49 protein-coding genes and 1 riboswitch (2 of these 50 only partly in view) are annotated in these 57,210 nt (G+C 73.2%); of the genes, 29 read left to right on the forward strand and 20 right to left on the reverse strand.

Features of this window, described 5'->3' with window-relative positions; translation table 11 throughout:
- A protein-coding gene (locus tag D1350_RS00465; RefSeq protein WP_125772811.1) for an SCO7613 C-terminal domain-containing membrane protein crosses the window boundary here: on the forward strand, positions 1-1,978 show its 3' portion. 2,507 nt of this gene lie to the left of the window's left edge; 1,978 of the gene's 4,485 nt are visible here — the last part of the coding sequence; its start codon lies off the left edge, out of view; its stop codon occupies positions 1,976-1,978.
- A 10-nt stretch (positions 1,979-1,988) separates the two neighbouring features.
- Here D1350_RS00465 and D1350_RS00470 read toward each other — a convergent pair whose 3' ends face one another.
- The 3 genes from D1350_RS00470 to D1350_RS00480 are packed head-to-tail and all read right to left on the reverse strand — an operon-like array spanning position 1,989 to position 4,601.
- A complete protein-coding gene (locus D1350_RS00470) occupies positions 1,989-2,945 on the reverse strand; it encodes an alpha/beta hydrolase (RefSeq protein ID WP_125772813.1) in 957 nt (318 codons plus the stop codon).
- Between the two features lie 16 nt (positions 2,946-2,961).
- Positions 2,962-3,843 carry an LppM family (lipo)protein gene (locus tag D1350_RS00475; protein ID WP_125772815.1) on the reverse strand — a complete coding sequence of 294 codons (882 nt, stop codon included), beginning with the start codon at positions 3,841-3,843 and terminating at the stop codon, positions 2,962-2,964.
- Complete coding sequence (locus D1350_RS00480) at positions 3,840-4,601, reverse strand: metallophosphoesterase family protein (protein WP_125772817.1); 762 nt, start codon at positions 4,599-4,601, stop codon at positions 3,840-3,842. The genes D1350_RS00475 and D1350_RS00480 overlap by 4 nt, the downstream gene beginning before the upstream one ends.
- 126 nt (positions 4,602-4,727) lie before the next feature.
- On the opposite strand from D1350_RS00480, the gene clpB reads away from it, so the two are divergent.
- A complete protein-coding gene (clpB, locus tag D1350_RS00485; RefSeq protein WP_125772819.1) occupies positions 4,728-7,343 on the forward strand; it encodes an ATP-dependent chaperone ClpB in 2,616 nt (871 codons plus the stop codon).
- Positions 7,344-7,399: 56 nt separating this feature from the next.
- Here the strand turns inward: clpB and D1350_RS00490 are convergent, their stop codons facing one another.
- Together D1350_RS00490 and D1350_RS00495 are read right to left on the reverse strand one after the other, a co-directional pair.
- Positions 7,400-8,848 (reverse strand): family 43 glycosylhydrolase, encoded by a 1,449-nt coding sequence (locus tag D1350_RS00490; protein ID WP_125772821.1) that lies wholly within the window; start codon positions 8,846-8,848, stop codon positions 7,400-7,402.
- Between the two features lie 158 nt (positions 8,849-9,006).
- Positions 9,007-10,518 carry a septum formation family protein gene (locus D1350_RS00495; RefSeq protein WP_125772823.1) on the reverse strand — a complete coding sequence of 504 codons (1,512 nt, stop codon included), beginning with the start codon at positions 10,516-10,518 and terminating at the stop codon, positions 9,007-9,009.
- A 103-nt stretch (positions 10,519-10,621) separates the two neighbouring features.
- On the opposite strand from D1350_RS00495, the gene D1350_RS00500 reads away from it, so the two are divergent.
- Positions 10,622-11,233: a DUF1349 domain-containing protein gene (locus tag D1350_RS00500; RefSeq protein ID WP_164544976.1), complete on the forward strand. Its 612-nt coding sequence runs from the start codon at positions 10,622-10,624 to the stop codon at positions 11,231-11,233.
- Between the two features lie 2 nt (positions 11,234-11,235).
- Here the strand turns inward: D1350_RS00500 and D1350_RS00505 are convergent, their stop codons facing one another.
- From D1350_RS00505 to D1350_RS00515, 3 genes are read right to left on the reverse strand one after another with little or no spacing between them, the layout of a single operon-like run.
- Positions 11,236-12,099, reverse strand: a complete 864-nt coding sequence (locus tag D1350_RS00505) for an exodeoxyribonuclease III (protein ID WP_125772827.1) — start codon at positions 12,097-12,099, stop codon at positions 11,236-11,238.
- Between the two features lie 10 nt (positions 12,100-12,109).
- Positions 12,110-12,826, reverse strand: coding sequence for a response regulator (locus D1350_RS00510; RefSeq protein ID WP_125772829.1), 717 nt, complete (start codon positions 12,824-12,826; stop codon positions 12,110-12,112).
- On the reverse strand, positions 12,823-14,463 hold the full coding sequence (locus tag D1350_RS00515) for a sensor histidine kinase (RefSeq protein WP_240643790.1): 1,641 nt from the start codon (positions 14,461-14,463) through the stop codon (positions 12,823-12,825). The genes D1350_RS00510 and D1350_RS00515 overlap by 4 nt, the downstream gene beginning before the upstream one ends.
- Positions 14,464-14,631: 168 nt before the next feature.
- On the opposite strand from D1350_RS00515, the gene D1350_RS00520 reads away from it, so the two are divergent.
- The 5 genes from D1350_RS00520 (at position 14,632) to D1350_RS00540 (ending at position 19,244) form a co-directional block, all read left to right on the forward strand.
- A complete protein-coding gene (locus D1350_RS00520) occupies positions 14,632-15,660 on the forward strand; it encodes a Bug family tripartite tricarboxylate transporter substrate binding protein (protein WP_125772830.1) in 1,029 nt (342 codons plus the stop codon).
- A gap of 1 nt (position 15,661) precedes the next feature.
- Positions 15,662-16,189 (forward strand): tripartite tricarboxylate transporter TctB family protein, encoded by a 528-nt coding sequence (locus D1350_RS00525; protein WP_125772832.1) that lies wholly within the window; start codon positions 15,662-15,664, stop codon positions 16,187-16,189.
- Positions 16,182-17,744 carry a tripartite tricarboxylate transporter permease gene (locus D1350_RS00530; protein WP_125772834.1) on the forward strand — a complete coding sequence of 521 codons (1,563 nt, stop codon included), beginning with the start codon at positions 16,182-16,184 and terminating at the stop codon, positions 17,742-17,744. The genes D1350_RS00525 and D1350_RS00530 overlap by 8 nt, the downstream gene beginning before the upstream one ends.
- A gap of 78 nt (positions 17,745-17,822) precedes the next feature.
- Positions 17,823-18,458 (forward strand): alpha/beta fold hydrolase, encoded by a 636-nt coding sequence (locus D1350_RS00535; RefSeq protein WP_125772836.1) that lies wholly within the window; start codon positions 17,823-17,825, stop codon positions 18,456-18,458.
- Between the two features lie 9 nt (positions 18,459-18,467).
- Positions 18,468-19,244 (forward strand): SDR family NAD(P)-dependent oxidoreductase, encoded by a 777-nt coding sequence (locus D1350_RS00540; protein ID WP_125772838.1) that lies wholly within the window; start codon positions 18,468-18,470, stop codon positions 19,242-19,244.
- Position 19,245: 1 nt separating this feature from the next.
- On the opposite strand, the gene D1350_RS00545 is transcribed toward D1350_RS00540, so the two are convergent.
- Positions 19,246-19,791: a TetR/AcrR family transcriptional regulator gene (locus tag D1350_RS00545; RefSeq protein ID WP_125772840.1), complete on the reverse strand. Its 546-nt coding sequence runs from the start codon at positions 19,789-19,791 to the stop codon at positions 19,246-19,248.
- A gap of 66 nt (positions 19,792-19,857) precedes the next feature.
- Here D1350_RS00545 and D1350_RS00550 point away from each other — a divergent pair, with 66 nt between their 5' ends.
- Positions 19,858-20,913 (forward strand): FAD-dependent oxidoreductase, encoded by a 1,056-nt coding sequence (locus tag D1350_RS00550; RefSeq protein WP_206074372.1) that lies wholly within the window; start codon positions 19,858-19,860, stop codon positions 20,911-20,913.
- Here D1350_RS00550 and D1350_RS00555 read toward each other — a convergent pair.
- A complete protein-coding gene (locus tag D1350_RS00555; protein ID WP_125772842.1) occupies positions 20,891-21,931 on the reverse strand; it encodes a magnesium and cobalt transport protein CorA in 1,041 nt (346 codons plus the stop codon). The two genes, D1350_RS00550 and D1350_RS00555, sit on opposite strands and share 23 nt — an antisense overlap.
- A 38-nt stretch (positions 21,932-21,969) precedes the next feature.
- Between D1350_RS00555 and pyrE the strand changes: the two genes are divergently transcribed.
- On the forward strand, positions 21,970-22,548 hold the full coding sequence (gene pyrE / locus D1350_RS00560) for an orotate phosphoribosyltransferase (protein WP_125772843.1): 579 nt from the start codon (positions 21,970-21,972) through the stop codon (positions 22,546-22,548).
- 101 nt (positions 22,549-22,649) lie between these two features.
- Entirely contained in the window at positions 22,650-23,375 is a 726-nt protein-coding gene (locus D1350_RS00565; RefSeq protein WP_125772845.1) for a type III secretion system chaperone family protein, read from the forward strand.
- 120 nt (positions 23,376-23,495) lie between these two features.
- On the opposite strand, the gene D1350_RS00570 is transcribed toward D1350_RS00565, so the two are convergent.
- Positions 23,496-24,236, reverse strand: a complete 741-nt coding sequence (locus D1350_RS00570) for an HAD-IIA family hydrolase (protein WP_125773885.1) — start codon at positions 24,234-24,236, stop codon at positions 23,496-23,498.
- 197 nt (positions 24,237-24,433) lie between these two features.
- Here D1350_RS00570 and D1350_RS00575 point away from each other — a divergent pair, with 197 nt between their 5' ends.
- From D1350_RS00575 to fbaA, 3 genes are all read left to right on the forward strand, one after another.
- The gene (locus D1350_RS00575) at positions 24,434-25,393 is read left to right on the forward strand and encodes a DUF368 domain-containing protein (protein WP_125772848.1); all 960 of its coding nucleotides are present in this window, start codon (positions 24,434-24,436) and stop codon (positions 25,391-25,393) included.
- 10 nt (positions 25,394-25,403) lie between these two features.
- Positions 25,404-26,015, forward strand: coding sequence for a TrmH family RNA methyltransferase (locus D1350_RS00580; RefSeq protein WP_240643791.1), 612 nt, complete (start codon positions 25,404-25,406; stop codon positions 26,013-26,015).
- A gap of 142 nt (positions 26,016-26,157) precedes the next feature.
- Positions 26,158-27,180, forward strand: a complete 1,023-nt coding sequence (gene fbaA, locus D1350_RS00585; RefSeq protein ID WP_125772852.1) for a class II fructose-bisphosphate aldolase — start codon at positions 26,158-26,160, stop codon at positions 27,178-27,180.
- Between the two features lie 75 nt (positions 27,181-27,255).
- On the opposite strand, the gene D1350_RS00590 is transcribed toward fbaA, so the two are convergent.
- Positions 27,256-27,642: an STAS domain-containing protein gene (locus tag D1350_RS00590; protein WP_240643844.1), complete on the reverse strand. Its 387-nt coding sequence runs from the start codon at positions 27,640-27,642 to the stop codon at positions 27,256-27,258.
- A gap of 228 nt (positions 27,643-27,870) precedes the next feature.
- Here D1350_RS00590 and D1350_RS00595 point away from each other — a divergent pair, with 228 nt between their 5' ends.
- Complete coding sequence (locus D1350_RS00595) at positions 27,871-30,126, forward strand: SpoIIE family protein phosphatase (RefSeq protein WP_125772854.1); 2,256 nt, start codon at positions 27,871-27,873, stop codon at positions 30,124-30,126.
- A 63-nt stretch (positions 30,127-30,189) separates the two neighbouring features.
- On the opposite strand, the gene D1350_RS00600 is transcribed toward D1350_RS00595, so the two are convergent.
- Positions 30,190-30,597: an STAS domain-containing protein gene (locus tag D1350_RS00600; protein WP_125772856.1), complete on the reverse strand. Its 408-nt coding sequence runs from the start codon at positions 30,595-30,597 to the stop codon at positions 30,190-30,192.
- Between the two features lie 164 nt (positions 30,598-30,761).
- On the opposite strand from D1350_RS00600, the gene D1350_RS00605 reads away from it, so the two are divergent.
- The 3 genes from D1350_RS00605 (at position 30,762) to purD (ending at position 33,979) form a co-directional block, all read left to right on the forward strand.
- A complete protein-coding gene (locus tag D1350_RS00605) occupies positions 30,762-31,238 on the forward strand; it encodes a DUF3151 family protein (RefSeq protein ID WP_125772858.1) in 477 nt (158 codons plus the stop codon).
- 117 nt (positions 31,239-31,355) lie between these two features.
- Positions 31,356-32,648, forward strand: coding sequence for an adenylosuccinate synthase (locus tag D1350_RS00610; protein WP_125772860.1), 1,293 nt, complete (start codon positions 31,356-31,358; stop codon positions 32,646-32,648).
- Positions 32,649-32,671: 23 nt separating this feature from the next.
- The gene (gene purD / locus D1350_RS00615; RefSeq protein WP_125772862.1) at positions 32,672-33,979 is read left to right on the forward strand and encodes a phosphoribosylamine--glycine ligase; all 1,308 of its coding nucleotides are present in this window, start codon (positions 32,672-32,674) and stop codon (positions 33,977-33,979) included.
- 37 nt (positions 33,980-34,016) lie between these two features.
- On the opposite strand, the gene D1350_RS00620 is transcribed toward purD, so the two are convergent.
- Positions 34,017-36,818 carry a substrate-binding domain-containing protein gene (locus D1350_RS00620; RefSeq protein ID WP_125772864.1) on the reverse strand — a complete coding sequence of 934 codons (2,802 nt, stop codon included), beginning with the start codon at positions 36,816-36,818 and terminating at the stop codon, positions 34,017-34,019.
- Positions 36,819-36,882: 64 nt separating this feature from the next.
- Between D1350_RS00620 and D1350_RS00625 the strand changes: the two genes are divergently transcribed.
- The 3 genes from D1350_RS00625 to D1350_RS00635 all read left to right on the forward strand — a co-directional run bounded on the left by D1350_RS00625 (position 36,883) and on the right by D1350_RS00635 (position 42,808).
- On the forward strand, positions 36,883-37,974 hold the full coding sequence (locus D1350_RS00625) for a LacI family DNA-binding transcriptional regulator (protein WP_125772866.1): 1,092 nt from the start codon (positions 36,883-36,885) through the stop codon (positions 37,972-37,974).
- Between the two features lie 156 nt (positions 37,975-38,130).
- Positions 38,131-40,689, forward strand: coding sequence for a glycoside hydrolase family 6 protein (locus D1350_RS00630; protein WP_125772868.1), 2,559 nt, complete (start codon positions 38,131-38,133; stop codon positions 40,687-40,689).
- A gap of 118 nt (positions 40,690-40,807) precedes the next feature.
- On the forward strand, positions 40,808-42,808 hold the full coding sequence (locus D1350_RS00635) for a cellulase family glycosylhydrolase (RefSeq protein WP_240643792.1): 2,001 nt from the start codon (positions 40,808-40,810) through the stop codon (positions 42,806-42,808).
- Between the two features lie 151 nt (positions 42,809-42,959).
- Here the strand turns inward: D1350_RS00635 and D1350_RS00640 are convergent, their stop codons facing one another.
- A complete protein-coding gene (locus tag D1350_RS00640) occupies positions 42,960-43,844 on the reverse strand; it encodes a formate/nitrite transporter family protein (protein ID WP_125772870.1) in 885 nt (294 codons plus the stop codon).
- Between the two features lie 221 nt (positions 43,845-44,065).
- On the opposite strand from D1350_RS00640, the gene purS reads away from it, so the two are divergent.
- From purS to D1350_RS00655, 3 genes are read left to right on the forward strand one after another with little or no spacing between them, the layout of a single operon-like run.
- Positions 44,066-44,326: a phosphoribosylformylglycinamidine synthase subunit PurS gene (gene purS, locus D1350_RS00645; protein WP_125772872.1), complete on the forward strand. Its 261-nt coding sequence runs from the start codon at positions 44,066-44,068 to the stop codon at positions 44,324-44,326.
- On the forward strand, positions 44,323-45,036 hold the full coding sequence (purQ, locus tag D1350_RS00650; protein ID WP_125772874.1) for a phosphoribosylformylglycinamidine synthase subunit PurQ: 714 nt from the start codon (positions 44,323-44,325) through the stop codon (positions 45,034-45,036). The genes purS and purQ overlap by 4 nt, the downstream gene beginning before the upstream one ends.
- 11 nt (positions 45,037-45,047) lie before the next feature.
- Positions 45,048-46,217 carry a GNAT family N-acetyltransferase gene (locus D1350_RS00655; RefSeq protein ID WP_240643793.1) on the forward strand — a complete coding sequence of 390 codons (1,170 nt, stop codon included), beginning with the start codon at positions 45,048-45,050 and terminating at the stop codon, positions 46,215-46,217.
- A gap of 25 nt (positions 46,218-46,242) precedes the next feature.
- Here D1350_RS00655 and D1350_RS00660 read toward each other — a convergent pair whose 3' ends face one another.
- A complete protein-coding gene (locus tag D1350_RS00660; protein ID WP_164544977.1) occupies positions 46,243-46,629 on the reverse strand; it encodes a HesB/IscA family protein in 387 nt (128 codons plus the stop codon).
- A gap of 43 nt (positions 46,630-46,672) precedes the next feature.
- On the reverse strand, positions 46,673-47,488 hold the full coding sequence (locus D1350_RS00665) for an MBL fold metallo-hydrolase (protein WP_125772876.1): 816 nt from the start codon (positions 47,486-47,488) through the stop codon (positions 46,673-46,675).
- 129 nt (positions 47,489-47,617) lie between these two features.
- Here D1350_RS00665 and D1350_RS24000 point away from each other — a divergent pair, with 129 nt between their 5' ends.
- Positions 47,618-49,588: a glycoside hydrolase family 3 C-terminal domain-containing protein gene (locus D1350_RS24000; RefSeq protein WP_125772878.1), complete on the forward strand. Its 1,971-nt coding sequence runs from the start codon at positions 47,618-47,620 to the stop codon at positions 49,586-49,588.
- Here D1350_RS24000 and D1350_RS00675 read toward each other — a convergent pair.
- Both D1350_RS00675 and D1350_RS00680 read right to left on the reverse strand, forming a co-directional pair.
- Entirely contained in the window at positions 49,578-50,837 is a 1,260-nt protein-coding gene (locus D1350_RS00675) for an O-succinylhomoserine sulfhydrylase (RefSeq protein ID WP_125772880.1), read from the reverse strand. The genes D1350_RS24000 and D1350_RS00675 overlap by 11 nt on opposite strands.
- Positions 50,834-51,295, reverse strand: coding sequence for a rhodanese-like domain-containing protein (locus D1350_RS00680; RefSeq protein WP_125772882.1), 462 nt, complete (start codon positions 51,293-51,295; stop codon positions 50,834-50,836). The genes D1350_RS00675 and D1350_RS00680 overlap by 4 nt, the downstream gene beginning before the upstream one ends.
- A gap of 274 nt (positions 51,296-51,569) precedes the next feature.
- Positions 51,570-51,685, forward strand: a riboswitch (SAM riboswitch).
- A gap of 73 nt (positions 51,686-51,758) precedes the next feature.
- Between D1350_RS00680 and D1350_RS00685 the strand changes: the two genes are divergently transcribed.
- The 4 genes from D1350_RS00685 (at position 51,759) to D1350_RS00700 (ending at position 57,064) form a co-directional block, all read left to right on the forward strand.
- The gene (locus D1350_RS00685; RefSeq protein WP_240643794.1) at positions 51,759-53,177 is read left to right on the forward strand and encodes an aminotransferase class V-fold PLP-dependent enzyme; all 1,419 of its coding nucleotides are present in this window, start codon (positions 51,759-51,761) and stop codon (positions 53,175-53,177) included.
- Between the two features lie 320 nt (positions 53,178-53,497).
- A complete protein-coding gene (locus D1350_RS00690; RefSeq protein ID WP_125772884.1) occupies positions 53,498-54,853 on the forward strand; it encodes a mechanosensitive ion channel in 1,356 nt (451 codons plus the stop codon).
- A gap of 85 nt (positions 54,854-54,938) precedes the next feature.
- A complete protein-coding gene (locus D1350_RS00695) occupies positions 54,939-55,829 on the forward strand; it encodes an LLM class flavin-dependent oxidoreductase (RefSeq protein WP_125772886.1) in 891 nt (296 codons plus the stop codon).
- A gap of 248 nt (positions 55,830-56,077) precedes the next feature.
- Positions 56,078-57,064, forward strand: coding sequence for a helix-turn-helix domain-containing protein (locus D1350_RS00700; protein WP_125772888.1), 987 nt, complete (start codon positions 56,078-56,080; stop codon positions 57,062-57,064).
- Positions 57,065-57,101: 37 nt separating this feature from the next.
- Here the strand turns inward: D1350_RS00700 and D1350_RS00705 are convergent, their stop codons facing one another.
- On the reverse strand, positions 57,102-57,210 hold the 3' end of the coding sequence (locus D1350_RS00705; RefSeq protein WP_125772890.1) for a MaoC/PaaZ C-terminal domain-containing protein. It continues 860 nt past the right edge of the window; 109 of the gene's 969 nt are visible here — the last part of the coding sequence; its start codon lies off the right edge, out of view; its stop codon occupies positions 57,102-57,104.

Below are 57,210 nucleotides of genomic sequence, written 5' to 3' on the forward strand. Positions count from 1 at the left end.
GTTGGGCGCCCTCGTCGTGACCCAGTGGGGCCGCGTCGAGCGCGGAGAGTGGCTCGCGGTCCTGGGCGTGACCTCCGTCCCGTTCGTCATCGGTGTCGTCACGGTCGCTTCGGAGCGCACCTGGTGGTCCGCGGGAGCGGCCGCCGCGATGCTGGCGCTCGAGCTGGTCCTGATGCTCACCACGCGGACGGGGCTGGTCCCGGCGGTCCGCGTGTGGGCGGCCGCTCTCGTGCTGCCCACAGCCTCGGTGGTCGTGGTCAGCGCAGGCGCGATGCTGCTCGAGACCAGCGGTTCGCCGGTGGTGCTCCCCGTGATCGCGACCCTCGTCGCGGTGACCGCGGGAGTCGCACCGCGGGTGGCGGAGCACGTCGCGGCCAAGGTGCCCGTGACCACCACCCTCGCGCCGCGCCTCCGGTGGGTGCTCGAGGCGAGTGCCGTCGTCACGGGTCTCATCACCGTCGCGCTGGCCTACGCCCGCCCGGCGGCCGGGCCTGACATCGCTGTCGCCGTGCTCCTCCTCCTCGCCGCGGGCGCCGGGGTCGTGTCACGCGAGCCGGACCGCCGGCGCGCCACCTGGCTGTCGGCCCTCCTGGTGACGGCGGCCGTCTGGACGGCGCTGGCCGACGCCGGGGTGCGGCTCGTCGAGGCCTACACCCTGCCGCCTGCGCTCGGCGCGATCGTGGTCGGTGGTCTGCTGGCCCGCCGCGCGGCGAAGTCCTCGGCGGACGAGGCCGCCCGTCAGAGCCCGGGTGCGGTAGCCGGCACGTCGTGGCGCCTCGCCCGCGTGGGGCTGGCGCTCGCGCTCGTGCCCAGCCTCGTGGTCCACCTGGTGGATCCCGTCGCGGGCTCGGCGCGCCCCTTCATCCTGGTCGGAGCCGGGGTGGTTCTGCTGCTGGCGGTGGCCCTGCTCCGGTGGAGGCCGCTCGTCGACGCGGCCTGGACCCGCGCCGCGACGCTCAGCCTGCTTCCGGCCGTGGCCCTGACCGGCGTGGCGGGCACGATCGAGGCGCTGCACGTGGCCGACAGCCCCGTGCTCCTGCTCGGTACGGCCGTCCTGCTGCCGGGCGGCGCGTTCGCCGTCGGGCTCGCCTGGTCGGTCGCGGCGGCCGGGCTGGCTGCTGCTGCGGCCCGGCTGGCACGTCCGCTCGCCGGCAGCCGCTGGTCCGGAGTCCTCGCCCGGTGGGGTCTCGCCCCGGCGTTGCTCCTGGGTGTGGTGGGCGCTGTCGCGAACGTACGTGAGTCCTGGGGCGCGATCATCGTGCTCTGGGTCGTCGAGGTGGCGCTGCTCGTCCTGCTCGTCGCCGGTGTGCGCCGGCTCCTCGCGCACCGCGACGACCTGCGGGCGATGGGCGGGACCGGCGCCCCTCCTTGGTTCGTCTGGGCCTGTGCGCTCGCCGTGGCGATCGCCGCCTGGTCCCCGCGCGAGCTGCGCGTCGAGGTCTTCTCGGTCCCGCTGGGCGTGGGCCTGGCGCTCGCCGGCTACCTCGCGGCCCGGGCCACGGCGGCGGACCACGGCCTGGAGCAGGGCACCCACCAGGGCACCGACCAGGCGGTGGACGGGAGCGGAGACCTCGCGGCCGCCGTCGGGCAGCGTGGGCTGTGGACGTGGCCCCTGGGCCGCACCGGATCCTGGGCCCTGCTGGCTCCGGGCCTGCTGGCTCTGCTCGGCCCGTCGGTGCTCGCCACCTACACCGACCCGCTCACGTGGCGTGCCGTGCTCGTGATCGGGGTGGCTCTGACCGCGGTGCTGGTGGGCAGCCGTGCCCGCCTCGCCGCGCCGTTCCTGGTGGGGGTGTGGCTGCTGCCGATCGAGATCCTGGTCGTCTTCCTCACCCAGCTCGGCACGCAGATCTCGGCAGTGCCGTGGATGCTGACGCTCGCCGCGGCCGGTGGGGTGCTCCTCATCATCGCGACGCTCGACGAGCGCCGGACCGCCGGCTACGGCGGCGCGGCCGCCTACCTGCGGGACCTGCGGTAGGAGCCGGGAGTCAGACGCGCGCGTCCAGCCAGTCCAGCGCGGTGGTGAGGAACTTCTGCCGGACGGGCTCCGCCGACAGGGCCAGGTCGTGCGCGCCGCCGGGGATCGTCACGACGTCCACCGACCGCCCGATCTTCGGGGCGAGCGCCAGGATGTGCCGCACGTCCAGGACGCTGTCGGTGGTGAGCAGCTCGTCGTGCCACCGCTTGCCCGTCGACGTCCGGTCCGAGGCGCAGACGAGAACCGGGCAGGTGACGTCGAGCCCGCGCGCCACCCGGGCGTGGGCCCGGCGGATCGAGTGGAGCCAGGCCGCGCGCACGGGGAACCCGGCATAGGGCTTCCACGCCAGGTCGTACCCCCACTCACCGTGGAGGGCCCGGCCGTAGCTCTCGCTCAGCCCGCCCAGCCGGAGCCGGGGCGCGACGGGCCCGAGGACGTGGAGCAGCCGGGTCGTCACGATCCGGTGGTGCCACCCCTCGTTGAGGTCGAGCCACGGCGAGTTGAGGACGAGCGCCTCCGCACGTCCGGGGCGCGAGTTCGCCCAGAGGGACGCGACGAGGCCGCCCATGGAGTGCGCCAGCACCACGATCCGCTCGTGCCCCTCGGCCCGGATCGCCTCCGTCGCGGCGTCCAGGTCGAGCGCGTGCACGGCGACGTCCCGGACGTAGTTGGGGTCGCCGCCCTCGCGGAGCGACCGGCCGTAGCCCCGGAGGTCGACGGCGTAGAACGGGTACCCGCGGGCCGCGAAGGTCTCGGCGACGTGCCGGTGGAAGAAGTAGTCCACGAACCCGTGCACGTACAGCACCGCGGGACGGCCGGAGCCGGCCACGTCGTCGGACGTCGCCCCCGACGTCGAGGCGACATGCCGGACCAGGGTGGCCGTGACGCCGTCGGCCCCCTCGTCCGGGAGCGGGAGGCTGCGTGCCTGGAAGTCAGGGCCGAGCACGTCGTCGTGCCATGCGGTCATGCGGGTCCTCTCGGGATCACACGCCGGGCGGGAAGCTCGGCGGGCGGTGGGGGTCCTGCGGGTACTGCGGGTACTGCTGCAGCGTCGGGTGCTCCTGGCCGTGCGCGCCAGGGTACTGGGCGGGGTACGCCACGCCCGCGCCCGGGCCCGGGGCCGCGGGCGGGCGCACGCGCAGCGCCTGCCACACGACCACGCCGAGGAGCAGCAGGATCGCGAGGCCGCCGACGGCGATCAGCGGCGCCAGCCAGCCGGGCACGCCCGACGACGTCCCGCCCGCCACGGGCGCCCCGCCCGCCTCCGCCGCGGGCGGGGGCGGGGACGGCACCACCGACGCAGGGTCCACCGCGGACCCGCGCGCGTGGATCGTCGAGACCTCGCCGACAGGCGGCGTCCAGGTGACGGTGGTGCCGGCCACCGTGCCGTCCGCCTCGGCGACCGGTCCGGGGAAGGTCACCCGGAGCGTCACCGTCAGCACGTCCTCGGCGCGGACGCCCCGGATGTTCAGGGCGTCCTCGGTGAGGTCGACGGTCGCGTCGACGACGTAGTCGTCGCCGTCCCGGACGACGGTCACGGGCAGTCCTGCCGTCTCCGGCAGGCTCGCCAGAGGCCCCACCGGGTATACGTACCGGGTGCCCGTGTACCCGCCCTCGACGTACTCCTCCGTGCGCTCGGCGCCCCGCTCCGGGTCGCCCTTGCCGCGGAGGGCGTCCTTGAGCACGTCCTTGGCCTCGCGCCCGGTGCTGTCCGCGAACTCGTCCTCGACGGCGATGACGAGCGTCGAGCCGGCGGTGTCGTCGGGGTTGAGCACGACGTCGACGTCGGCCCGGATGCAGCCCGACAGCAGCAGGGTGAGCGCGGCGAGCACCCAGGCTGCGGCGCTGCGGCGGGTACGGGTCACGTGGCTAGCATGCCGGGCTTCTGGCGCCCGCGGTAGACGGCGGTGCGGAGCTCGACCTCCCAGACGTCGGCCTGCGGCATCCGGAGCCGGTGCGCCACCGCCACCTCGGCGTCCACGTCGTAGGGGACGCGGACCACCTGGAGGCCGAACGGCCCGGGGTCCGGTGCGTCGGGGACACCCTCGAGGATCACGTAGGAGGGGACCGGCTCGTCGAGCGGGTTGCCCACGCTGCCCACGTTGAAGAGGGTGCGGCCGCCGTACACCTCGACATAGACGTCGTGGATGTCGCCGTAGCCCACTATCGTGGGCTCCGGGCCCGGCCCGGTGAGGTCGGTGGCGGCGAACATGCCGGCGAACTCTTCCGGCGTGTGGTGGAAGTGCACGCGGGTGTGGACGCTCGCCGCGGAGGCGTGGAACAGGCGGATCCGGCGCCCGCTCATCAGCAGGTCGTGGCTGAGCGGGAGCATCCGCAGCCACTCGTGCTGGTCGGGCCGCAGCTCGTCGCGCCACCAGACCATCTCTGGCGCCGCGTCGTCCGGGATCCCGGGGAGGAAGTCGTCCCAGTTGCCCCGGATGTTCACCTCGCACACCTCGCGGCAGCGGTCGGTGACCTCGCTGCCCCGCGGGCCCTTCCCGACGTAGTCGCCGAGGTTGAGGATCCGGTCGATCCCGCGGGCGGCGATGTCGGCGAGGACGGCCTCCAGCGCGGTGAGGTTGCCGTGGACGTCGGAGATCAGGGCGATCCGTTCGATGGGCACGCGGGGATCCTTCCACAGCGGCGCAGCGAGCGACCGTCCGAGGTCGCGCGCGTGAAGTTGAGTGGAATAGACTCAACTTTGACGAGGTTGCCCCAGCAGAACCATTCAGCAGCATCCGGAGGTGCCATGGACGCCAAGTTCACGACCAGGTCGCAGGAAGCGATCGGGGACGCCATCCAGTCGGCGTCCGCGGCCGGCAACCCGCAGCTCGAGCCGGTCCACCTGCTCGCGAGCCTGCTCGCCCAGCAGGGAGGTGTCGCCGTCGGGCTCCTGGAGGCTGTCGGGGCGAGCGCGCAGGCCGTGGGCCAGAAGACGCGCGCGGCCCTGGTCGCGCTGCCCAGCGTGAGCGGCGCCAGCACGGCCCAGCCGAGCGCGAGCCGCGCCATGGCGACGGCCCTCGACCTGGCGGGCAAGGAGGCGCAGAGCCTCGGCGACCAGTACGTCTCCACCGAGCACCTGCTCATCGGCATCGCCGCCGGCCAGTCGCCGGCCGCCCAGATCCTCGCGGCCGAGGGCGCGGCAGCCGACGCCCTGCGGTCGGCGCTCCCGGCGGTCCGGGGGTCCGGCCGGGTCACGAGCCCCAACCCCGAGGGCACCTACAGGGCCCTGGAGCAGTACGGCACCGACCTCACGCAGCGCGCGCGGGACGGCCGGCTCGACCCCGTGATCGGCCGCGACGCGGAGATCCGCCGGGTCGTCCAGGTGCTGTCCCGCCGCACCAAGAACAACCCCGTCCTCATCGGCGAGCCCGGCGTCGGCAAGACGGCCGTCGTCGAGGGCCTCGCCCAGCGCATCGTGGCGGGCGACGTGCCGGAGTCCCTCAAGGACAAGCGCCTCGTCGCGCTCGACCTGGCGAGCATGGTCGCGGGCGCCAAGTACCGCGGCGAGTTCGAGGAGCGCCTCAAGGCCGTGCTCCAGGAGATCACGGACTCCGACGGCGAGATCGTCACGTTCATCGACGAGCTCCACACCGTCGTCGGCGCGGGGGCCGGGTCCGAGGGCGCCATGGACGCGGGCAACATGCTCAAGCCCATGCTGGCCCGCGGCGAGCTGCGGATGGTGGGCGCCACGACGCTCGACGAGTACCGCCGGCACATCGAGAAGGACCCCGCCCTGGAGCGACGGTTCCAGCAGGTCTTCGTCGGCGAGCCCTCGGTGGAGGACACCGTCGCGATCCTGCGTGGCCTCAAGGAGCGCTACGAGGCGCACCACAAGGTGACGATCGCCGACTCGGCGCTGGTCGCCGCCGCCGCGCTCTCCGACCGCTACATCAGCGGCCGCCAGCTCCCCGACAAGGCGATCGACCTCGTGGACGAGGCCGCCTCGCGGCTGCGCATGGAGCTCGACTCCTCGCCCGTGGAGATCGACGAGCTGCAGCGCGCCGTCACCCGGCTGGAGATGGAGGAGGTCGTCCTCAGCGAGTCGGACGACGCCGCGTCGACGGAGCGCCTCGAGCGGCTGCGCGCCGACCTCGCCGACCGGCGCGAGGCCCTCTCCTCGCTCACCGCCCGGTGGGAGGCCGAGAAGGCCGGCCACAACCGCGTGGGCGACCTTCGCGCACGGCTCGACGAGCTGCGCACCGAGGCCGACCGCAAGCTCCGCGAGGGCGACCTGGAGGGCGCGGCCCGGCTCCAGTACGGAGAGATCCCGGACGTCGAGAAGCAGCTCGTGGAGGCGGAGCGCGCCGAGGCGAGCCGCGAGGACGGCGACACGGCCGCCGAGGCGCCCATGATCGCCGACAAGGTGGGCGCCGACGAGATCGCCGAGGTCGTCTCGGCCTGGACCGGCATCCCCGCCGGGCGCCTGCTCCAGGGTGAGTCCGAGAAGCTCCTCCGCATGGAGGACGTCCTGGGCGAGCGGCTCATCGGCCAGCAGGCCGCGGTCCGCGCGGTGTCCGACGCCGTGCGGCGGGCCCGCGCGGGCGTCGCCGACCCTGACCGGCCCACCGGCTCGTTCCTGTTCCTCGGCCCCACGGGCGTGGGCAAGACCGAGCTGGCGAAGGCGCTCGCGGACTTCCTGTTCGACGACGAGCGCGCCATGGTGCGCATCGACATGTCCGAGTACGGCGAGAAGCACTCGGTGGCGCGGCTGGTCGGCGCGCCCCCGGGATACGTCGGCTACGAGGAGGGCGGCCAGCTCACGGAGGCGGTGCGCCGCCGGCCCTACTCGGTGATCCTGCTGGACGAGGTCGAGAAGGCCCACCCGGAGGTCTTCGACCTGCTGCTCCAGGTCCTCGACGACGGCCGTCTCACCGACGGTCAGGGCCGCACGGTGGACTTCCGGAGCACCCTCCTGGTGCTGACGTCGAACCTTGGGTCCCAGTTCCTGGTGGACCCGCTGCTGGACGACTCCCAGCGGCGCGAGTCCGTCATGACGGCGGTCCGCGCGGCGTTCAAGCCGGAGTTCCTCAACCGGCTCGACGACGTGGTCCTCTTCGACGCCCTGACGCTCGACGAGCTCGGCAGCATCGTGGACCTGCAGGTCGCCGCGTTCGCGGAGCGGCTGAAGGACCGGCGGATCACCGTCGAGGTCACGGACGCCGCCCGCGAGTGGCTGGCGCTCGAGGGCTTCGACCCCGCGTACGGCGCGCGCCCGCTGCGGCGCCTGGTGCAGCGCGAGATCGGCGACCGGCTCGCCCGCCAGCTCCTCTCGGGCGACGTGTCCGACGGCGACACCGTCGTCGTGGACCGTCTGGAGGGCGCCGGCGGCCTGGACCTGCGCCCGGTCATCCTCACCGGCTGACCCCACCCCCCACCGCTGTGGGTACGTGTACCCACAGCGGTGGGGGCGGCTCAGGGTCAGCCGCGGCGCCAGTGCTGGGCCTGGGACCCGTTGCACGTGTACTGCGACAGGCGGGCGCCGTTCGCGGTGTTCCACTCGTAGTTGTCGAGGCACAGGCCGCTGGCACGGTTACGCAGGGAGAACCAGCCGCTGCCCTGGTCGACGATCGCCCAGTCCTGCGTGGTCCCGCCGTTGCAGGACCACAGACCGATGTCGGAGTTCAGCGCCGTCGACCCGTCGAGCGCGTCCAGGCACTTGCTCGCATAGGCGTTCTTGATGCGGTAGTAGCCGCCCACGTAGGTGAGCTCCCACTTCTGCACGGACCCTGTGGTGCAGGTGTAGAGGCGGACGAGCGCGCCGTCGGCCGTGTTGTGGTCGTAGTCGTCGACGCACTTGTTGCTGTGCCGGCCCCGGATCCCGGGCTGGCCGGACCCGGTCTCCTGCGGCTGGCCGAAGAACGGGAATCCGTTGGCGTCCCAGTAGAGCTGCTGGGCCCTCGTGTGGCGGTTGGGGTCCGTCAGGGCGTCGGGGTTCGGGGTGGCGTAGTCCCGGGCATGGAAGATCAGCATGTCCGTCGCCCCGTCCTCGGCGACGGTGAAGCTGCCGTGCCCGGGCCCGTAGACCCCGTTCGCCGTCTGGAACACGGGCGTCGACTTCTTGGTCCACGACGACGCCGAGAGCAGGTTCGCCGAGGCCGACGCGTAGATGTAGCCCAGCTTGTACCGGGAGTCCGTGGCGGAGGCCGAGTACGCGATGATGACGCGCCCGTTCTTGACGATGGGCGAAGGACCCTCGACCACTCCGGCGACGCCCTCCATCTCCCAGGAGTGCGTGGGCCGGGCGATCTCGATGGCTGTGGCGGTGTCGATCGTCGTCGGCGACGTCATCCGCGCCAGGTACATGTGGCTGTTGTAGCTCGTGCTCGGGCTGTCCTGCGCCCAGGAGAAGTAGCGGACGCCGTTGTGCGTGAACGAGGCCGGGTCGAGCTGGAACGACTCCCAGCCGGTGGTCATGCGCTGCGGTGCGCTCCAGCTGCCCGTCATGGGGTTGGCCGACGTGTTCCGGATCCAGTAGAGGCGCTGGTCGAAGCGCGCTGAGCTGGGCGACGCCGAGAAGTACATGTACCAGGCGCCGTCGTAGAACTTGATGTCGGGAGCCCAGATCCAGCCGCCGAGGGCACCGCTCGAGGGGGCGGTGAAGGCCGTGCTCGTGGCCGCGGACCCCAGGCCCGCGAGGGTCTGCGAGCGGCGCAGCTCGACGCGCTTGTAGTCGGGTACCGAGGCGGTCATGTAGTAGTAGCCGTCGGTGTGCTTGTAGATCGACGTGTCCGCCCGCTGCTGCACGATCGGGTTCGGCACGTCGATGAGCTGGGCGCCGGCAGGCGCCGCGGGGATGAGGGCGAGCGTCGCGAGCGCGGCGACGCCGCCGGCGACGAGACGCCGCCACCTTCGGGCGAGCAGGTTCATGCATGACTCCTTCGTCAGGTGCAGCGCCCGGCACGTCGCCCGGCGGTCCACGGTGACCTCGGGATGTGAGCGCTAACATTCTGATTGTCCCGGCAGGCGATCGTGTCGTCAAGACCGGTCCAGAAGGGGCAAAAAGGCTGATCGGGCGTGGCCCGGCGTCACTCCAGCAGCGAGCCGGTGGACGGGGACGCGCTCGACGCCAGGCACAGGCCCACGCGGTCGCCGTCGGCCCACGACTGCTCGCTGGGCGTCCACACCACGTAGGTGAGGGACGCCGACGACTCGGCCGCGCGGGCGGCCTCGCCGAGCTGGTCGGGCCCGCAGACCTGTGAGACCCGCTGGCGCGCGGCGTCCTCGCCCGGCCAGATCGCCTCGGGCGCGAAGTCCGTCCGGCCCACCACCTGCGCCGAGTGCTCCTCCGCACAGGGCACCACGGTCACCCCGGTGACAGCACCGTCCGGCGGGAGCTGCTCCACGCACGTGCCGAGCACCAGCTGCACGGCGTCGGCCTCCTGCGCCGACGCGACGTCGCCCTCGAGGTACGACCAGTCGCCCGGGTCCACGGCGTTCACCACAGCGATCGTCCCCAGGGTCAGCAGCACCGCCGCCCCGGCGACGCTCCCCGAGAGGGCGAGCCTCCGGCGCCGGGCGGCGGGGTCCACGGGCGTGGCCGGCTCCCACCCCGCGTAGGCGGCCTCGGGCGCGTAGTCGTGCGCCTGCTGCCCGACGCCGCCCCGCGCGCCTCCGCGCACCGGCACCGGGCCGAGCGGGATCGCCGACGAAGGGCGGCGACGGGGGGCCGGGGCCGGGTGCCGCGGCGCCTGGCCGGTCTGCCGCTGGGCCGGGCCCAGGCCCGGGAACGGGAAGGGCGGGAGCACCTCCGTCGCGTCGGCGGGCGAGCCCGGCTGCCGGACCGCGGGCAGCACCTCGGTGACGTCCGCGACCGGGGGCAGCGCCTTGGTCGGCTCGGCGGGGGGCGGCGGGACGGCCGCGTGCTGCGTCGGCGGGGCGAAGAGGGCGGGCTCGTCCTCGGCCTCGACGGCCTCGGCCGCCGACGACGACGCCGGCGTGCCGGAGCTGTCCAGCTTCGCGGCGATCCGGTCGTCGACCGGTGGAGCGTCGTCGTCGACCGGCTCGGGCTCCTCCGGGGTCACCGTGACGGGACCCTGGGGAGCCGCCTGGTGCGCGATGGTCAGGGCGAAGAGCGCCAGGTCTCGGACGTCGTCGTCCGGCGACGCCGCGTCGTCCGTGTCGACCGCGTCCGTGTCGACCGCGTCCGAGGTCCCCGGCTCGTTCGTCTCCGGCTCCTCGGTGTCCGGGCCGGCCGGGACCGGGTCCGCGTCGGCGTCGGCCTGCGGGCCCGCGTCGGCCTCCGGCGCGACGACCGCAGCCTCCGCGGTCTCACCCGCCGCCGCCTCGTCGGTCTCGGCCTGTCCGACGTCGCCGTCCGCCGAGTCCTCGGCCGCGCCCGCGCCCGCGCTCTCGGCCACCGGGCTCTCGGCGGCCACACCCTCCGCCGCCTCACCGGACGCCGTGTCGGCGTCCGGCCCACCACTCTCCGGTGCGTCCGCCGCCGGTTCCTCGGACACCTCGCCGGCCGGCTCCTGGGCGGGAGCCACCCCCGAGTCCTCGGGCTCGGCGGCGTGGGGCGTGTCCGGCGTCGTCGTCATGGGGGCCAACCTACCGATTCTTCAGCCGCCCGACGTCAACCGGCGAGGCGTGCGCGGCGGCCCGCTCTTCCCTCGGCGGGAGGGCGCTGCCAGAGTGGTCCGCATGAGCAGCGGACCCCTGGACCTCGACGGTGTTCGACTCGTCCCGGAGGGACCACCGTCGGGGGCCGCGCCGGTCCTCGCCCACGGCACGCTGACCCTGCGGGGAGCCGCAGGCTCCGACCTCTTCGTGGACCCGCTCGACGGCGCGCGGGCGCCCGGCGCCGAGCGCTGGGTCACGGCTCTCGGAGGGGACTTCATGCTCGCCGCGCACGTCGACGTCGAGTTCCGCAGCACGTTCGACGCGGGCGCCCTCATCGTCTGGGCCGACGACGACGCCTGGCTCAAGCTGTGCGCCGAGCTCTCGCCCGACGGCACGGCGCGGGTCGTGTCGGTGGTGACGCGCGGCCTGTCGGACGACGTCAACCACTGGCCCGTGCCCGGCACCGGCGTGCACCTGCGGGTCGCGCGGCTGGGCCGGGCGTTCGCCCTGCACGCGTCCGCCGACGGCCGCACGTGGGACCTGGCCCGCTATCTGGATCTCGGCGTGCCGCAGGACGTGCCGGTCCGCGCCGGGCTCCTCGCGCAGTCGCCCACGGGCGGCGGCGCCGTCGCGCGCTTCACCGGGGTGCGGCTGGAGAGCCGTCGCCTGGCGGACGTGCGCGACGGCTCCTGACGTCAGTCGGCCAGGTCCACGATCACCGGGACGTGGTCGCTCGCACCCTTGCCCTTGCGTTCCTCCCGGTCGATCGTGACGCCGGTGGTGCGCGCGCGGAGCGCCGGGGTCAGGTAGGCGAAGTCGATGCGGAGCCCCTTGTTCTTGGGGAACGCGAGCTGCTGGTAGTCCCAGTAGGTGTACGTGTGCTCGGCCGGCACGAACTCCCGTGACACCTCGGTGTACCCCGCGGCGCCGAACGCCGCGAAGGCGTCCCGCTCGGCCGGCGTCACGTGGGTGTGCCCGGCGAACTTGGTCACGTCCCACACGTCGGTGTCCAGCGGGATGACGTTCCAGTCGCCCATCAGGGCGACCTGGGCCCCAGGCTCGGCCCACCCCTGGGCGGCGGCGCGCAGCGCCTCGAGCCACGCCAGCTTGTACGTGTAGTGCGGGTCGCCCAGGGCGCGTCCGTGCGGCACGTAGAGGCTCCAGACGCGCACGCCGCCGCAGGTCGCGCCCAGGGCGCGCGCCTCGACCGGCGGCGGCACGTCCAGCAGGGTGCCCGACGCCGGGGTGTCGCCTGCGAGCGGGACCTCGCCTCCGGCGTCGGGCACCACGGCCTCCTTGGCGAAGCCGGGCTGGCCCGGGAAGGAGGTGGCGACGTCGTCGAGCCCCACGCGCGACGCGATCGCGACGCCGTTCCACTGGCTGAAGCCCGTGCGGGCCACCTCGTAGCCGGCCGCCTGGAAGGCGGCGGAGGGAAACTGGTCGTCGCGGCACTTGGACTCCTGGATGGCCAGGACGTCGGTGCCGGACCGTTCCAGGAAGGCGACCACGCGGTCCACGCGCGTACGGATGCTGTTCACGTTCCAGGTGGCGATGCGCACGCCTGACAGGTTACGCGGACGGCAGGCCGCTGGGCCGGTAACGGTTCTCGGGCCGTCCCGCCGAGCCGTAGCGGGGGTTCATCTCGGCCCGGCCGAGCACCACGAGGTGCTCGAGGTAGCGGCGCGCGCTCACCCGTGACATCCCGGCGACGTCCCCCACCTCGGACGCGGACGCGTCCGTGCCCTCGCGGCACGCGGCCGCGAGCGCGTCGACGACGAGCACGAGGCTGCGCTCCGAGAGGCCCTTCGGCAGGCGGGCGTGCCCGCGGGACCCGGCGAGGAGCCGGTCCACGTCGTCCTGGTCGAGCTCGCTCGCGGCACGGCGCACGTCCTCGTGCAGGCGCCAGATCTCGTCGAGACGTTCGTGCAGCGTCGCGGCGGTGAAGGGCTTGACCAGGTAGTGCTGCACGCCGCCCGCCATGGCGCGGCGGACGGTGTCGAGCTCGCGGGCCGCCGTCGTCGCGATGACGTCGACGGGCGGGCCGGGCAGCCGGCGCAGGCGCTGCAGCACGTCGAGCCCGCCGACGTCGGGCAGGTAGACGTCGAGGAGCACGACCTGCGGGGCGAGCGCCAGGGCCAGGCGCAGGGCCTCGGCACCGGTCGCCGCGCTCCCGACCACGGTGAACCGCGGGTGGCGCTCCACGAAGCCGCGGTGGAGGGCGGCGACCGCCGGGTCGTCCTCGACGACGAGGGTGCGCAGCGTCCCGTGCGCAGGCGTGGTCGTCATGGTGTCCCCTCCGGCAGCCGGACCTCGAGCCGTGCGCCGCCCAGCGGCGACGTGCCGACGACGACGGAACCGCCCCGGCGCGCCGCGACCCGCTGGACCAGGGTGAGCCCGATGCCGCGGCCGTGCGTGCGCCGCTCCCCGTCGTGCTTGGTCGAGAAGCCGGGCTCGAACGCGATCGCCCGGAGCTCGTCGGCGAGCCCGGGCCCGTCGTCGTCCACCCTGACGCGGACGTCGCCCGCCGAGCCTGTGACGAGGACCCGCACGCGGCCGCCCGTGCCGGCGGCGTCCACGGCGTTGTCGACGAGGTTGCCGAGGACGGTCAGCACGTCGTCGTGCCAGGTCTCCTCCGCCGCCCCGGCCGGACCGGGCAGGGCCGAGGCGGCGTCGACCTCGAGGGTCACGCCCCGCTCCCGGCTCGTCGTCGCCTTGACCAGCAGCAGGGCAGCGAGCTCGGGGGACCGCACACCCGGTGCGACGCCCGATGCCGTGAGCAGGCCGCCGTGACCCACGCGGGCCACGAACGACACCGCCTCGTCGATCTGACCCAGCTCCAGCAGGCCCGAGACCACGTGCAGCGTGTTCGCGAACTCGTGGGACTGGGCGCGCAGGGAGTCCGTGAGGCCGCGCGCGCCGTCGAGGTCGCGCAGCAGGGCGTGGAGCTCGGTCCGGTCGCGCAGCACGAGGACGGTGCCGACGTCGCGCCCGTCGGCTGTGGCCGGTCCGGCGTGGGCGAGCAGCACGCGCTCGCCGGCGAGGACCAGCTCGCCGCCGGGCGGCGCGCCGTCGGGCTGCTCGGTGGGGCCGGGGGCGGCGGAGCCGGCGAGGGCCACGAGCTGAGGGTCGAGGACGTCGCGTGCGTCGGCGCCGACGACGGCGGCGCGGTCGAGGTCGAGAAGGCGCAGGGCCTCGTCGTTGGCGACGACGACGCGGCCCTTGCCGTCGAGCCCGACCACTCCCTCGGTGATGCCGTGGAGCATCGCGTCGCGCGTCTCGAGGAGGGCGGCGATCTCCTCGGGTTCGAGGCGGAAGATCCGGCGGCGGACGAGCCGGGTGACCCAGGCGGCGGCGACCACGCCGACGACGGCGGCCCCGCCGACGGCGAGGTAGAGCCAGTCGAGCCCGTCGCGCCAGTCCGCGCGGAGCTCGGACTCGAGGATGCCGACGCTCGCCGTCCCGATCACGGGTGCGGCGACGTCATCCTCTGCTTCGCCGTAGATGGGCACCTTGACGCGCCAGGAGGTGCCGAGCGTCCCTGTCTGGGTGCCGGTCCATACCTGCCCGGAGAGCGGCACGGAGGGGTCGGTGGACACCATCTCGCCGACGAGCTCGGGGTTCGGGTGGGAGTAGCGGATGCCCTGGTCGTCGGTGACCACGACGTACGTGACGTCGGAGGCCTCGCGGATGAGCTCGGCGATCGGCTGGACGGCTGCGGCGGGGTCGGCGTCGTCGAACGCGTCGCGGATGGCGGGGAGACCGGCGACCGAGAGGGCCACGCCCGTCATCCGGTCGAGGTACGCCTGGCGGAGCTGGCGCTCCTGGACGGCGGACGCCACGGCGGCCGTCGCGCACACGAGGACGAGCACGATGACGACCTGCAGCGTGAGGAGCTGCACCCGGAGCGACATTGCCCTCTGCACGCGACCAGTGTGCGCCTCGCGGGGCGCGCCGCCCAGCACGCGCCGCGACCATTACGACCACAACGTCCAGTACGACCACAAGGTCTTCTCGACGGCGGCCTGTTCCTACGCTCCGGGCATCAGGTCGTGGACGCCCGCACCGCAGCGGGCCACGCTCAAGGAGGAGTCATGCGATCACACCGCACCGCACCCGCTCGCGCTCTCGCGCTGGCCGGGGTGCTCGCCCTGGCGCTCGGCGCGTGCTCGAGCCTCGAGTCCGGCGCGCCGTCGGACGACGGGGACGTGGCGGCCGCCACCACCGTCGACGAGCTGGACATCATCGTCCCTGCCGACCCGGGCGGAGGCTGGGACCAGACGGGTCGCGCGATGCAGGCGGGCCTGCAGTCCGAGGGGCTGGTCAGCACCGCGACCGTCACGAACGTGGGAGGCGCGGGCGGGACGGTGGGCCTCGCCAACCTGGCGAACACGACCGAGCCGAACACGCTCATGGTGATGGGTCTCGTCATGGTCGGCGCCGTCGAGACCAACCAGTCGCAGGCGCGCATCGAGGAGACCCGGCCGATCGCGCGGCTCACGGAGGAGCAGGAGGTCATCGTGGTGCCGGCCGCGTCGCCGTACCAGACGATCGACGACCTGGTCGAGGACGTCCTCGCCACCGGCAAGGACGTGGCGATCACCGGCGGCTCCGCGGGAGGCACGGACCACATCCTCGCCGCGATGCTGCTCAAGGCCGCGGGCGTCCCGTCCGACGAGGTCGGCGGCACGCTCAACTACATCGCGTACTCGGGCGGCGGCGAGTCGCTCGCCGCGCTGCTCGGCAACAACGTGGACGCGGGCATCTCCGGCGTCGGCGAGTACGCGGAGCAGGTGAACGCGGGCACGCTGCGCGCCCTCGCGGTCTCCGGCGGTGAGCGTGTGCCCGCTCTGCCCGACGTGCCGACCCTCACCGAGGCCGGCTACGACGTGGAGCTCACCAACTGGCGCGGCGTGGTCGCGCCGGGCTCCGTGACCGACGAGGAGGCCGCGGCCCTCACCGAGCTCGTGACCACGCTCGCCGAGTCCGAGGCCTGGCAGGCCACCCTCGAGGAGAAGGGCTGGGACGACGCGTTCCTCGCGGGCGACGAGTTCGGCACCTACCTCGAGGGGAACATCACCGAGATCCAGGGCGTCCTCCAGGACATCGGGCTGGTCGGCTGACATGGCCCCCGAGGCAGCCACCCCCGGCGGGTCGGCCCGCCGGCCCGGCGAGCTCGTCCTGGCTCTGGCGACCCTCGCCCTCGGCGTGTTCGTCGTGGTGCAGGCCGGGAGCATCAGCGTGCCCGGTTCCACGAACACGCTCGGGCCGCGCGCCTTCCCCTACCTGGTGGGGGCGATGGCGGCCGTGGTGGGCGCCGTGCTGGTCGTCGCGGTGCTGCGCGGGCGGTACGGGCAGGAGGAGGGCGGTGAGGACGTCGACCCCGGAGTCAGCACCGACTGGCTCACGGTCGGCCTGCTCTGTGCCGTCCTCGTGGTCCACGTGTTCACCATCAACCTGATCGGCTGGCCGTTCGCCGCGGCGATCCTGTTCGGCGGCGCCTCGGTGGTGCTCGGCGCCCGGCCCTGGTGGCGCGCCGCCCTGGTCGGGCTGGTGCTCGGCCTCCTGATCCAGGTCCTGTTCGGCGGGCTCCTGGGGCTGTCGCTCCCGCCCGGCCCTCTGCTCGAAGGGGTGGCGATCTTCCGTGGATAACCTCTCGGCGCTCCTCGAGGGCTTCGCCACCGTGGCGCAGCCCCTCTACCTCCTCTACGCGCTGTTCGGCGTGTTCGTGGGCACGGCAGTGGGCGTGCTGCCCGGCATCGGGCCCGCCATGACCATCGCGCTGCTCCTGCCGCTCACGTACTCCCTGGAGCCCACGGCCGCGATCATCGTGTTTGCCGGCATCTACTACGGCGGCATGTACGGCGGGTCCACCACGTCGATCCTGCTCAACACCCCGGGCGAGTCGTCGTCCATCGTCACCGCCATCGAGGGCAACAAGATGGCGCGGGCCGGGCGGGGAGCGGCGGCGCTCGCGACCGCCGCCATCGGCTCGTTCGTCGCGGGGTCCATCGCCACGGTGGCGCTCACGTTCGTGGCGCCGGTGGTCGCCCGGTGGGCCGTCAGGCTCGGCGAGCCTGACTACTTCGCGCTGATGGTGGTCGCGTTCATCACCGTGGGGGCCCTCCTGGGATCGTCCGTGCCACGCGGCCTCGCGTCCCTGTCGCTCGGGCTGTTCCTCGGGCTCGTCGGTACCGACACCCTCACCGGCCAGCAGCGCTTCACGTTCGGCGTGCCGGCGCTCGCGGACGGGATCGACGTCGTGGTCGTCGCCGTGGGGCTCTTCGCGGTGGGCGAGGCGCTGTACGTCGGGTCGCGCCTGCGGCACGGGCCCGTCCGCGTGATCCCCGTCGAGAAGGGCTGGCGCACCTGGATGAAGCCCGCCGACTGGCGGAGGTCCTGGAAGCCGTGGCTCCGGGGGACCGCCATCGGGTTCCCGGTGGGGACCATCCCGGCGGGCGGCGCCGACGTCGCCACGTTCCTCTCCTACGCGGCCGAGCGGCGCCTCGCCGGGCCCCGGCGCGACGAGTTCGGGCGCGGGGCCATCGAGGGTGTGGCGGGTCCGGAGGCCGCGAACAACGCGGCGGCCTCCGGCGTGCTCGTGCCGCTGCTCACGCTCGGCCTCCCGACCACCGCCACCGCGGCCATCATCATCGTCGCGTTCCAGTCCTACGGGATCCAGCCCGGGCCGCTGCTCCTGCAGTCCGAGTCGTCGCTCGTCTGGGCGCTCGTGGCGAGCCTCTACATCGGCAACCTCATGCTCGTGGTGCTCAACCTGCCGCTCGTCGGCATGTGGGTGCGGGTGCTGCAGATCCCGCGGCACTACCTCTACGCCGGGATCATCCTGTTCGGGGCGCTCGGCTCCTACGCGCTGAACTTCTCGCCGATCGACGTCCTGATGCTGCTCGCCATCGGGCTCGTCGGGTTCTTCATGCGGCGCTACGGGTACCCCGTCGCGCCCATGGTGGTGGGGATGATCCTCGGCCCCATGGCCGAGGACCGGCTCCGACGCTCCCTGGCGATCAGCCAGGGCGACCTGACCTACCTCGTGACCAGCCCGTTCGCGGCCTTCGCCTACGCGGCGATCGTCGTGATCGTCGCCGCCGGCCTCTGGCTGCGGCGGCGCGAGCGCCGTGTGAACGCCGAGCTGGAGCAGCTCGCCGAGGACGTGCGCGCCGCCGCGCCCACGCAGGAGGTCAACCGCTGACTCGTGCGGGGCCGGGCGACTGGGGCCCGGTCCCGCACGACCCGGAGCGCCCGGCCCGCGCGGTACATTTCCCCCCTCATGAACCCGAACCGCCGTGCCGCTCCGGCCGCCCGCGCCCCGCTCCGCGTCGTCTTCGTGCCGGGGCTGGGCGACCGCCTGGGCTGGCTCGTGCACCTGCAGCGTGAGGCGGTGCGGGCCTGGCGCCCGCTCGGCGTCCGTACGGCGATGTTCCGGGTCCGGTGGTCCGCCGACGTCTCCTTCGAGGACCGGCTCGACGCCCTCGACCGGTTCGTCGACCAGTTCGAGGCGCGGGGCGAGCGGGTGGCGCTCGTGGGCGCGTCCGCCGGGGCGGGCGCGGTGCTCGCGGCGTTCGCGCGCCGGCCGCACCTCCCGGCGGTGGTCATCATCGCCGGCAAGTTCCAGGACCCGGAGGACATCGCCGACCAGGTCCTGGACCACTTCGGCGTCTTCCACCAGTCGCTGCACACGGTGCCCGGCCTCCTGGGTTCCCTCGGCCCCGAGCAGCGCGCCCGCGTGCTCGCCCTGCGCTCCGCACGGGACGGGGTGGTCGACGACGAGGACACGGCGCTCGAGGGAGCGGTCAACGAGACGATGCGCATCGTGGGTCACGTGACGGCGATCGGCTACGCCCTGACTTTCCGTGCCCGGCGCATCGTGCAGTTCGTGCGCCAGCAGGCAGCGAGCAGGATCTAGGCTGCCCTCATGGGGACTGCACTCATCACCGGCGCAACGGCCGGGCTCGGGCTGGAGTTCGCGTGGCAGCTGGCCACCGCCCGGCACCACCTGGTCCTCGTCGCGCGCGACGAGGACCGTCTCGACGAGGTCGCCCAGCAGCTCCGGGCCGCCGCGGGCGTCGACGTGGAGGTCCTCCGGGCCGACCTGTCGGTGCCCGACGACGTCGCGCGGGTCGCCCGTCGCCTCGCCGTCGTGGGCGGCAGGCCGGAGGACAACGGGCTGCGTCCCGTCGGCCTGCTCGTCAACAACGCGGGCTTCGCCACGAGCGCGTCGTTCGTCGAGGGCCGCCTCAGCACCGAGCTGCGCGGCGTGGACGTCATGGTCCGCGCCGTGGTCCAGCTGTCGCACGCGGCGCTGGGCCAGATGACCCAACGGGGCCGCGGCGCGGTCCTCAACGTGGCGTCCGTCGCGGCGCTCACCGCGGGCGGCACGTACGCCGCGGCGAAGGCGTACGTGCGGTCCTTCACGGAGGGCCTCGCGGTCGAGCTGCGTGGCACGGGGGTCACGGCGACGGTGCTGTGCCCGGGCTTCGTCCACACGGAGTTCCACGCCCGTGCGGGGATCACCGAGTCGACGATCCCGGCGTGGGCCTGGCTCAACGCGACCGACGTGGTGGCCGACGCGCTGACAGACGTGCGTCGCGGCGTCGTCATCTCCACGCCGTCGGTGCGCTACAAGGCCGCGTCCGCGGCCCTGCGCGTGCTGCCCCGCTGGGCGGTCCGGACGATCGGCAAGTACCGCTAGATCACGCGGGCGCCGTGATGAGCGCCTCGAGCGCCGCCGACAGCTCGCCGACGTCCAGCGCCTCGTCCTGGCGGACGGTGAGGGCATGGAGGAGCGACCCGTCGCAGTGGTCGGCGAGCCGGCGTGCCCGAGCGGTGGCGTCGTCGGCCCCCACCACGCGCAGCAGCGACTCGGCGATGCCGACGAACCGGGCGTGCGCAGCGGCGACCGCGTGGGGCTGGTCGAGCGACAGGATCAGCCGGGCGCGGGAGAGCGTGCGGTGAGGCCCGGCCAGGGCGGCCACCGCGGTGGCGAGGAGCGCCGCGAGCTCGGCGGGGGACGACGGCGGGGCGGCGTCGTGCCCGGTGGCCCAGGTCGCCAGGTCCCGCTCCTCGAGCCGGTCCAGGATGGCGGTGACGAGCGCTGTGCGTGTGCGCCAGTAGTTCGACGTGGTACCCAGCGGGGCGCCCGCGGCCCTGTCGACCGCGCGGTGCGTGAGCACCTTGAGCCCGTGGTCGGCCACGATCGTGATCGCGGCGTCCAGGAGCTCGGGGCGGCGGTCGGGCATGGGCTCATCCTAGGCGGCACTACGTCTGTAGTGACACGCCACTACAGACGTAGTAGCGTGGTGGGCATGCAACCCGTCACGATCGTCGGCGGCGGCATCGCAGGCCTCGCCCTCGCCGCCGCACTCGACCCCGAGCGGTTCGAGGTCACCCTGCACGAGCAGCGGCCCGAGCTCCCCGCGGTCGGCACCACGCTCGCGATGTGGCCCGAGGCGCAGCGTGCGCTCGACGCGATCGGCGCGCTCGACCCGCTGCGTGACCACCCGCGTGCCACCACCCTGGGGATCGGCTCCGTCACGGGCGCACGGTGGGTCACCGCGCCCGCCGACGCAGCGCTCCTCGTCGCCCGCGGCGACCTGCTCGGCGCGCTCGACGCAGCGGTGCCGCCGCAGGTCCAGCGGGTCACGGGTCGCGTCGACCGGTTCCCCGCGGTCCCCGAGGGCGCGGTCGTGGTGGGGGCCGACGGCGTCCACTCCGTCGTCCGGGCCGCCGTCGACCCGCCGCGAGCCACCGCGCGGCTCACGTCCTGCCTCGCCGTGCGCGGGGTGGTCCCGGACCGGCTCCCGGCGGACCTCATGGGCGAGTACTGGGGCCGTGGCCTGCTGTTCGGGACCGGTCCTCACCGTGCCGGGACCAACTGGTACACGTCGTTCCGCAGCGATCTCGGCCCGCGGGGGGTCGACGTGGCCGAGGCGCTCGCCGAGACCCGCGCGCGGCACGCCACCAGCACGGCACCGGCCGTCACGCGCGTCCTCGCGGCCGCCGAGGTGGGCACCACCCTCGCGCAGCGCATCTGGACCACGCCCTCCCTGCACACCTACGTCCGCGGCCGGACCGTCCTCGTGGGCGACGCGGCCCACGCCATGTACCCCAACCTCGGCCGGGGCGCGTGCGAGTCCCTGCTCGACGCGGTGGCGCTCGGCCGGCTCCTCGGCGAGCGCCCGGTCGGCGAGGCGCTCGCCGCGTACGACAGGGAGCGCCGGCGTCGCACCCAGGGGCTGCAGCGCGGCTCCGCGCTGATGATGCGGCTGGCCCTCGCCGGGCCGTCGCAGCCCGTCCGGGACGCCCTGCTGGCCGGGGCGGGCCGTGCGGGCACCGCCGTCAGAGCCAGCCGACGCGCTTGAAGATGCCCCAGAACACGCCGCCGGCCGCGACCATCGCGCCCAGTGCCAGCGGGTAGCCGAACACCCAGTCGATCTCCGGCATGTGCGTGAAGTTCATGCCGTAGATGGTGCCGACCATCGTCGGGGCGAAGAGGATCGCCGCCCACGCCGAGATCTTCTTGACCTGCTCGTCCTGCTGGAGGCCCTGCTCCGACATGCGGCGCATCTCCTCGTTCTGCTCCTGGGTCACCAGGGTGGTGTGCACGTTCAGCGCGTTGGCGAGCAGCGAGCGGAAGGAGTCGGCGGCCTCCTTGTGGCGCAGCGCGTGGTCCAGCACGTTGCGCAGGTTGCGCTGGAGCTCCACGTAGCGGCCGTCGTGCCGCGGGTCGTCGCCGTCCCCGGCGTCGTGCAGCATCCGCAGGATGTCGACGACGGGGTGGGTGGCACGCTGCAGGGCGAGCACCTCGCGCGACGCGTCGTAGATCCGGAGCGACACCTCCGGGTCGCGCGAGAACAGCTTGTCCTCGATCTCGTCGATGTCCGACCGCAGGTCGGCGATGACGGCGCGGTACGTGTTGACCACCTGGTCGAGCAGCGTCGTGAGGATCGCCGCAGGGCCGTGCCGGAGCAGCTCCGGGTCGCCCTCCAGCTGCGTGCGCATCGCCGTGAGGTCCGGGGTCTGGGCTCGCCGGATCGTGACCACGAAGTCGGGGCCCACGAAGGCGTGCACCTCGCCGAACTCGGCGACCGCAGGGCCTGGCCCCTCCCGGACGAGCCGGGCCGGGTGCAGCACGACGAACAGGACGTCGTCGTACTGCTCGATCTTGGAGCGCTGGTGCGCGTTGACGGCGTCCTCGACCGCGAGGCGGTGCAGGGAGAACTCCTCCGCGACGGCATGGATCTCGCCCGGCTCCGGCCAGTACAGGTCCACCCAGGCGAGGCCGCCCCGCTCACGCGCCGTCTCGCACGTCTCCTCGAGGCTGACCGGGTTGGCGGTGCGCCGTCCGTCGACGTACACGGCGTTGTCCATGATGGTCACGGGAGAACTCTGGCAGACCGCCGCGTACCCTGGACGCCGTGACTTCCGACTTCTCCCCGACCCCGCGCGAGCAGCTCCTCGAGCTCATCAAGGAGCTCGCGGTGGTGCACGGCAGGGTGACCCTGTCCTCCGGCCTGGAGGCCGACTACTACATCGACCTGCGCCGCATCACGCTGCACCACCGCGCGGCGCCGCTCGTGGGCCACGTCCTGCTCGACCACCTCGAGGAGGTCGGCCTGGGAACGGCGGAGGTCGACGCCGTGGGCGGCCTGACGCTCGGCGCGGACCCGATCGCGGCGGCGCTGCTGCACGCGGCGGCCTCGCGCGGGCAGGACCTCGACGCGTTCGTGGTCCGCAAGGCGGCCAAGGCGCACGGCATGCAGCGCCAGATCGAGGGACCCGACGTCAAGGGCCGGCGCGTCGTCGTCGTCGAGGACACGTCCACGACGGGCGGCTCGCCGATCGCTGCCGTCGAGGCGGTCCGGGCGGCCGGTGGCGACGTCGTGGGGGTGGCGACGATCGTCGACCGCGCGACCGGCGCGCGCGAGAAGATCGAGGCCCTGGGGGTCCCGTACCACTTCCTGTTCGACCTCGAGGACCTGGGTCTCGGCGAGTAGACGGCGCAGGGGCGGCGTGTTCCCAGCCGCCACGCGCATCACCCGTGTCATATCACAAAGAGGTGCAGACTTTGGCTTGACGTGACTGTACCTTTACTGGCATGGAGCCTTTTGTCTTCTTCGTCCTGGTCCTTCTGCTCGTCGCGGGCGGCTGGTACCTCGCCGGCCGGCTGCGCGGCAACCGACGCGGCCAGGACATCGAGCGCTGGGCCGAGGACAACGGCTGGGCGCACTCCGCCACGGATCCGGCCCTGATGGGCCGCTGGACGGGCGACCCGTTCGCGCGCGGGACCGGCGGCGCGGTCAGCGACGTGCTGCGCGGCGGTGTCGACGGCTACCCGATGGTGTCGTTCACCTACTCCTGGCGGCCCGCGTCGCGGTCCGGCGAGGCCCGGCGCGTCGGCCGGATCGGCCAGGTGCACGTCGTCGCGATCGACGCCCTCCCCGGCCAGCCCGTCCTCGAGCTCTCGCCCGAGGGGTTCCGGGACAAGGTCTCCAAGCTCTTCGGCGGGCAGGACGTCCAGATCGACAACCCCGCGTTCGACGGCCAGTGGCGCGTCCGCGCGTCGGACGAGGTGTTCGCCCGGCGGGCCCTCGACGCCCGCCTCACCAGCCTCGTGATGCTGCCCGACTTCCACGGCGCGCGGCTCCGCGTCGAGGGCCCGTCGGTGCTCCTCTGGAAGTACGGCCGCACCGACCCGACCTCCCTGGCGGAGCGCACGCAGCGGGTCGCCGACGTCGCTCGCATCGTGCTGCCGCTGGAGAAGGGCGCCCCCCGCTTCGAGAGCGGCGGCAGCATCCCGGGCTTCGGCATCCCGACGATCTGAGTCCGGACGCCGCCCGACGCGGGCGAGGCCTCAGACCAGGTCGTCTCTGGTCTGAGGCCGGCACTCCGCTACGGGCGAGCACCTCGTTCCTCGGTCCTCACCCTGCGCTGCGCTCTGGCCTCAGACCAGGTCCACGAGGTCCGCGATCGAGTCCACCACGTGGCTCGGGCGGAACGGGTACTTCTCGACGTCGCCCGCCCGGGTGGAGCCCGTCAGCACGAGGAACGTCTGTAGCCCGGCCTCGATGCCCGCCACCACGTCCGTGTCCATCCGGTCGCCGATCATGGCGGTGACCTCGGAATGCGCGTCGATCCGGTTGAGCGCGGAGCGGAACATCATCGGGTTGGGCTTGCCCACGAAGTAGGGCTTGCGGCCCGTGGCCGCCGTGATCATCGCGGCCACGGAGCCGGTGGCGGGGAGCGGTCCCTCCTTCGAGGGGCCGGTGGTGTCCGGGTTGGTGCAGATGAAGCGGGAGCCGCCCAGGATCAGCCGGATCGCCTTGGTGATGGCCTCGAACGAGTAGGTGCGGGTCTCGCCCAGCACCACGTAGTCCGGGTCCGACTCGGTCAGCGTGTAGCCCGCCTCGTACAGCGCCGTCGTCAGGCCCGCCTCGCCGATGGGGTACGCGCTGCCGCCGGGGATCTGGTCCTTGAGGAACTGCGCCGTGGCCAGCGCCGACGTCCAGATCGACTCTTCCGGCACGTCGATCCCGCTCGTCGCGAGCCGGGCGCGCAGGTCGCGCGCCGTGAAGATCGAGTTGTTCGTGAGGATCAGGAACGGCCGGTCCTTCTCCCGCAGCGCCTTGACGAACTCCGACGCGCCGGGGAGGGCAGTGCCCTCGTGGACCAGGACGCCGTCCATGTCGGTGAGCCAGGACTCGATGACACGCTCGGGCACGGTGACGCCTCTCTCGCTGCGGCAGGGCAGTGCGGTCGCCCTGCGCCTCAGCCTAGTGTCCGACGCCGGGCGCTCGCCCGGTGCTGCCGTCTCACCCTCCGTACGCGTCACCGGGGCAGCGCGCTGCTGATCGGCGGGGCCCGACCGCTAGGCTTCCCCGCGTGACGACCCAGCAGAGCACCCCCGGCCCCAACCCGCGCCACGTCGCGTCCACCGCCGACCGCCGCACGTCCTGGGCCTCGGCCCCTGTCAACGCCCTGCGGGGTGGGCTCGTCGGCGCCGCTGAGTCCGTCCCGGGCATCTCCGGCGGGACGATCGCGCTCGTGGTCGGCCTGTACGACGACCTGATCGACGCGGCGAGCCAGGTGGTCCACGCCGGCCGCCAGCTCGTGGCGGGCGTCGTCCGCAAGCAGGGGCCGGCGGAGGGTCTGCGCACGCTGCGCCAGGTCAACTGGCCGCTCCTGGTGCCCGTGCTCGTGGGCATGGCGGTGGTGCTGCTGCTCTCCCTGAAGCTCATCGCGCCCCTCCTCGAGTCGAACCCCGTCCCCACACGGTCGGTGTTCTTCGGCATGATCGCCGTCAGCATCGCGGTCCCGCTGCGGCTCATGCCGGAACGCTTCCGCGCTGTCGACGGACTGCTGCTCGCCGGGGGCGCCGTGGTGGGCTTCCTGCTGACGAGCCTGCCGGAGGCCGAGGTGAGCGACCCGTCGCTCTGGTACGTGTTCCTCGGGGCGGCCGTCGCGATCAACGCGCTCGTGCTGCCCGGCGTCTCCGGCTCCTTCGTGCTGCTGGCCATGGGCCTGTACATCCCGGTGCAGCACGCGATCGACGACCGCGACCTGGGGTTCGTCGCCGTGTTCGCGCTCGGGGCCGTCGTCGGCCTCGGGTCGTTCGTGAAGCTGCTGCAGTGGCTCCTGCACAACCGCCGCCAGGTCACCATGGCCGTCCTCGCCGGGCTGATGGTCGGCTCGCTGCGGGCGCTGTGGCCGTGGCAGAGCGAGGCCAACGAGCTGCTGGCGCCCACCGGCTCGGTCCTCGGACCGATCCTGCTCGCCCTCGCCGGCGCAGGCGTCGTGCTCACGGCGATGGTGTGGGAAGCACGTGGGCAGCGCGCAGCCTGACGATCCCTCGGTGCCGGAGGTCGGCGTCGGCCCCTGGGAAGGTGCCTGGCCGGACGATCCCCGGTACGACCCGCAGCTCCTGGAGCACGGGGACCGGCGCAACGTCGCCGACCGCTTCCGGTACTGGACCGTCGAGGCGATCGTGGCCGAGCTGGACACTCGCCGGTACCCGGTGCACGTCGCGATCGAGAACTGGGCCCACGACCTGAACATCGGCTCCGTGGTACGCACCGCCAACGCGTTCAACGTCGCGGGTGTCCACGTCGTGGGCCGCCGTCGCTGGAACCGGCGCGGCGCGATGGTGACCGACCGCTACCTGCACGTGCACCACCACGCCTCGGCCGCCGACCTCGCGGCGTGGGCCGCGGCGGCGGGCCCGGACGGCGGGCGGCTGCCCGTGGTCGGCATCGACAACGTGCCGGGCTCGGTGGCGATCGAGGGGTACCGGCTGCCGGAGCGCTGCGTGCTGCTCTTCGGCCAGGAGTCGACGGGCCTCACCCCCGAGGCGCAGGCGGCGTGCGACGTCGTGCTCCACATCACGCAGCACGGATCGACGCGTTCGATCAACGCGGGCGCGGCCGCGGCGATCGCGATGCACACCTGGGCGACGCAGCACGCATAACCCCCAGAACCATCCGTCCGCGCCTCGATCCGTCGCAACGAGCGCCTCAAGGACGTGGCAAGATCGTTGGTGCATACCCGGGCGGACCCGGACCTCCGAGAGAACGGCCGCCCACCGTCACCTTTCATTTGGAGTTCCGCAGATGCCCATCGCAACCCCTGAGGTCTACGCCGAGATGATCGACCGGGCGAAGGCCGGCAAGTTCGCCTACCCGGCGGTGAACATCACCTCGTCGCAGACGGTCACCGCCGCCCTCCAGGGCTTCGCAGAGGCGGAGTCGGACGGCATCATCCAGGTCTCCGTGGGCGGCGCGGAGTACGCGTCGGGGTCCACGATCAAGGACCGTGTCGCGGGCTCCCTCGCCCTGGCTGCCTACGCGACCGAGGTCGCCAAGGGCTACGGCGTGAACATCGCCATCCACACGGACCACTGCACCAAGTCCAACCTGGACTCCTGGGTGCGCCCGCTGCTCGCCCTCGAGGCCGAGCAGGTCAAGGCCGGCAAGAACCCCACGTTCCAGTCGCACATGTTCGACGGCTCGGACATCCCGCTGGACGAGAACCTCGTGATCGCCGCGGAGCTCCTCGAGCTCTCGCAGGCCGCACGCACCATCCTCGAGATCGAGGTGGGCGTCGTGGGTGGCGAGGAGGACGGCCACATGGCCGAGATCAACGACAAGCTGTACACCACGCCCGAGGACGGCCTGGCCACGATCAAGGCCCTGGGCGCCGGCGAGAAGGGCCGCTACCTGACGGCCCTCACGTTCGGCAACGTCCACGGCGTGTACAAGCCGGGCGCCGTCAAGCTCCGCCCGTCGATCCTCGCCGAGATCCAGAAGATCGTCGGCGGCCAGATCGGCAAGGAGAACCCGTTCGACCTCGTGTTCCACGGTGGCTCGGGCTCCACGGCCGAGGAGATCGGCGAGGCGGTCGACAACGGCGTCATCAAGATGAACATCGACACCGACACGCAGTACGCGTTCACGCGTCCCGTGGTGAGCCACATGTTCACCAACTACGACGGCGTCCTGAAGATCGACGGCGAGGTCGGCAACAAGAAGGCCTACGACCCGCGCGCCTGGGGCAAGCTCGCCGAGGCCGGCATGGCCTCGCGCATCGTCGAGGCCTGCCAGCAGCTGCGCTCGGCCGGCAACAAGATGGCCTGACCAGGCCCTCTGCCCGACGACGAGACGGGGTCACCTTCCGCAGCGAAGGTGGCCCCGTCTCGTCGTCGGCCGGCCTCAGGCCGTGTCGTCGCCCGGGACCGGCGCGAGGGCCGGTGCCGCGTGCGGGCCGTCCTCGTCGAGGTCGAAGCCGGGGTCCTCGTCCACGATCTCGAGGAGGTCGCCGATACGCGTCACCTCGAGCAGGAACCGGACGGTGGGCGGCGCGCGCAGCACCCGCACCGGGTGCGGGCTGCGGCTGGCGAGCCGCGCCAGGAAGGCGACCCCCGAGGAGTCCATGAAGGTCACGTGGTGGGCGTCGATCTCCACGGGGAGGCGGGACTCCTCCGCCGCGGCCGTGGCCTCGTGGAGGTCTGCGCCGATGTCTGCGTCGATCTCCCCAGACAGCACGATGCGGGCGCGCGAGCGCCCCACGATGACGTGCACGCTGGCGGGATCGCCGATCTCCGGGTAGCTCTGGTGCGCCGCGACCTCCTGCGGGGTCGCTGTCTGCGGCCCGCGTGGTGCGTCGTTCGGTCCGTCCTGCACGGTTCTCCTTCCGAGAGCGCCTGGGCGAGGTCGAGCGGTCCGATGATATTGCGTGCGCGTTCGTGTCTCGGACTGTCCCAATCTACGGTTGAATGACCTGCTGGGATACAGGGCACGCTGAACGCATAGAGGCTGGAGGAAAGTATGACCGATATCAACGGTCTCACACCCTCCACCCATCATGTCCAGAGCCCGCGAGCCACGCCGCCCTCGGTGGGCGACATCCTCCTGCGAGCCGCGTCCACCCTCGGGATCCCGGTCTTCGTCACGGGTCCGTACGAGGACTCGATGCCCATGCTGTGGGCCAACGCCGCCTTCGAGCACTACTCGGGCATCCGGTTCGCCGACCTCGCGGGCGAGAGCGTGCGCAAGCTCGCCGAGCTGCTCGTCGAGCCGGACGACCTCGACCGGCTCACGGAGGTGGTCGCGTCCGGGCAGGAGGCCGCGGCGACCATCCGCAGCCCGCTGCGCGGCGGGCGGTTCGGCTGGGCGCAGCTGACGCTCACGCCGGCGCGTGCGGGGCACGACGACAAGGTGACGCACTGGATCGGCTTCAGCGTCGACGTGTCCGGCCACATGGAGCAGCACGCCACCCAGCTCGCGTCGCTCGAGCTGGAGCGGCAGCAGCGCGAGGACCTCGACCTGATCGCCCAGACCACCGAGATCCTCACCGACCTCGAGTACCCGTACGCGTTGCGCGACATCGGCGAGCTGCTCGGCACCATGGTCCGCTGGGCCGGGTTCTACGTGAACGACGACGGGCTCATGCACGCCGAGGGCATCGACGTCGGCTCTCCGCCGAGCGGCCGGGGGCGGCGGCACGCCCGCTACATCCCCGGCGACGACCCGGCGCAGCACGCCCATCGCCAGCGCCGCGTCGTCACGGACGCGCTCGGCGACGTGGTGGGCGGCTCGCCCGCCCCGCTCCTCGAGGTCGTGGACTCGGTGCAGGACGTGCTGGACGGCGTCCTGGACGGCCCGGTGACGCTGCACCTCGACATCGCGCACGCGCCCTACTCCGCGTCCGGCTGGCTGCAGCGCGACCTGTCGCGCCGCGTCGCGGAGGAGACCGGGGAGCTGCCGCAGTCCGTCGTGGTCCACGGGGTCGCCGGGCGCCGGCAGGTGCTGGGCGTCCTCGTCGTCTGGCCGCACGAGCCCACCGCTGACGACCTGATGTTCGCCGACGGCACGGACGAGCCCGAGGCGGTGCGCTCGGTCGTGGAGGTCGTCGCGCGCCGGGCCGGCTCGGCGATCGACAACGCCCGGATGTACGCGCGCGAGCACCGGCTCGCCGAGACCCTCCAGCGCGCGATGCTCCCGGAGCAGGCGGACGTCGCGGGCCTCGACGTCTGGACCTACTACGCCCCCAACGCCGAGCACGCCCAGGTGGGCGGCGACTGGTACGACGTGCTGCAGATCGCCCCGGAGCTCGTGGGCATCGTCATCGGCGACGTGGTGGGGCACGACGTCGAGGCCGCCGCCACCATGGGCCAGCTGCGCTCGGTGGTGCGTTCGTACGCGTTCGAGCTCTCCCGGCCCGGCGAGGTGCTGCAGCGTGTGGACCAGCTCGTGGCCGGGATGGGCATCCCGCGGTCCGCGAGCATGGTGTACGCCGCGCTGCGGCGCGAGGAGGAGGAAGGTCGCTGGACCATCCAGTACTCGCGGGCCGGCCACCTCCCGCCGCTCCTGCTGCGCGACGGCGAGATCATCCGGCTGGACGACGGCGGGGGTGCCCTCATCGGCTTCGGCTCGCGCGAGCGCTCCACCGGTGAGCACGGGCTGCAGCCCGGCGACACGCTCCTCTTCTACACCGACGGGCTCATCGAGCGCCGGGACCGGTCCCTGCGGCTCGGGCTGGAGGTCCTGCTCGACACCGCGTCGGCCATCACGGCGCGCGACGCCGCCGGGGTGGGCGAGGAGCTGCTGTCGCGCCTCGCCGACGCGCCCGAGGACGACGTGGCGATCGTCGTGGTCCGGATCCCCGACCCGGTGGGCGACGCCCGCGAGCCGGCCCTGTCACCGCGGTGGCGCCGGTGGCTCCTGCCGAGCGAGCCGTCGTCGATCGGCCGTGCGCGGCACGCCGTGCTGCGCACCTGCCAGGCCTGGGGCATCGCCGAGTCGGCCGCCGCCGAGCTCGTGGTGTCGGAGCTGGTGGCGAACGGGGTGCTGCACGGCTGGGGCCACATCTCGCTGCGGCTCTTCGACACCGGGGACGGCCTGCGCATCGAGGTCGAGGACTCGAACCCGGCGCCGCCCGTGTCGACCGACGGTCACCCGAACCGGCTCGGCGGGTTCGGCATGCAGATCGTCGAGCGGCTCGCCGAGTGGGGCTGGCGCCCGGCGGGCTCCGGCAAGCTCGTGTGGGCCAAGCTGCGGCAGCAGCCGCAGCGCGCCACCTGACCGGACCCACGGCGCGCTACCCGAACGGTAGCGCTCCCACCTGCACCGGTGTAAATCGTTTTCTCAGGCGGACGAGGCGCCTCTTCTGTCCTCCTCGTCGTCGTCCGCCGACCCACGGGCGGAGATGACGTGAAAACCCGACGCGGGGGTGGCCGGCTCGCACCTGTGGTCCGCGTCGACGCGGAACATCTCGAGCGCGCCGCACACCTCGAGGACGAAGAGGTCACGCTCGTCCGCCCCGCGCAGCACCGTGGCCCCGCCGCGCTTGCGCCCGGAGTCGGCGAGCGAGATGAGGAACGCCGCGCCCGTGGAGTCCATGAAGGTGACCCGGCACATGTCGATGACGAGCAGCTGCCGGCGGAGGCCCACGACGCGCGCTGCGATCTCGGGGAACTGGTCGCGTTCGGCGAGATCGAGGTCGCCGGCGATGACGAGCGTCGTCGTCGTGGGAGACGTCGCGATCTCGATCATGAGGCGAGCGTATCGACTGTTGCGCATTCGCACCGGGCGAGCGGCAAAAATCGCCCACTCTCGATGCAAAGTGGTGAATTCGTTGCCTCGGCCCGGTAGGACTGTTGCCCGTCGCGTCCCGGAGCCCGGGCGCCGGGACGGCCGGGGACTGTCAGAATGCCCGTATGAGCACCCACGAGAACCTGCTGGCCGGATCCGCGGCAGCGCCCGCGCCGACACTGTTGCCCGATGCGTTCCCGCAGGTCCGGGCCCGGCTCGCGGCGGGGGAGGACCCGGCGGCCGTCGCCGCGGACGCCCCGGCGGCGTCGCTCGCGTGGGCGGTCCTCGCGGAGCGCGCGCTCGGTGCGGGCAACAGTGCTGGGGAGGCTGCGGCCGGTGGCGGCGTCGGCGCCTACATCGAGGCGTACGCGTACGCCCGGGTCGGCTACCACCGCGGTCTCGACGCTCTCCGCGGGGCCGGCTGGCGCGGTCGTGGCCCCGTCCCGGCGTCCCACGTGCCGAACCAGGGCTTCCTCCGGGCGCTGCTCGCGCTCGCCGAGGCGGCCCGGCTCGTCGGCGAGACCGCGGAGCACGAGCGGTGCACGCAGTTCCTCGTGGACTCCGGCACGTCCGCCGACGAGGTCGCCGCGCTCGCGCGCTGACCCCCTCCCAGCGGGGCGCGGCGCCCACAAGATGTCACCCGGGTAAACTCGGGTCGGCCCGGGACGGCGGACAGACGCCTCCCACAACGGCTCAGCAAACCGAGAAGGTGGGAATCCATGCCAGGCGTGGTGCTCGTCGGTGCCCAGTGGGGCGATGAGGGCAAGGGGAAGGCGACGGACCTGCTCGGCTCCCGGGTCGACTATGTGGTCAAGTTCAACGGCGGCAACAACGCCGGCCACACCGTCGTGATCGGGAACGAGAAGTACGCGCTGCACCTGCTGCCGTCGGGCATCCTGTCGCCGGGGGTGATCCCGGTGATCGGCAACGGTGTGGTCGTCGACCTCGAGGTCCTGTTCCAGGAGCTGGACGCGATCAGCGCCCGCGGCGTCGACACGTCGCGCCTGCTGGTGTCCGGCAGCGCGCACATCATCGCGCCGTACCACCGCACGGTCGACAAGGTGACCGAGCGCTTCCTGGGGAAGCGGCGCATCGGGACCACGGGCCGCGGGATCGGGCCGGCGTACGCCGACAAGATCAACCGCGTCGGCATCCGCATGTGGGACCTCTTCGACGAGAAGATCCTGCGCGCCAAGGTCGAGGGCGCCCTCGACCAGAAGAACCACCTCCTCGTGAAGATCTACAACCGCCGAGCCATCACCGTGGACGAGACGGTCGAGGAGCTCCTCAAGTACGCGGACCGCGTGCGCCCCATGGTGGCCGACACGTCGGTGGAGCTGAACAAGGCCCTGGACGCGGGCCGGACGGTCCTGTTCGAGGCCGGCCAGGCCACGATGCTCGACATCGACCACGGCACGTACCCGTTCGTCACGTCGTCGAGCGCCACCGCCGGCGGTGCGGTGACGGGTTCGGGCATCGGGCCCACGCGCGTGGACTCCGTGATCGGCGTCATCAAGGCGTACACCACCCGCGTGGGCGAGGGCCCGTTCCCGACGGAGCTCTTCGACGACAAGGGCGAGTTCCTCCGCAAGTCGGGCGGCGAGTACGGCGTCACCACCGGCCGCCCGCGCCGCTGCGGCTGGTACGACGCGGTGATCGCACGCTACGCGGCCCGCATCAACGGCCTCACGGACCTGGTGCTCACCAAGCTGGACATCCTCACCGGCATGGAGAAGGTCCCGGTCTGCGTGGCGTACGACGTCGACGGCGTCCGCCACGACGAGATGCCGACGGACCAGACGGCGTTCCACCACGCGAAGCCGATCTACGAGCAGTTCGACGGCTGGTGGGAGGACATCTCGCACGCTCGCACGTTCGAGGAGCTGCCCGTCAACGCGCAGCGGTACGTGCGTGCGCTGGAGGAGATGTCCGGCACGCGGATCTCGGCGATCGGCGTGGGCCCCGCCCGCGACCAGATCATCCCGATCCACGACCTGATCCACCCTCGCTGAGCCTCCTGGGAGAGACTGTCGCCGTGAAGATCCTCGTCGTCGGCTCCGGTGCCCGTGAGCACGCCATCGTCCACACCCTGGCCGCGGAGACCGCGGCCGGCCGCGAGGAGCACCAGCTCCACGCCGCGCCCGGGAACCCCGGCATCGCCGCAGAGGCGACGCTGCACGCCGTCGACGCGCTGGACGGCGCGGCCGTGGCGGCGCTGGCCGTGGAGGTCGGCGCGGACCTCGTCGTCATCGGGCCCGAGGCTCCCCTGGTCGCCGGTGTGGGGGACGCGGTGCGCGAGGCGGGCGTCCCGGTGTTCGGCCCGTCGGCCGAGGCCGCGCGGCTCGAGGGCTCCAAGGCGTTCGCCAAGGAGGTCATGGCCTCGGCGGGCGTGCCCACAGCGATGGCTCACGTCTGCACCGACGTGGACCAGGTGGCGGCGGCGATCGACGCGTTCGGCCCGCCCTACGTGGTCAAGGACGACGGCCTGGCCGCGGGGAAGGGCGTCGTCGTGACGTCCGACCGGCAGGCCGCTCTCGACCACGCGCAGGCGTGCTTCGCCAGCCCTCGCCCGGGCGGCGAGGACCCGGTCGTCGTGGTCGAGGAGTACCTGGACGGCCCGGAGGTCTCCCTCTTCTGCGTGTGCGACGGCTCGTCGGTGGTTCCGCTCGCCCCCGCCCAGGACTTCAAGCGCGTCTTCGACGCGGACGAGGGCCCCAACACCGGAGGCATGGGTGCCTACAGCCCGCTGCCCTGGGCGCCCGCCGGCCTCGTCGAGGAGGTCGTGACCCGCATCGCGCAGCCCACGGTCGACGAGATGGCCCGCCGCGGCACGCCCTTCGTGGGCGTCCTGTACGTGGGCCTCGCCCTGACGTCGCGCGGCACGCGGGTGGTCGAGTTCAACGCCCGCTTCGGCGACCCGGAGACACAGTCGGTCCTCGCCCGTCTCGTGACGCCCCTCTCCTCGGTGCTGCTCGCGGCGGCCCGCGGCGAGCTCGCCGCGCTCGAGCCGCTCCGCTGGCGCGACGAGTCGGCCGTCACCGTCGTCGTCGCCTCGCACGGCTACCCCGGCGCGGTCCGCAACGGCGACGTGATCACCGGTACCGAGGCGGCCGGCGCCCTCGCGGGCGTCCACGTGCTGCACGCGGGCACCGCGCTGTCCGACGACGGCGCCCTGCTCAGCTCGGGGGGCCGCGTCCTGTCGGTCACGGCGCTGGGCGAGGGCCTGGCTGAGGCCCGCCGCGCCGCGTACGCAGGCGTCGACCTCATCTCGCTGCCCGGGTCGCACCACCGCACGGACATCGCGGCCAGGGCGGCCGCGGGCGAGGTGACGGTCCCCGCCTGACCTCGCGGTGCCGTAGCCGCGGTAGCGGGCGAACCCGCTACCGCGGCGCGTCCCCGTCCCGGCTCGGCTCCCGCGCCGTCTGCGCCCGCTCCCGGGCGAGCGCGGTCCGCAGCTCCCGCAGCACGAGCGCCCCGTCGGCGTACCGCCGCAGCGAGCTCACCGACGCGCAGCACGCCTCCTGGCCGACGACGGCGCGCACCCCCCGCTCCCGCCTCGCGCGGGCCTCCGGCTCGGTCCCGTCGAGGAGCACGAACAGCACGCGGCCCCGGACCGACAGGGAGTCCCCGTCGGAGAGCCCTGCCCGCACGGCGGTGAGCAGCATGTCGGACGGCGCGACGTCGAGGTCGACGGCGAGGGCCGTGCAGTCGAATCCCGACTCCCGCCGGGCACGCTCCACCGCACGGCCGATCCGGTCGGCGAACAGCTCGGGATGGACCCGGCCCGTCACGGGGTCGGCCAGCGCCCGGCCGCGCAGGGCCCGCTCCCGGGCCTTCGCGTCGGACATGTCCATGAGCACGCCGACCATGCGGGCGCGCACCCCGGCGTCGTCGGTCACGGTGGTGGCACGGCAGCGCACCCACACCTCGCGGCCGTCCGCCGCGAACATCCGGTGCTCGAGGTCGAGGGGCTCGGTAGCGCCGGCCAGCTGGGCGGCCACGGCCACCTGGAGCTCGCGGACGTCGTCCGGGTGGACCCTGCCCGTCCACTCCTCGATGCCGGTGCCCACCTCGTCGTCGGCGAGGCCGAGGAGCGCCCGCCAGGTGCGGGAGTAGTAGACCTCGCCCGTGGCGATGTTCCAGTCCCACGTGCCCTCCAGCGCGACGTCCTCGACGAGGGCGTAACGCTCGGCGCTGGCGCGCAGGTCGAGCGCGAGCGACTTCTCGCGCTCGGCCGCCTCCGCGAGGGCGGCCTGCTGGCGCCGCAGGGAGGCGAGGCGCGCCTCCCGGTCGAGGGCGACGGCGAGGAGAGCGGCCCAGTGGTCGAACTTGTCCCGCGCGCTGGTGGCATGGGTGTCGACGCTGCCGCCGGTCATGAACAGTCCCCAGTCGCTCTGCTCGAACGTCACCGGGATGAGGAACGTGACGCCGAGACCCTCGGCGACGAGCGCCGGGGGTGGGAACGCTGCCACAGGCAGCCGAGCGCCCACGAGGGATCGTGCCTGGGGAGACGTGGCGGTGGTGCCGACGATCTCCAGCCGGCGGTTGTTCGTGTTCTGCGGCTCGCCGGGCCGGGACTCTGTCGCGACCCCGTCCTCCACGTCGGTCCACAGGGCGAGCGTGGTGGGCCCGCGGTGGCCGCGGGGGAGCCAGCGCAGGGACCGGATGGACCGGGCGTCGGCGTGGAGGAGCTCGAGGTCGAGCTCGTACTGGTCCACGATCGTGCGCTCGAGCTGGCCGGACCGGGCCAGGAGCGCCTGCGTGCAGCCGGCGCCGACCGCGACGAGCACGTCCGTCCCGGAACGGGCCACCGCGCGCAGCCGCTCGGGCCGGGTCGGCGGCTTCGCGACGGGCTTGAGCCGCCCCGGGGCGGGTCCGCGGGCCACCGGGCCGCCGCCCGCGACGAGCGCGGAGGGGACGGCAGGCCGGTGCGTCGCCTGCGACGCGCCGGGCGGGGGAACCACAGGGATGGCGCCGGTGGTGGCGGGCGGCGCGTCGCGTCGCCGTCGGACCTGCTCGGCGAACTCGTCCTCAACCGCGCGGAGCGCGGGCACCAGCTGCTCCAGCGCCTCGGGGTGCGGCCGGAGGGCGCGCGTGCTCTCCGAGAGCGACGACAGCGCCTCCCGTCCTGGTCGCTGGCCCAGGCCGGCCGCGGCGCGGAAGATCCGCTGGACGCCGCGCATCCAGTGGTCGAGCGCCGGAGCGCCGCCGCCGAGCGTGGCATCGGCGCCGTCGAAGACGGCGGCCGCGACGTCACCGAGCCGCTGCCAGGCGGACAGCCCGGGCTGGTGCGGCACGCCCGAGACGACCGCGCCCGCGCAGCCGTCGAGGCAGCCGCAGGACTCGCGGGTCACGAGGGTGGTCTGGGAGAGGTGCTGCCCGGGAACCCGCTCGCCCCGGATCTGGGCGAGCAGCACCGTGACCGCGAGCTCGCCGACGCGGTCGTGGTGCGGGTCCACCGACGCCAGCCGTGGCCGGAGCCGCGCCCCGCCGTCGGAGTGGTCGAAGCCCACGAGCGCCTGGTCCCGGGGGAGCAGGAGGCCCTTGGCCTGGAGAGCCCGCACGAAGCCCACGGCGTTGCGGTCGGTCGCGGCGAGCGTGGCCGTGGTCGGCAGGCCGGCGGCCATGGCCGCCCGGCCTGCGGCGCTGCCGGAGGCCTCCTGGTTGTCGGCCGTGCCGTAGAACCACTCCGGCTGCGGCTCGATGCCGTGCTCCAGCAGCGTGAGGCGGTAGGCCTCGTACCGCTCCAGGATGTCCGACTGCCGCAGGCTGCCGAGGAACCCGATCTGGCGGTGGCCGTGGCCCAGGAGGTGCTCCACCGCCGCCCGGGTGCCGCCGGAGTTGTCCGGTGTGACCACCGGAGCCGTGATCCCGTCCGCGCGCTCGCTCACCAGGACGAGCGGCGTGCCGCGCCCCTGGAGCCGGGCCAGCGTGTCGCCGTCCACCGCGGAGGTGATGACGATCAGGCCGTCCACCATGTCGAGGCCGACCTGGACGCCCTGTGGGGGCCGTTCGGGGAACTGCTCGCGTTCCAGATCGGCCGGATACGTCTGCACCGCGATGACGCGATGCCCGTCCGCGCGGACCGCTCTGGCGATCCCCGCGAGCATCCGACCGAAGTAGTGTCCACCGACCACCGGGGAGAGAACCCCGACGGTATACCTCCGCTTTCCTGAAGCCATGCCCGTACACCCGTCCCCGTCGACGTCGTGCAAAGATTCTTCCGAGGGTGCATGCTACGGGATCATGGTCTCATCGTCGCGACCGAATGATCCGGTACATCCACATACTACGCGCCCAGACCGGCGCCCCACCATCGTCGACGTCGCACGAGCGGCGGGCGTCTCGACGGCCGTCGTCTCGTACGCGCTCAACGGCCGGCCGGGAGTCTCCGCCTCGACCCGCGAACGCGTCCTGCGCGTCGCGGACGAGCTGGGCTGGCGTCCCGCCACGGCGGCGCGCTCGCTCCGCAGCGGCCCAGCCGCCGCGGGCCTCGTCCTGGTGCACGACGGGCGCAACGGCGCCCGGGCCGCCTCCGCGCTCGACCTCGTGGTCGGCGCGCAGGAGGCCCTCGGCGTGGACGGTCCAACGCTCGCCGTCCACGTGGCGCCTACGGTCGCCGGCGCCGCGACCCTCATGGAGACCTGGTGGACGGAGCGGCGGTACGCCGCGTTCGTGGTCCCCCACGCCCGGTCCGACGACGCCCGGCTCGCCGCCCTGCGCCGCCTCAACGCGCCCGCCGTGGTGGTGGGCGAGGTGCCCGGCGTCTCGCCACCCGGCTGGCGGCACGTCAGCCTCGACGACGCCGCGGCCTTCGCCCGGCTCGGGTCCTTCCTGGCCGATCTCGGCCATACCCGGGTCGCCATGCTGGCAGGGTCGGAGGAGCTGCTCGCGCCCCGGCGCCGCACCGCGGCCCTCCGCGCGGCCCTGGGTGAGCGCGGTGCCTCGCTCCGGACGGTGGCGGGCGAGGGGGCGGACAAGGCGGCGGCCGCCGTGCGCCCGCTCCTCTCCGGACCCGACCGGCCCACGGCGATCGTGACCGACGACGACGCCACCGCGGGCGTCGTGCTCGACGTCGCCCGCCGGCTGGGGCTCTCGGTGCCGTGGGACCTCTCGGTGGTCGCCGGGACCGACGCTGCTGCCTGCCACCTGACCACCCCCTCGCTCACGGCCGTACCCTTCCCGGTCCGTGAGCTCGGGCTGGCCGTCGGCGCCGCCCTGCTGGACGTCCTCGGCGGTGACACGCCCGCGCGGGGCGCGCCGACGGCGCCGGGCAACGGGACCGTGGCCGTAGGGAACCTCGTGGTCAGGGGCTCGACCGCCCCTCCACCCTCCTGACGCTTGGTTGCCCTAATCGATTAACCAGGTGTCACCCGGGTCAAGCAGCGTGCAAACGTGCGTCCTGCCGCTGCAGAAAGGCCTGCTGCGGTGCGCGCGCCCGCGCCGGCGGATGCCGGCGAGGGGCGGCGCCCAGTACGACCTGTGGAGGTCAAAGTGGTAACAGCAACGAGCCGCTCCGGCGGTGTCCGGGCGCGGAAGGGGGTGGCAGCCTTCGCAGCAGCGGTGGCCATCGCGGCCCCCGCGATCGTCACGGTCGTGACAGCAGCGCCTGCAGCGGCGGCGCTGGTCGACAATCCGTTCGTCGGGGCCACCCAGTACATCAACCCGGACTGGCAGGCCACCGTCGAGGCGTCGGCGACGCAGGTCGCCGGCAGCGATCCCGCGCTCGCCGCGAAGATGCGTGCGATCAAGAACAGCCCGACCTCCGTGTGGATGGACCGGATCGCTGCCATCAACGGCACCGACCGGCAGCACGGTCTCGAATGGCACCTCGACCAGGCCCTCGCGCAGAAGCAGGGCTCGACGCCGCTCGTCTTCAACATCGTCATCTACGACCTGCCCGGTCGTGACTGCTTCGCCCTCGCCTCGAACGGGGAGCTCCCCCCGACCGCCGCGGGCATGCAGCGGTACAAGACCGAGTACATCGACCCGATCGCGGCGCTGCTCAACCAGCCCGAGTACGAGGGCATCCGCTTCGTCGCGACGATCGAGCCCGACTCGCTGCCGAACATGGTCACCAACATGTCCGACCCCGACTGCAGCGTCTCGGCGCCGTACTACCGCGAGGGCGTGCAGTACGCGCTGACCAAGCTCTACGAGGTCGGCAACGTCTACAGCTACATCGATGCCGCCCACGCGGGCTGGCTGGGCTGGGACGACAACGCCACCAAGGCGGCCACCGAGTTCGAGAGCGTCATCGAGGGCTCCACCTACGGCTGGAACGCCGTGTCGGGCTTCGTGACCAACACTGCCAACTCGACGCCCCTGGTCGAGCCGTTCCTGACCGACCCGGGCCTGCAGATCGGCGGCTCGTTCACGCGTCAGGCGAAGTGGTTCGAGTGGAACCCGAACTTCGACGAGAGCGACTGGACGGCGCGTCTGCACTCGCTGATGGTCAGCAAGGGCGCTCCCGCGAGCCTCGGCATGCTCATCGACACCTCCCGCAACGGCTGGGGCGGCTCCGCCCGGCCCACCGCGGTGAGCACCTCGACGAACATCGACACCTACGTCGACCAGTCCCGCGTGGACCGTCGCACGCACCGCGGCGCGTGGTGCAACCCGTCCGGCGCCGGCATCGGCGAGCGTCCCACGGTCGCCCCGAGCGGCTACACCGCCTCGCACCTCGACGCCTTCGTGTGGGTCAAGCCCCCGGGTGAGTCGGACGGCTCCTCCACGGAGATCCCGAACGACGAGGGCAAGCGCCTGGACCGCATGTGCGACCCGACGTACTCCACCTCTGTGCTCGGCGGCAACCTGACCGGGGCGCTCCCCGGTGCGCCGCTCTCGGGCCACTGGTTCCACAACCAGTTCGCCATGCTCGTGCAGAACGCGTACCCGGTGATCGGTGGCGGTACCGGCGGCGACACGCAGGCCCCGTCGGTGCCCTCGGGCCTGACGGCCGGCACCGTCACGTCCTCGTCGGTGGCTCTGAGCTGGACGGCCTCCACGGACAACGTGGGCGTCACCGGCTACGACGTCGTCAACGCCGCGGGCACCGTGGTGGCGACCTCGACGAGCGCCTCGGCGACCGTCTCCGGCCTCACGCCGAGCACGGCCTACCAGTTCCGGGTCCGGGCCAAGGACGCCGCGGGCAACACGTCCGGCTTCTCCACGGCGGTCTCGGCCACCACCACCGCCGGCGCCGGCGACACGCAGGCCCCGACGGTCCCCTCGGGCCTGACGGCCGGCGCTGTGACCGCTTCCTCGGTGGCTCTGACCTGGGTCGCCTCCACGGACAACGTGGGAGTCACGGGCTACGACGTCGTCAACGCCGCGGGCACCGTCGTGGCGACCTCGACGAGCACCTCGGCGACCGTCTCGGGCCTGACGGCGAACACCGCCTACCAGTTCCGGGTCCGGGCCAAGGACGCCGCGGGCAACGTCTCCGCCTTCTCGGCGGCAGTCTCCGCGACGACCTCGGGCGGCACCACCGGCGACACCCAGGCCCCGACGGTCCCCTCGGGCCTGACGGCCGGCACCGTCACGTCCTCCTCGGTGGCACTGAGCTGGGCAGCCTCCACGGACAACGTGGGCGTCACCGGCTACGACGTGGTCAACGCCGCGGGCGCCGTGGTCGCGACCTCGACGAGCACCTCGGCGACCGTCTCCGGCCTGACGGCGAACACCGCCTACCAGTTCCGGGTCCGGGCCAAGGACGCCGCGGGCAACCTCTCCGCCTTCTCGGCGGCAGTCACCGCGACGACCTCGGGCGGCACCACCAACCCGGGCACCTGCTCGGCCTCGCTGCGGATCGTGAACTCGTGGCAGGGCGGCTACCAGGCCGAGGTCACCGTGACGGCCGGCACGTCGGCCATCACCCGCTGGACGGTCGCGCTCGGCACCACGCCGAGCCAGATCTGGAGCGCCACGCTGTCCGGCCAGAACGCGTCCAACGCGGCCTGGAACGGCAGCCTCGGCGCCGGCGCGAGCACCACGTTCGGGTTCATCGGTTCCGGCACCGTGCCGGCCGCCGGCTCCCGTACCTGCTCGTAAGCACCACCCCTGCGCCGGGGTAGCACCGCCCACCAGGGCGGCGCTACCCCGGCGCTCGACTGAGCGGCGAGGTCCGCCCCCGCGCGCCCCGCCGGCCCCATGGAAGGAAAGAACTCAGGTGAGACCTCGTACCCCACGTATCGATTCGGCAGCGGTCCCCGCTGCCCGACGGCGCCGCGGCCTCCGTGGCATCGCGGCGCTGGGCGCCGCCCTGGTCGCCTCGGCAGGGCTGGCCGTGCCGGCCGCGACGGTGTCGACGACTCTCGCCGCCGCTCCTGCGGCGGCTGCCCCCGCCACCGACGGCGACGACTGGCTGCACACCGACGGCAACCAGATCGTCGACGCGGACGGCACCCCGGTGTGGCTGACCGGCGCCAACTGGTTCGGCTTCAACGCGAGCGAGCGCGTGTTCCACGGCCTCTGGTCGGGGAACATCACCAACATCACGCGGCAGATGGCGCAGCGCGGCATCAACGTGGTGCGGGTGCCGATCTCGACCACGCTCCTGCTGGAGTGGAAGGCCGGGCAGGCGACCGCCCCGAACGTCAACACCTATGCGAACCCCGAGCTGGCCGGCATGGACAGCAAGGAGGTCTTCGACTACTTCCTGACGCTCTGCGAGCGGTTCGGCATCAAGGTGGTCGTGGACGTGCACTCCGCGGCCGCCGACAACTCCGGCCACATCTACCCGGTGTGGTGGAACGACTCTGTCGGCGTCACGACCGAGGAGTTCTACCAGGCGTGGGAGTGGGTGGCGACCGAGTACCGCAACAACGACACCATCATCGGCGCCGACCTCAAGAACGAGCCGCACGGCAAGGCGAACGAGACCCTGCGCGCGAAGTGGGACGGCTCGACCGACGCCGACAACTTCAAGCACGTCGCCGAGACGGCGGGCCGTCGCATCCTCGCGATCAACCCGAACCTGCTGATCTTCGTCGAGGGCATCGAGGTCTACCCGCGCGAGGGCAAGTCGTGGACCTCCACGACGCCCACCGACTTCTACTCCAACTGGTGGGGCGGCAACCTGCGCGGTGCGCGGGAGTTCCCCGTCAACCTGGGGGCCAACCAGGACCAGCTCGTCTACTCGCCGCACGACTACGGCCCCGCCGTGTTCCAGCAGCCCTGGTTCCAGGGCGACTGGTCGCGTGCCACCGTCGAGCGCGACGTGTGGGACCCGAACTGGCTGTACCTCCACAAGGAGGACACGTCCCCGCTGCTCATCGGCGAGTGGGGCGGCTTCATGGACGGCGGTGCGAACGAGAAGTGGATGCTCGCCATGCGTGACGCCATCGTCGACTACGAGCTGCACCACACCTTCTGGTGCATCAACCCGAACTCGGGTGACACCGGCGGCCTCCTGAACAACGACTGGGCCACCTGGGACGAGGAGAAGTACACGCTCCTGAAGCCGGCCCTGTGGGCGGAGGGCGGCAAGTTCGTGTCGCTCGACCACCAGGTCCCGCTCGGCGGCACCGGTTCCACGACGGGCATCTCGGTGGCCGACCTGGGCGGCGGCCCCACGCCGACGCCGGACACGACGGCGCCCGGCGCACCGTCGGCCGTGACCGTCTCCGGCACCACCACCTCGTCCGTCTCCCTGGCCTGGACCGCGTCCACCGACAACGTCCGGGTCACCGGGTACGACGTGGTGAACGCGGCGGGTGCCGTGGTGGCTTCCTCGACCACTGCCTCGGCCACCGTGACCGGGCTGACCCCCGCCACGGCGTACCAGTTCCGGGTCCGGGCCAAGGACGCCGCCGGCAACGTGTCGGCGTTCTCCGCGGCGGTCTCGGCCACGACGGCGTCCGGACCGTCGAGCCCGCCGCCGGGCGCCTGCACCGCGACGTTCAAGGTGCTGAACGCGTGGCAGGGCGGGTTCCAGGCCGAGGTCACCGTGGCCTCGACCGTGGCGAAGAGCGGCTGGACCAACCAGTTCACGCTGCCGGCCGGCACCACGATCGGCAGCCTGTGGAGCGCCACGCACACCGTCTCCGGTAACACCGTGACGGTCAAGAACGCGGCATGGAACGGCAATATCGGCCCGGGCGCCTCGGCGACCTACGGCTTCACGGCCAACGGTGCCGCGCCGTCGGCCCTGGCGGTCGCCTGCAGCTGACCCTCGAGGTGTCAGAAGCTCCCCGGTGCATTCACCGGGGAGCTTCTGACAACCCGCGCCGGACGGGATCGCCCTCGCTGAACAGGAAGTCCAGGTCGACCGACGCCATCGGGCCCGGGATCGGTCCCGGGCCCGGCGCGCTGTGCCGGGTTCAGCGGCTCTCGGCCGAGACCAGGTCCTTGGTCTCCTCCGCGGGGGCCTCGGCGTCCGCGGCGCCCGCGGCGGCAGCGGCCCGGCGGCTCGGGGCCGTCTTGCCGTGCGTTGCGTAGAGCATGAGGCCGACGAAGGTCAGCCCGCCCACGAGGTTGCCGATCACCGTGGGGATCTCGTTCCACACGAGGTAGTCCATGATCGTGAAGTCGCCGCCGAGCAGGAGGCCCGACGGGAACAGGAACATGTTCACGATCGAGTGCTCGAAGCCCATGTAGAAGAACAGCATGATGGGCATCCACATCGAGACGATCTTGCCCCACACGCTCTCCGACACCATGGCCAGCACCACACCTGTGGACACCATCCAGTTGCACAGGACCGCGCGCACGAACAGGGTGAGCATCCCGGCGGCGCCGTGGTCGGCGTAGCCCACGGTGCGCCCCTCGCCGATGACCCCGATGGCCTGGCCCACCGCGTCAGGCTCCACCGAGAACCCGTACGTGAAGTAGATGGCCATGAGCACGGCCACGGTGAAGGCGCCGGCGAAGTTGCCCACGAAGACGAGGCCCCAGTTGCGGAGCACGCCTCGGATCGTGACGCCCGGGCGCTTGTCCAGCCATGCGAGCGGGGCGAGCGTGAAGACTCCCGTGAGCAGGTCGTAGCCGAGCAGGTACAGCATGCAGAACCCGACGGGGAACAGCACGGCCCCGAGCAGCGGGTTCTCCGCCCGGACCGACACCGTCACCGCGAAGGCGGCGGCGATCGTCAGCAAGGCGGCGCCCATGTACGAGCGGATCAGCGTGTCCCGCGTGGACATGAAGACCTTTGCCTCACCCGCGTCGATCATGCGGGTGACGAGGTCCTTCGGCTTCACATAAGGCATGGGGGCAACCTCCGGTCGAGTGGGCGGCATCCTCGGCGGTGATGGCACCGGCCCGTGGTCCTCACTCGACTGTGCAACACCATGGTTTCCTCGGGCGCACGTCCGCGTTACCGGCGATGACCAACTTCCTCTCAGCCGGCGGGCGGCGGACGAGAGGTCCGGGGTGTCACGCGGCCGGGTAAACTCGGCCAGGAACCCCCGTCATCTCCCGAGGAGCCCCTGTGGGACGCGTCGTCGTCGAGGTCATGCCCAAGCCCGAGATCCTGGACCCCCAGGGCAAGGCCGTGGTCGGTGCGCTGCCGCGCCTCGGCTTCACGCAGTTCACGAGCGTCCGGCAGGGCAAGCGGTTCGAGCTCGAGGTGGACGGCGACGTCACGCCGGAGATCCTCGCGGCCGCCCAGGAGGCCGCGGAGACGCTGCTCTCCAACCCGGTCATCGAGGACGTCGTGAGCGTGGTGGACGCCACCGAGGTGCCGGCGTGACCGCGCTGACCGGCGCCCGCATCGGCGTCATCACGTTCCCCGGCACGCTCGACGACCGGGACGCGGCCCGTGCCGTGCGCCTCGCCGGCGCGGAGGCGGTCGCGCTGTGGCACGCCGACGCCGACCTCCAGGGCGTCGACGCAGTGGTGCTCCCCGGCGGCTTCTCCTACGGCGACTACCTGCGGGCCGGGGCGATCAGCCGCTTCGCTCCCGCCATGTCGGCCGTGGTGGACGCCGCGAACGGCGGTATGCCGGTGCTCGGCATCTGCAACGGCTTCCAGATCCTCACCGAGGCGCACCTGCTGCCCGGGTCGATGGTGAAGAACGACCACCTGCACTTCGTCTGCCGCGAGCAGTCCCTCGTGGTGGAGAACGCGTCCACCGCCTGGACCAACCAGTTCGAGGCGGGGCAGCGCATCACGATCCCGCTGAAGAACCAGGACGGCCAGTTCGTCGCCGACGAGCACGTCCTCGACGAGCTCGAGGGCGAAGGCCGCGTCGTCTTCCGGTACGACGGCTGGAACCCGAACGGTTCGCGCCGCGACATCGCGGGCATCAGCAACGCTCGCGGCAACGTGGTGGGCCTCATGCCGCACCCCGAGCACGCGGTCGAGGCCGGCTTCGGTCCGGCGGGGGCCGAGGGCCCGCGCGCGGGCACCGACGGCCTCACCTTCTTCACGTCCGTCCTGGCCTCGCTCGTCAGCGCGTGACACAACAGTCCTTGAGGCCGGGCCCCGGCGAGCGGGTCCCGGCCTCGCCGCTGCCCGACGGCGCCGCCGTGGTCACCTCCGGTGCACCCCTCGCCTCTCGCGTGCCGCTCGCCTCGCGTGCCGTCGCGGTGACGGTCGTCCGTTGGGACGACCCGGAGGCGGCGCGGCTGCGCGACCTGCAGCAGGCGGAGCTCGCCGTGCTCTACGGCCACCCGGACGAGGCGGACGGGGCGGACGAGCCCGCTGAGGCCGACCTCTCGCGAGACCAGGTCGACCCGTCGACGGTGACGGCGACCGTCCTGGTGCGCGTCGACGGCGAGGCTGCCGCCTGCGGTTCCGTGCGTGACATGTCAGGCCTGCCCGACGGCCGTGGCGGGGTGCACCCGTCGGCGACCGGCGAGGTGAAGCGCATGTACGTGGCTCCGTCGTTCCGCGGGCGCGGGCTCTCCCGGCGCGTGCTGGCGGCGGTCGAGACGGCGGCCGTGGAGGCCGGTCTGCGCGACCTCGTGCTCGAGTGCGGCACGCTCCAGGTCGAGGCGATCGGGCTCTACCTGTCGATGGGGTACCTCCCGATCGAGCGCTTCGGCGTGTACGCGCAGGAGACGGGGTCCCGCTGCTTCGGCAAGGCGGTGCCCGAGCGTGCGGGGGCCGCCTCCGCGGGGGCTGCGCCCGCGGCCTTGCCCGAGCCCGCGGTCCTCGACCTGCGTCCGGTCGCATGGGACCACGAGCACGCCGCCGCGCTGCGGCGCGAGATGCTGGCGTTCAACCTGGAGCGCTATCCCGAGGTGGCCGGGCACGTCGCGGTGCGCGGCGGCTTCGAGGGCGTCGACCCCCGGATGGGCGAGCGGGTCGTACTGACCCTGGTGGCCTACCGCGACGGCGAGCCCGTGGGCTGCGGGTCGCTGCGTCCGGCGCTCGTCGGGTCGGCGTTCGAGGTCAGGACGGTCTTCGTCCGCGAGCGTGCCCGGCGCGCCGGCGTTGCCTGGGCGCTCCTGGCGGCGCTGGAGGACGCAGCGCTCGGGCTCGGTGCGGACGAGCTGCTGCTCGAGACCGGCATCCGCCAGCCCGAGGCCCTGCGGCTCTACCTCGCTCTCGGTTTCCGGCCTGTGCTGCCCTTCCCGCCGTACGGCCCGGAGGACGACCCGTTCGGCCTGTTCCTGGGCAAGGCGCTCGGCCGCTGAGGGCCTCCGGCGGCCTCGGCCGCGATCACGCGTCCCAGGGCATGGGCGTCGCGGCCCGGCAGCCGGGCTGGCCGCGACCCGGCCACTCCTTGCCGAACGACCGGTTGCACGGGCACCGCAGCGGGGTGTTCGGGTTCGCGAGGACGCGGAACCGGGGCGGCTTGATGCGGCCGGACCAGTCCAGCCGTGCGCCCTGGAGCACCTCGACCGCCGGCGCTGAGACGTACAGCTCGGCGCCCGGGCAGCCGAAGCGCTCGTCCCCGTCCGAACCTGGGGCATCTGTGAAGTGATAGGTCAGCCCGCAGCAGCCGCCGTCCTCCACGGTGAGGCGAACGGCTCCGCCCAGAGCCTCGATCTGGCCGATCGCCGCCCGGGTCACGTCGAACGGCGGCAGCACGAGGGAGTCGTCCATGCCGACCGATGATGCCACGCGCCACCGACACCGCCGCCGAGGTTCAGGCCTCCGACAGGTACTCGAGCTGGGCCCGGACCGTCTGGCGGGCCGCGGGGAGCACGGACGGGTCCACGTCCGCGTAGACCAGCCCGACCACCGCGTCGGTGACGTCCGGGGAGGGGCGCGCTCCGCCGTCGTCGGGCAGGGCGAGGCTGTCGAGCGCCGCACGGACCTGGTCCAGGCGCTCCAGGCGGTGGGCGCGGTACGCACGGACAGCGGCGGCGAGGTCGGGCAGCGGCTCCCCGTGGCCCGGGAACGCCAGGGTGCTCGACGCCGGGACCTCGTCCCGTGCGGCGAGCTCGTCCGCGAGGTGCTCCAGAAGGTCGAGGCTCGCGAGGTACTGCCGGAGGGAGCCGTCCGGCTCGGCGATCACGGTGGTTCCCCGGCCCAGCACCGTGTCGCCGGTGAGGACCACGGGCGCCAGGCCCGGCGCGCTCACCACCAGGCACACGGAGTCGGCGGTGTGTCCCGGAGTCGCCACGACCTCGATGCGGAGGCCTGCCGCCTCGACAACCTCGCCGCCCGTGAGGGGCGAGCCGCCGTGGCAGTGCGCGGGGTCGGCCGCCCGCACCGGGGCGCCGGTCCGGGCGTGGAGGCCGGGCGAACCGGCCGTGTGGTCGGCGTGCCGGTGGGTGACGAGAACCAGCTCGACCGGCCCGGCGGCGGCCAGGCGGCCGAGGTGAGCGGCGTCGTCGGGCCCGGGGTCCACGACGACGGCACCCGTCGAACCAGGCGCACGCAGCACGTACGACCGCGTGCCGTCGAGGGTCATCGGGCCGGGGTTCTCCGCGCGGAGCGCGGTGACGACGGGCGACATGGCGCCCACTGTACGAGCAGGTCAGCGGCCCTGGCCGGGTCCGGCCGCGCGTCAGGGGTTGTGCAGCCGCCCCACCCGGTGTGTGATCGATGCGGCAGGATCCCACCAGGGTTAAGGGGAAATCCGCAGATGTCCGACACATTCGGTGGCAGGCGGCGCCGTCCGGCGTCACCGCGGCGGGGCGCCGTCCGGCGTGCCCGGCTGCTCGCCCTGGCTGCGGTCTGCGGCGTCGTCCCCCTGCTCGTGACCACGGCGGCCCCGGCCGTCGCGTCCGTGGGCGCGGCAGAGCCGTCGTCGGCCCAGGCGCCCCGGCCCACCGGCCACGTCACGGACGTGGTGGTCGGCGCGAACGCTCCGGTGGTCCTCGCGGAGGACGGCGAGTCCGCGCGCGTGACGCTCCGGGTCGAGGTGTCCGACGGCGCCGCGCTCGCCCGCCCGGTGACCGTCGCCTGGGCCACAGGGCAGGGTACGGCGGCGCCGGCCGCGGACTACGAGATCGCGCGCGGCACGGTGACGTTCCCGGCAGGCGCCCCGTCGGGCGCCGAACGGACCGTCGAGGTGAGCACGCGCACCACGCCGGAGCAGGAGACCGCCGAGACCGTTCCCCTCACGCTGTCGTCCCTGGGTGCCCGGGTCGGTACCACGCCGACCATCGTCATAGGCGCTCACGGACTGCCCTACCTCGACCCCACCCTGCCGACGGGAGAGCGCGTCGCCGACCTCCTGTCCCGCATGACCCTCGACGAGAAGGTGGGCCAGCTGGTCCAGGTCGAGCGGAGCGACGCCACGAGCCGCCCGGAAGTGATCACCGAGCGAGGGCTCGGCGTGGTGGTCGCGAACCCTGGCTCGGCGCCGGCCCGCAACACCGCCGAGGCGTGGGCCGACATGGCCGACGACCTCCAGCTCCGCGCACTCGCGACCCGTCTCCAGGTCCCGCTCCTCGTAGGGATCGACGGTGTGCACGGGCACGACAGCCTGCCCGGCGCCACGCTCGTGCCGCACCGGCTCGGCCTGGCGGCCACCGACGACCCGGCCCTCGTGCGCGGGCTCGCGCAGCTGGTCCGCGACGAGGCCCGGGCCACCGGGGTGACCTGGGTCCGGGCGCCGCAGACCGAGCCGCTCACCGACGTCCGGTCCGGCGACGCGTACACGCGGTTCGGTGCCGACCGGGGCCGTGCCGCGCGGCTCGCGGACGCAGCGAGCGACCCCGTGACCGAGGGGCTCGGTGAGGCGCTCGCGCTCGCGGGCGAGGACCCGGAGCAGCACGCCGGCGGGTGGGCAGCACTGGTCGCGGCGGTCCGGTCGGGCGAGGTGCCCGCGGCCCGTCTCGACGAGGCGGTGTCCACGGTGCTCACGGCGAAGGTCGACCTCGGCCTGTTCGAGGCGCCCTTCGCGGACCGGTCGCAGCTCGCCGTCGTCGGGTCGGCGGAGCACCGCGCCCAGGCGCGGGACGCGGTGGCCGCCTCCCAGGTGCTCCTGCAGGACCGGGACGGGACGTTGCCCCTGGACGCGGGCGAGCGGGTCTACGTCGCCGGGCGCTCCGCCGACGACCTGGGCAACCAGGCGGGCGGCTGGACCGTCACGTGGCAGGGCTCGTCGGGGGAACCCACGCAGGGCTCCACGATCCTCGACGGGATACGCGAGCTGGACCCGGACGCCACGTTCAGCGCGGACGCCTCCGCGCCCGCCACGGGGCACGACGTGGGCGTCGTCGTGGTGGGCGAGACGCCCTACGCAGGGTCGTACGGCGACGTGGGCGGACCGTCCTGGGCCTGGGACCAGTCCGACGCGGGCGTGTTCCGGGAGACCAAGTCGCTGGAGCTCCAGCCGGGCGACGCCGACGTCGTGCAGCAGGTCTGTGACGTGGTGCCCACCTGCGTCGTCGTCGTGGTCTCAGGCCGGCCGCAAGCGGTCGACCTCCGGGTGGCCGACGCGGTCGTCGCCGCCTGGCTCCCCGGCACCGAGGGCGCGGGCGTGGCAGACCCCCTCTACGGCGCGGTCCCGTTCACCGGCAGGCTCCCGGTCGCCTGGCCGCAGAGGGTCGACCCGGCCGGCGAGCCGACGGGCGAGTTCCCGGTAGGTGCCGGCCTCACGCCCTGAGCGCCTGCTCCAGGTCCTCGATCAGGTCGGCCGGGTCCTCCAGGCCCACGGAGAGCCGCACGGTGGTCTCGGAGATGCCCACGGCGGCGCGCCCTGCCGCACCGAGCTTGCGGTGCGTCGTGGTCGCCGGGTGGGTGATCAGGGACTTCGCGTCGCCCAGGTTGTTCGAGATGTCGACGATCTGCAGCGCGTCGAGGAAGGCGAACGCTCGCTTCTTCGCGGCCTCGGGGTCGGCGCCGTCGGGCACCGCGAGGTCGAACGTCACGACCGTCCCGCCGCCGGTCATCTGCGCTCGGGCGAGGTCGGCCTGCGGGTGCGACGCCAGGAACGGGTAACGCACCGACCTCACACCGGGCAGCGTCTCGAGCGCGGTGGCGAGGTGCAGGGCGCTCGCGGTCTGCGCCGCGACCCGCACCGGCAGCGTCTCGAGGCCCTTGAGCAGCGTCCACGCGTTGAACGGGGACAGCGACGGCCCGGTGTTGCGGATGAAGGTCTGGACCGGCCCGTTGATGTACTCGTCGGACCCGAGGATCGCCCCGCCGAGCACGCGTCCCTGCCCGTCGATGTGCTTGGTCGCGGAGTAGACCACCACGTCGGCTCCGAGCTCGAGCGGCTGCTGGAGCAGGGGGGTGGCGAAGACGTTGTCGAGCACCACGGTCGCACCCGCGGCGCGAGCCAGCGCCACGACGGCAGGCACGTCCACGATGTCCTGCATCGGGTTGGACGGCGTCTCGAAGAACACCACGTCCGCCGGCGTGGAGAGTGCCTCCTCCCACTGGGACAGCACGTGCCCGTCCACGTAGTCGGTGCGCACCCCCCACTTGGCGAAGATCTCGTCGAAGATCACGACCGTCGACCCGAAGAGGGCCCGCGCCGTGACGATCCGCGAGCCGCTCTGCACCAGCGCGGCGAGGGAGGTGAACACCGCCGACATCCCGCTCGCGGTGGCGTAGCAGGCCTCGGCGCCCTCGAGCAGGCGGAGCCGCTCCTCGAACGTGTGCACGGTCGGGTTGCCGTAGCGCGAGTAGATGAACCGGTCGAGGTCGCCCGAGAACGCCGCCTCGGCGTCGGCCGCCTGGTCGTAGGTGTAACCCTGGGTGAGGAACAGCGCCTCGCCCGTCTCCTGGTACTCGGTCCGGGCATGCCCGCCGCGGACGGCGAGCGTCGCCGGCCGGACGTTGCGGGGCAGCGGCTTGCGGCCCGAGCCGCCGGGGACCTCGCCGGGCGCGGCGGCGCCGGTGACGCTCACTTGCCGCCCCCGTCGGCGTGCGCCTCGAGCGTGGAGAGCCAGGGAAGGCCCGCCACCTTCCAGCCCTCACGGTTCCGGACGCCGTCGGGGCCCGGTGCGCCCTCGAAGCCCTCGAGCACGTTGTACGACGGGCCGATCCCGGTCGCTGTCGCGAGCCGCGCGGCACCGATCGAGCGCTGGCCGGATCGGCACAGGAAGATCACGGGGCCGTCCGTGACGCCCGCGTCACGGAGCTCGGCGAGAAAGGCGGGGTTGGGACGGCCGTCGGCCGTGACCCACTGGGCGTAGACGGCCCGCTTGTCCAGTGAGGACGCGTCCGGCACGCCGATCGCGCGCCACTCGCCCTCGGTGCGGACGTCCACGATCGTGGCGCCCGGGTCCGTGGCGAGCAGGTCCCAGGCCTGCTGGGGGGTGATGTCGCCGGCGTATCCGTCGGCCGGCCGAGCCTGGATGCTCATCGGTACTCCTCCATCGGTCGTGGCGGTAGCACCCTGCACCGGGCATGCCGGTCCGGACCAGTCCGTCCCGACCTGCCCGCGGGTTGCTGCGGCGTCGACGTGCCACGTCACTCGGCCGCTCGGGATGGTCGCCTGCGATCGTACGACACGTGGTCCACCCCCTGGGACGGCGTCTCACGGTCTGATCGCTGGCGGGAGCCCTGCTCGCCCGGATGGTGAGACGGGTGTCCAGGATCGTTGACAGGCCGTCCGGGTGGAAGTCAGGATGACGCCAGGTCATGAGCGCCAGCGCGAAGCCCCGGCTCGCTGGCCGGCAACCCTCCTACCGCGGTGGGGTGCCCCGGGTGACGACCTGGCCGTGCGCCACGAGGCGGACGGCAAGCGCGGGGAGCGCGCCTCCCCGGAACACCGAGGAGCAGCCGTGCCCATACTCGCCGAGTACCGCCAGACAATCCACAGCGCCGTGACGGAGGCAACCGTGCCCGACCGTGCCCATCTCGCCGGACCTCTCCTACCGGTGGTCGGCAGCGACACCCTCGTCCCGCTCGTGGACGGCACCCAGGTGACCTACGCGAACCTCGACGTCGCGGCGTCCGCCCCCGCGCTCCGCGCCGTGGCCGACCGCGTCGCCGAGGTCCTCCCGCTGTACGCGAGCGTGCACCGCGGGGCCGGCTACCTGTCGCAGGTGTCCACCGCCCTCTACGAGGCGGCCCGCCGCACCGTCGGTGCCTTCGTCGGCGCCCGCGAGGGCGACCTCACGGTCATCACGCGCAACACCACCGACTCGCTCAACCTGCTCGCCGGGTGCGTCCCGGCTGCCGCGGACGACACCCCCGGCCGGGTGCTCGTCCTGGACGTGGAGCACCACGCGAACCTCCTGCCCTGGCAGCGCGACACGGAGGCGACGGTCCTGACCGGCGCGTCCACCGTCGCCGCCACGGTGGCCGAGCTGCGCGAGGAGCTGGAGGACGCCGCCGCGGTGGGGCGCCCGTACGCGCTCCTCGCCGTGACCGGCGCGTCCAACGTGACCGGAGAGGCGCTGCCCCTCGACGCGCTCGTCGCGGCGGCCCACGCCAACGGTGCCCGCATCGCGCTCGACGGCGCCCAGCTCGTCCCGCACCGCCGCTTCTCGCTCACCGAGTCGGGCGTGGACTACGTCGCGTTCAGCGGTCACAAGACCTACGCGCCGTTCGGCGCCGGCGCCCTCGTCGGCCGCGCGGACTGGCTCGACACCGGCACGCCCTACCTCGCCGGCGGCGGCGCCGTCCGCCGGGTCCGCACCACCGAGACCCTCTGGCAGGAAGGCCCGGCCCGGCACGAGGCCGGCTCGCCGAACGTCATCGGCGCGGTGGCGCTCGCGGCCGCCTGCGAGGCGCTCGCCGCCCTCGACCCCGAGGAGGTCCGCCGACACGAGGGCGAGCTCCGCCGCCGCCTGGTCGAAGGGCTCGAGTCTCTCGACCGCGTGTCCGTCGTACGGGTGTGGGCCGACGCCGTCGACCCGGTGGGCGTGGTGACCTTCACGGTCACCGGGTACGACCCGGGGCTCGTGGCCGCCTACCTCTCGGCCGAGCACGGCATCGGCGTGCGGGACGGACGCTTCTGCGCCCATCCGCTGCTGGGCCGGCTCGGGTTCGACGCCGGGGCGGTGCGCGCGTCGGTGGGCGTGGGCACGTCGCCCGAAGAGGTGGCCCGCCTGGTGGGGGCCGTCCGCGCCCTCGTGACCGGGGGGCCGCGCGCGTCCTACGACGTGGTCGACGGGCTCTGGGTGGTCGTGGACGACCCGCGTCCCGTTCCTGAGGGCAGCGGGCTCGCCGGCCTGCTCGCCACGGCGGCCGCCGGGTTCCTCGCCGACGCCGCGGCGTGCCTGCCCGACCCGGTCTGACGTTCCCGGCCTGGCCGGAGGCGGGTCAGGCCGCCGGTCGAAATGACGGAATCTTACGGCCCGTCATTCTTTGTCCTCCTGAGTAGTTTGATCGGCCGACGGCGGGCATTCCTGTGCTTTGACCAGGTACGACGGCGTATTGGGCGGCAGGACGGTGTGCCGAGGCACCAATTCCCTCCGTGCAGAGGGTGAGATCGGAACATATGTTAGTTGTGCCGGTGATTTCTTCGGGGTGCCGCCACGACGCCCCGGGCCGGTAGAAGCATTTCCGATCATCGGTAGCGTCGCAGACGACAACCGTGCCAGGAAGGACGCCGAAGATGGACTTCGCAAACGACATCGACTGGACCGGGATCTTAGGGAAAGTTCTTCTCGCCCTGCTGATTCTTGTCGTCACCTGGATTGTCGCCCGGCTGGTCAAGTGGGCAATCTCCAAGCTCGTCTCGCGCGTCGGGTTCTTGCAGCGCGAAGGAGCCGACGGACGGCAGGTAGGGGCGTCGATCGGTCAGATCGCCGCGCTGCTGGTATGGCTGTTCGGTCTGATCGCCGTGCTGCAGCTGTTCGAGCTGGACCAGGTGCTCACACCGATCCGCGGCATGCTCGAGTCGATCATGGAATACCTGCCGAACATCATCGGTGCGGCGGTCGTCTTCTTCATCGGCTATCTGATCGCGAAGATCGTGAAGCAGATCCTCGAGGCCGCGCTCGGTGCCATCAACTTCTCGGGCTTGATCCAGAAGGCCAAGTCCGGCGCCGAGCGGACCACCGGGACGGAGCAGACCTACCGTTCCGAGCCGGCGTACCCCGCGGCGGGCGCCCAGGAGGCTGGGGAGTACGACACCAGCTCGTACGAGACCGGTGGATACGGCGCGACGGGCCAGGGCGGCGCTGCCGACAACCCGCAGGAGACCAACGCCCGCATCGCGTCGGTCATCGCCAACGTCGTGTTCGCGGTCATCCTCATCGTGGTGGCGATCGCGGCGCTGCAGATCCTCGGCATCGCGGCCATCGCCGACCCGGCCCAGCAGATGCTCACCATGATCCTCGCGGCGATCCCGGCGATCATCGCGGCGCTGATCATCCTCGCGATCGGCTACCTCATCGCCCGGTTCGTGGGTGACCTGCTCGAGAGCACCCTGCGGGGGGTCGGTATCGACCGTGCCGCGGCGAACATGGGCATGAGCACCGGCCAGACCAGCCCGTCGAAGATCGTCGCGTGGATCGTCAAGGTGGCGATCATCGTGTTCTTCGCGATCATGGCCGCCAACATGCTCGGCTTCGAGGAGATCACCAACATCCTCAACGAGATCCTCGAGCTGGGCGGGCGCGTCCTGTTCGGTGCGCTGATCATCGCGGCCGGCTTCTTCCTGGCCAGCATGGTGGGCAGCGCGATCGGGTCGAACCTGGGCAGCAAGATCGCCCGCTACGCCATCATCGGTCTGTTCGCCGCGATGGGCCTGCAGTTCATGGGCGTCGCGGACCAGATCATCACGCTGGCGTTCGGTGCGATCGTGGTGGGGGCAGCTCTGGCAGCCGCCCTGGCCTACGGTCTCGGTGGCCGCGAGGCCGCGGCTCGTTCGCTCGAGAAGGCCGAGCGCAAGATCGAGACCGAGACGTCGACGCCTCCGCGGCCGACCACCCCGCCGCCTTCGGCGCCGGGCGGTCCGACCATCTGACGCACGGCGAGGCGAGCACCGGGGCCGCTCTCCGCCGGGAGGGCGGCCCCGTCGCGTCGGCGGGGTGTTCGGTAACGTCCTCCGCATGACCACTTTGGGATGCATCGTCCTGCCGTCCGAGCCGCCGTCCCGCTTCCTCCCGATCGCCCGCGCGGCCGACGAGTCGGGTCTGGAGGAGGTCTGGCTGTGGGAGGACTGCTTCCGCGAGACGGGTGCAGGCGCCGCGGGGGCGATCCTCGGAGCCACGTCGCGCGTGCGGGTCGGGATCGGGGTGCTCCCCGTGCCGTTGCGCAACGTGGCGCTGACCGCGATGGAGATCGCCACGCTCGAGGGCATGTTCCCGGGACGGTACATGCCGGGCATCGGGCACGGCGTGCTCGACTGGATGGGTCAGGTCGGGGCGCGAGCGGCCTCCCCGTTGACGCTCCTGCGCGAGTACGCCACGGCGCTCCGAGCCCTCCTCGCGGGCGAGCGGCTGACCGTCACCGGCCGGTACGTCAACCTCACGGACGTGGCGCTGGACTGGCCGCCGTCGACCGTCCCAGCCGTGCTGTCGGCGGGCCAGGGCCCCAAGACGCTGCGCCTCGTCGGCGAGGTGGCGGACGGCGTCGTCATCACCGCCGACACAGGCCTCGCCGGCCTGCAGGCGGCGAACGAGCTGATCGCCGAGGGTCGTGAGGCAGCGGGCCGTGCGGGGGACCCGTTCCGTACGGTCGTGTTCGTGCCCGGCGCGACCGGCCCCGACGCCGTGGAGCGGCTGCGGCGCGCCGCCGCCGACTGGCCGATCGACGTCGACACCGACGAGAAGCTCGCCGGCTACGCCGTGTGGGGCGACGCGGAGCAGCTGGCCGCGGGTGTTCGCCGCTTCGCGGAGGCGGGCGCCGACACGGTGGTGATCCAGCCGACGCCGGACACGCCGGACCTCGAGGCGTTCGCCCGCTTTCTGGGCGAGGAGGTACGCCCGCTGCTGGGTTGACCCCTCTTCGCCGTGGGTGCCACGGCGAAGAGGGGCCGGTGGGTCACCGCACGCCGAACGCCCGCATCACTCGCGGCCCCACTCGCGGTGACCGGTCAGGGCCGCCAGGTCCGCCGAAAGCGGCGACGTTGATGCTGAACCAGGTGGCAGCGGATCGCGACACGGCACAAGGCGTCTCCGGTGACGTAAACATGCCGTGGCGTATCCTCGCCAGGGCAGTCGAGAACCCGAGCCCATGGAGGGGTGCCATGCTCAGCGACGTGCTCGGCCTCACGACGACCCAGACCCTCGCCTACCGGGAGCTCGTGGGCGCGCCCTCGCTCGACGCCGACGAGCTCTCCACCCGCCTCGGCTGCGAGCCGGCCGACGCGTACAGCGTGCTCCGCACGCTGGAGGAGCACGGGCTCGTCGCCCGGCAGAGCGCCGACGGCACCCGGTTCCAGGCGGCGCCCCCGGAGATCGCGCTCGGCGCCCTCCTCGCGCGCCGGTCCGACGAGATCCGGGTGGCGCACGCGGAGCTCTCCCGGCTCGAGGAGGAGTACCGGCGCGCGTCCGCCCTGCGCCCGGTCACCGACGTGGTCGACGTGGTCCGTGGCGCCGACGCCGTGCGGCAGCGGATCACGCAGCTCCAGCTCGGAGCGCGGGAGCAGGTCGACGCCTTCGTCCGCCCGCCGGTCGTGGTCATGGAGGCCGAGGAGAACTCCGCCGAGGACCAGGCCGTCGCCCGGGGCGTCCGTTACCGGGTGGTGGCCGAACGATCGCTGCTCGACACGGGGAAGCTCACCGTCGCGGCCGCGACGACGGCGGTGCTCGCGGGCGAGGAGCTCAGGATCGCGGCGACCGTGCCGCTCAAGCTGGTCATCATCGACCGCCGGCTCGCCTACCTACCCCTGTCCACGGCGGTGGACGCGGCCTCCGCCCCGGAGACGGTCGGGGCGCTGCTGATCCATCAGGGGGCGCTGCTCGACGCTCTCATCGCCCTCTTCGACGCGGCCTGGCGGGACGCCACCCCGTTCGTCGTGCCGGGCGCCGGGCCCGCGGACCTCGACCTCGACGACCAGGACCTGCGCATCCTGGGGCTGCTCCTCGCGGGCATGACGGACCAGTCGGTCGCGAACCAGCTCGACCTGTCCCTGCGTACGGTGCAGCGGCGCGTGAAGGTGCTCATGGACCTGGCGGGCGTGTCGACCCGCATCCAGCTGGGCTGGGCGGCGGCGCGCAAGGGCTGGCTGTAGCCCGCCCCGCCCCGCCTCGCAGGCGGGGTGGGGCGGGTCAGGCCAGCGGTGCGACCGTGCCCGTGAAGTGGCGGGTGCCCTTGCCCGAGCGCCAGCCGTCGTACACGTAGCCGCCGCCGGGCCCGGGCCTGCCGCCGTCGCGGCGG

This window comes from Antribacter gilvus (assembly GCF_003946865.1).
GTDB lineage: Bacteria > Actinomycetota > Actinomycetes > Actinomycetales > Cellulomonadaceae > Antribacter > Antribacter gilvus.

Coding starts and splice junctions, on each gene's coding strand:
- D1350_RS00470 (WP_125772813.1), bottom strand. CDS start 2,945: ATGACCGCATGGCACGACGACGTGCTCGGCCCTGACTTCCAGGCACGC.
- clpB (WP_125772819.1), top strand. CDS start 4,728: ATGGACGCCAAGTTCACGACCAGGTCGCAGGAAGCGATCGGGGACGCC.
- D1350_RS00490 (WP_125772821.1), bottom strand. CDS start 8,848: ATGAACCTGCTCGCCCGAAGGTGGCGGCGTCTCGTCGCCGGCGGCGTC.
- D1350_RS00495 (WP_125772823.1), bottom strand. CDS start 10,518: ATGACGACGACGCCGGACACGCCCCACGCCGCCGAGCCCGAGGACTCG.
- D1350_RS00500 (WP_164544976.1), top strand. CDS start 10,622: ATGAGCAGCGGACCCCTGGACCTCGACGGTGTTCGACTCGTCCCGGAG.
- D1350_RS00510 (WP_125772829.1), bottom strand. CDS start 12,826: ATGACGACCACGCCTGCGCACGGGACGCTGCGCACCCTCGTCGTCGAG.
- D1350_RS00520 (WP_125772830.1), top strand. CDS start 14,632: ATGCGATCACACCGCACCGCACCCGCTCGCGCTCTCGCGCTGGCCGGG.
- D1350_RS00525 (WP_125772832.1), top strand. CDS start 15,662: ATGGCCCCCGAGGCAGCCACCCCCGGCGGGTCGGCCCGCCGGCCCGGC.
- D1350_RS00535 (WP_125772836.1), top strand. CDS start 17,823: ATGAACCCGAACCGCCGTGCCGCTCCGGCCGCCCGCGCCCCGCTCCGC.
- D1350_RS00540 (WP_125772838.1), top strand. CDS start 18,468: ATGGGGACTGCACTCATCACCGGCGCAACGGCCGGGCTCGGGCTGGAG.
- D1350_RS00545 (WP_125772840.1), bottom strand. CDS start 19,791: ATGCCCGACCGCCGCCCCGAGCTCCTGGACGCCGCGATCACGATCGTG.
- D1350_RS00550 (WP_206074372.1), top strand. CDS start 19,858: ATGCAACCCGTCACGATCGTCGGCGGCGGCATCGCAGGCCTCGCCCTC.
- D1350_RS00565 (WP_125772845.1), top strand. CDS start 22,650: ATGGAGCCTTTTGTCTTCTTCGTCCTGGTCCTTCTGCTCGTCGCGGGC.
- D1350_RS00570 (WP_125773885.1), bottom strand. CDS start 24,236: ATGGACGGCGTCCTGGTCCACGAGGGCACTGCCCTCCCCGGCGCGTCG.
- fbaA (WP_125772852.1), top strand. CDS start 26,158: ATGCCCATCGCAACCCCTGAGGTCTACGCCGAGATGATCGACCGGGCG.
- D1350_RS00595 (WP_125772854.1), top strand. CDS start 27,871: ATGACCGATATCAACGGTCTCACACCCTCCACCCATCATGTCCAGAGC.
- D1350_RS00600 (WP_125772856.1), bottom strand. CDS start 30,597: ATGATCGAGATCGCGACGTCTCCCACGACGACGACGCTCGTCATCGCC.
- D1350_RS00605 (WP_125772858.1), top strand. CDS start 30,762: ATGAGCACCCACGAGAACCTGCTGGCCGGATCCGCGGCAGCGCCCGCG.
- D1350_RS00610 (WP_125772860.1), top strand. CDS start 31,356: ATGCCAGGCGTGGTGCTCGTCGGTGCCCAGTGGGGCGATGAGGGCAAG.
- D1350_RS00620 (WP_125772864.1), bottom strand. CDS start 36,818: ATGGCTTCAGGAAAGCGGAGGTATACCGTCGGGGTTCTCTCCCCGGTG.
- D1350_RS00625 (WP_125772866.1), top strand. CDS start 36,883: ATGGTCTCATCGTCGCGACCGAATGATCCGGTACATCCACATACTACG.
- D1350_RS00640 (WP_125772870.1), bottom strand. CDS start 43,844: ATGCCTTATGTGAAGCCGAAGGACCTCGTCACCCGCATGATCGACGCG.
- D1350_RS00660 (WP_164544977.1), bottom strand. CDS start 46,629: ATGGACGACTCCCTCGTGCTGCCGCCGTTCGACGTGACCCGGGCGGCG.
- D1350_RS00665 (WP_125772876.1), bottom strand. CDS start 47,488: ATGTCGCCCGTCGTCACCGCGCTCCGCGCGGAGAACCCCGGCCCGATG.
- D1350_RS24000 (WP_125772878.1), top strand. CDS start 47,618: ATGTCCGACACATTCGGTGGCAGGCGGCGCCGTCCGGCGTCACCGCGG.
- D1350_RS00680 (WP_125772882.1), bottom strand. CDS start 51,295: ATGAGCATCCAGGCTCGGCCGGCCGACGGATACGCCGGCGACATCACC.
- D1350_RS00690 (WP_125772884.1), top strand. CDS start 53,498: ATGGACTTCGCAAACGACATCGACTGGACCGGGATCTTAGGGAAAGTT.
- D1350_RS00695 (WP_125772886.1), top strand. CDS start 54,939: ATGACCACTTTGGGATGCATCGTCCTGCCGTCCGAGCCGCCGTCCCGC.
- D1350_RS00700 (WP_125772888.1), top strand. CDS start 56,078: ATGCTCAGCGACGTGCTCGGCCTCACGACGACCCAGACCCTCGCCTAC.